This is a genomic window from Streptomyces sp. NPDC001393, assembly GCF_053597455.1.
Genome location: NZ_JBSFIH010000008.1, coordinates 111,734 through 166,287 on the forward strand (window position 1 = coordinate 111,734; position 54,554 = coordinate 166,287).

Sequence of the window (54,554 nt, forward strand, 5' to 3'; positions counted from 1 at the left end):
GTCAGAGACAGAGCAGAACGCTCGCCGCGGAGACACAGGAGAGCAGGCTCGCGGTGCTCGCTCCGTTGTGGGTGTGCTCCTCGGACTCGAGGGTCTGCAGGTCCAGCAGTGCCATGACGGTGTCCTTTCCCTGATTGGGGACGGGGTTGTGTCACGGCTCCGTCGGTGCGGAGCCGCGTGTGTGGGCCGCCGGTGGCGGCGGAAGGAAGGGCAGGTGCGCGGTGCTGGGCTGGTCGCGGGCCGCGGCGAGCGCGAGCAGGCAGCCCGCCGTACCGGTGGCCAGGTCCATCGAGAGCCGCATCATCTGGTGCCCGGGGAAGGCCAGTTGGCCCTGGTAGTCCATCGCGAACCAGCCCAGACCCGCGATCTGCTGCGCCAGCCGGTCACGGCCGGCGCCCGGCGCGTTGCTGCGGGCGAGGTGCAGGATCATTCCGGCGCGGCCCTGGAAGAGGCCGGGCTGGGCGTAGAAGCGGGAGGTGGCGGCGGTGATGATGCCGGCCCGGGCGCGCTCGAACTCCTCGGTGAGGCCTGTGGCGTGCGCCAGGTAGTCGTCCAGCACGAGGCCGATCCCCGCGCTGCCGTCGCCCAGATAGGGCAGCGTCCGCCAGCCCTCGTCCACCTCCAGGCCGCCGCCCGCCTCCTGGGTCACACAGCAGTCCAGGTCGCGGCGGAGCGCCTCGCCCGCCGCGCTGAGGCAACCTTCGTCGCCGGTCTCCTCGTACCGCCTGAGCAGGAACAGCGCGGGCCCGCTCGCGCCGCGCAGCAGCCCGGCGCGTCGGCGCGGGGTGTCCGGGACCGGTTCGGCGAGTCGTCGCAGGAGGATGTCGGCGGCCTCGGCGGCGTGTTGCCGCAAGGCCGGCTCGCCCGTCGTGTCCGCCAGGTGGCCGAGGACGAGGCCGAGCCCGGCGAGTCCACCGTGCAGGTCGGAGGCGAGGCTGCGCCAGTTCTCCCGCAGGATGCCGTCCAGCAGGTCCAACGCCCGCTGCCGGTGCCCAAGTCGGTCGAGGACGAGGGCGACGCCCGCGAGGCCGTCGTACAGGCCGAGCGGGGTGCCGGGCGGCGGCGGAGCGGTGTGGTCCAGCAGCCAGCGTTCGCCCTCGTCGTACTGGCCGGCCCCGGACGCCTGGAGCGCGTACAGCACTCCGGCCGCGCCGTGCGCGAGGCCGAGGCCGCCGCCGTCCGCGAACTGGGCGATGTCGCCGGGGAACAGCCGGTCGTCGCGTTCCGGGCTGGCGGAGGCGAGGATCGCCTTCACCATCGAGTCCCGGCTGTAGGGCCAGTCGCCGGGCACCACCAAAGGGGCGGACCGGGTGCGCCGCCCGCCCGCCGGATCCCGGGTGATCTCCGCGACCGCCTCGTCCAGGAAGGCGCGCGGCACGTCCGGGAACTGCTCGGCGATCACCTGCGCGAGATGCGCGGCCTTGCCGCGGTCCACCACGAACAGCGTGGTCACCGGCAGGAACAGGGCGAGCCGCAGACAGGCCAGCGCATAGCGGTCGACATCGGTGCCACGGCGGTCCGGCGGGGCGAAGAAGCCGGGGTGGGCGACGGTCTGCCGGGCGTTCTCCGCGGCCGGGGCGGCGGCCTCGAAGTCGATGAGGTACACCGACTGTTCGTCCTCGGACACCATGATGTTGAAGACATGCAGGTCGTTGAAGACCAGCCCGCGCGCATGAACCGCCGCCACCGCCCGCTCCACCGCCGCGTTGATCCGCAGCGCCCACGCGGTGTACGCGGCGATCGCGGCCGGGTCGGGGTCGGGCGTGAGCAGCGGATGCCGCTCGGCGAAGAAGGAGTTGAGCGGGCGGCCCGCCAGCTGGTCCATGACCAGGAACCGGTGCTCGCCGAGCGTGAACCAGTCCCGTACCTCGGGTACGACCCCGGTCCCTGCGACCCGTTCCAGCGCCGCCTTCTCCCGCTCCAGCCTGGCCACCGCGTCCGCGCCGTCGGCGGCGAGACCGGCGTGCGGCCGGGCCTCCTTGAGCACCACCCGGCGCCCGTCCCGCGTGTCGGTGCCGGCGTAGACCCCGCCGCCGTTGGAGAAGTGCAGCGCCTTCTCGATGCGGTACGGCAGGTCGCCGACCGTCGTGGTGTTGCGGGCCTGAAGATGCGGCCGCAGGAACTCCGGCAGGCTCACCCACTCGGGCACCTGGAAGGACGGCGCCCGCCGGTCCGGCACCAGCCGGCCGGTGCCGTCGGTCACCGCCGGGACCAGCGAGCCGCGCTCGTCGACGACGTACCGGCGGGCGAAGGCGCCGTAGCGGACGTAGAGCGGACCGTCGTGCCAGCGCAGGTCGGTGAGGATGTACGGCCCCTCGAAACCCTCCAGCAGCGCGCCCAGTTCCCGCAGCGTCCGGTGCAGCTGCTCCTCGTCCGCCGGATAGACGGTGACGAACTTGCCGCTGGTGTCGCGGCCCGCGTACTTGGCGTTGCGCAGATGCAGCAGGTGCGGGCCGGGCACGAACTTGAACGGGATGCGGCGCGGCACGCAGTAGTCCCAGACGAGCTGCGCGATCCGTTCCGCGTTCGCCGCCGTCGCCGAGGAATGGATCTTCCAGCCCTGCGCCGGCGACGGCAGCGGCGCGCCGTCCGCGCCGACCGGGGTCAGCGTCAGCCAGTCGCCGGAGCGTGCCGCGTGCCAGCCCTCCGGGACGGTGCGACGCGCCGTCGCGAACAGCGGCGCCGGCTCACCGCCCGCTCCCGGGAGCCGGTCGGGCGTGTCGTAGAAGTGTCCGTCGGCGAGCGCGTACACCTCGTACCGCTTGTCCATGCGCCTCCCGCCCCTCGTCGTACGGCCGGAGACGACACTCGCAGGAGTCGTGCGGTCGCGGACAGTCACGCCTGTCACGAGATCACCGTGCGGAACTCACGGGTGAAGATGTGTTCGGCGGCTTTCGAGCGAACGGGCCCGCCAGGGCACCGGAGTCTTCACAGGGGCTGCGCGCGAGCCCCACACGCGCTGTAATGGCGAAGTGGTGAGGAGCGAGGGCGCTGCGATCAACAGGACCAGAACGGAGCGTGCCGAAGCCGCCCTGGACACGCTCACCGCGGGTCCCGCCACGCCCGATCGGCTCCGCCGAGTCCTCGAACAGGCGCTGGTGTTCGCCGGGGCCGCCTTCGCCGGGGTCTACACGCCCGGCGGCGACCCGGCGCAGCTGCACCTCGCCGAGTCGGCGGGCCTGCCGCGCACCGAGTACGGGCTCCGCGACGGCTATCCGGCCGCGGGCGGTTCCCCGGTCGCCGAGGCCCACCGCACCGGACACCCGCTCTGGCTCGGCCCCGAGCAGCTCGCCGACTGCCTTGAGGCCCGGCGCACCCCGTCCGCGGACTTCTCCGTGGCCGTCCTGCCGCTCGGCGCGGCGGGCGGCGGCTGTCTGCTGGCCGTCAGTGAGCGCCCCGGCGGCTTCGACGCCGACGACCGCGCCTGCCTGGAGCTGGTCGCCCGTGCCATCGCCGTACCCCACCCGGCCGCGCCCGCCGAGAACGGCGGCGAGCTGCCGCCGGACGCCTTCAGCCTCGCCATGGACAGCGGCCGGATCGAGGTCGGTGACGAGATCCTGCGGCTGTTCGGGCTCGCCCGGGACGCCTTCGACGGCCGCGTCGAGACCCTGCTGGCGCTCACCGTCCCCGAGGACCTGCCCGCGCTGATGTCCGTGGTCGAGGCCGACCACATGTCCATCGGCGACCGCGAGCTGGAGTTCCGTGTCCTGCAGCCCTCCGGCCGCCCGCCCAAGTGGCTGCGGCTGCGCGGCCGGCTGCTGGCCGCGGGCGAGGGCCGCCCCGCCCGGCTCGTCGGCACCGTCGCCGACGCCTCCACCCTGCGCTCCGACGTCACCGACGTGGCCCGGGTGCAGCGCCTGGCCGCCGCCCTCGCCACCGCCACCACCGTCAAGGACGTCGGCAAGGCCGTCGTCGCCGCCCTGCGCGGGCCGCTGCAGGCCGACCGGCTCGCGCTGGCCGAACTGGAGAACGACCGGCTCGTCGTCACCGTCCTCGACCCGCCCGAACCCGAGGCCTGGCCCGAGGTGTGGCGCACCGAATGGCGCACCGAGTGGCCCGACGCGCCGGTGCGCGCGATGCCGACCCTGGCCACCGCGCTGCGCGAGGGCCGCTCCCGGATCTGGCCCGCGGGCAGCCCGCTGGAGCCCGCCCTCGCCGAGGTCGGGCCCGGGGGCCTCGCGGTGCTGCCGCTGCCCGCCGGCGGTCGCATGGCCGGGGCCTGCCTGATCGGCTGGGAACGCCCGCACCACTTCAGCCCCGACGAACGGGCCCTGCTCACCGCCTGCGCGGGCCTCGCCGGCCAGGCCCTGCTGCGCGCCCACGCCTTCGACGCCGAGCACGAACTCGTCGGCATGCTCCAGCGCACCCTGCTGCCGCGCCGGCTGCCCAGGCTGCCCGGCGCGGTCGCCGTCGCCCGGTACCTGCCCACCACCGCCGGACTGGAGGTCGGCGGCGACTGGTACGACGTGATCCCGCTCGCCGACCACCATGTGGCCCTCGTCATCGGTGACGTCCAGGGCCACAACGCGGGCGCCGCGACGCTGATGGGCCAGATGCGCACCGCGCTGCGCGCCTACGCCGCCGAGGGCCACGCCCCGGACGTGGTCGTCGCACACGCCAACCGGCTCCTCCTGGACATGGAGACCGACCTCTTCGCCACCTGCGCCTACGTCGACGTCGACATGGAGGAGGGCACCGCCTGGTGCGTGCGGGCCGGCCATCTCCAGCCCGTGCTGCGCCACCCGGACGGCACCGCCGAGATCCTGCGGGCGGAGGGCGGCCCACCGCTCGGTGTCCTCTCCCAGGCCGAGTTCCCCATGACCCCCCTGCGGCTGCTGCCCGGCACGGTGATCGCACTGACCACCGACGGCCTGGTGGAGTCGCCGGGCGCCGACATCGACGCCGGCATGGACCGGCTCGTCGCCCAGCTGGCCGCCGCCGACCCCGAGCACCTCGGACTGGTCGCCGACGTGCTCCTCACCGGCGCCCACCGCGGCGACGACGTCGCCCTGCTGCTGATGCGCTACGACGGCATGGCCGTACGCCCGCTGCGGGAGAGCTGGACGGTGTGGCGGGTACCGCAGGCGGTCGGGCACGCCCGCCGCTTCACCCGGCGTACGCTGCGCGTCTGGGGCGTCTCGCAGGACACCCTGGACACGGCCCTGCTGGTGGTTTCCGAACTCGTCACCAACGCCCTCGTGCACACCGACGGCCAGGTCCGTCTCGACCTCTCCCTGGTCAACCACCGCCTCCGCCTCGCCGTCGCCGACTCCTCCCCGCGCAGCCCCGTCAAGCCCACCAGCCTCGGCTGGGAGGCCACCGGCGGCCGGGGCATCCTGCTCGTGGAAGCGGTGTCGGCGGCCTGGGGGACGCTCCCGGTCAGCGGCGGCAAACAGGTGTGGGCGGACCTCGTACCCCACCGCTGACCACCACGACCGCCACCTGTGGCGGCTGACCACGGGTGCCGGCGCCGGCCTGGGCGGCTGACCGCCACACGGGTGCGTTTGCGGAGGTTGGCGGGGCCTGGGGAGGCGTATCCGGGCAGGGGTGCCTAGGGTCGATTGGTGTGGTGCACACCTTCGACGAACTCGTGCAGAAGCAGCGCGCGGCCGACGCGGCCCAGGCCACGGTCGAGGAGCTGCGGGACGCCTACGGCCCGCCGGCCGAGCGTCGGATGACCGGCGCCCAGTCGGGCACGTACGAGACCGCGCTGCGTGCCTGGCGGGACCTGGCCCGGGACGTGCAGACCGCGCTGAGCGAGTTCGCGAGGGAGACGGGCCGGCCGCGCCCCGAGGTGGAGGCCGAGGTGGCCCGCGCGGCGGCGGAGCCCGAGGACGCATGAGCCGGACCGGCCGCCGCGCGGAGCGGTTCGTGGACGCCGTGGACGCCCGGCTGCCCGTGTACGAGGGCGGCCCCCTGCTGCGCAAGGCGTTCCCCGACCACTGGTCCTTCCTGCTCGGCGAACTCGCCCTGTACAGCCTGCTGGTGCTGGTCCTGACCGGGGTCTGGCTCACCCTGTTCTTCCAGCCGGAGATGCGCGAGGTCGTCTACACCGGCCCCTATGTGCCGCTGCGGGGAGTGCGGATGTCGGCCGCCTTCGACTCCACCCTGCACATCAGCTTCGATGTGCGCGGCGGACTGCTGATGCGGCAGACCCACCACTGGGCCGCGCTGGTCTTCGTCGCCGCGATCGGCGCGCACCTGCTGCGGATCTTCTTCACCGGCGCCTTCCGCCGGCCGCGCGAGCTGAACTGGACGATCGGCGTGACCCTGTTCGCTCTCTCGCTCGCCGAGGGCTTCGCCGGCTACTCGCTCCCCGACGACCTGCTCTCCGGCACCGGGCTGCGCATCGCGCAGGGCATCATGCTGTCGATCCCGGTCGTCGGCACGTACGTGGCGTTCTTCGCCCTCGGCGGCCAGTACCCGGGCCACGACATCGTCACCCGCCTGTATCCGGTGCACGTCCTGCTGCTCCCGGGCCTCCTCCTCGCCCTGGTCGCCGTGCACCTGATCCTGGTGGTGCAGCTCAAGCACACCCAGTGGCGCGGCCCGGGCCACACCCACCGCAACGCCGTCGGCAAGCCGTTCCTCCCGCAGTTCACCGGCTCCTCCGGCGGCCTGGCCGTCATCGTCGCCGGCGTGCTGGTGCTGCTGGCGGGCGTCGCCCAGGTCAACCCGGTCTGGAACTACGGCCCCTACCGCCCCGACCAGGTCTCCACCGCATCCCAGCCCGACTGGTACGTCGGCTTCCTGGAGGGCGCGCTGCGGCTGGTCCCGCCGTGGGAGACGAACGTCGCGGGACACACCCTGATGTGGAACGTCCTGCTTCCCGCGGTCGTCCTTCCCGGCCTGGTGTTCGCCGTCCTGTACGCCTATCCGTTCGTGGAGCAGCGGCTGACGGGGGAGTGGTGGGCCGAGCGGCACCTGTGCGACCGGCCCCGCGAGCGGCCGGTGCGCACCGGCCTCGGCGTGGCGGGCACGGTGTTCTACGGCGTGCTGCTGCTGGCTGGCGGCAACGACGTCATCGCCCAGACCTTCCACGTCTCCGTCAACGCCATCACCTGGGTGCTGCGCGTCGCCTTCGTCGTGGCCCCGGTCCTCGCCTTCCTGGTCACCCGGTGGCTGTGCCGGGCCCTGACGGCGGCCGAGAACGAGCGGCTGGCCGAGGGCGTGCCCACGGGCGACATCCGGCAGAGCGTCACCGGCGGCTACGAGACCGATCACGAACCCGTCGCAGCGCACCGGCCCGGCGCCCCGCGCAGACCGCTCACCGGTGCGCGTACTGGAACACCATCCCGAACACCCCACGCGCCAGGACGCCCAGGCCGATGAGGAACAGCCACAGGCCGTACACCACGCCGGTCGCCGCCAGCGCGAAACCCAGCGCGGTGACGATCGGGAACAGGCTCTCGTCGGGGAAGAAGGCCACCGGCCCGGCCCCGTCCGCCACTTCCGCCTCGGTGCGGTCCTGCGCCCGCGTGCCCCGGCGCCGGTACTGGATCAGGCAGAAGAACGCGACCAGTCCGGCCATCCCGCACGCCACGACCAGCGCGGTCGTGCCCGTCTCGTCCTGCGACCACATCCCGTACAGCGCCGCGGACCCGCCGAAGAACGCCGCGACCCCGCCGAACAGCATCGCCTCCGCCTTCATCGCGCCAGCTCCTCCCCGGCCGGGCTCTCGATCTCCGGATGGTGCAGGTCGAACGCCGGGGACTCCGAGCGGATGCGGGGCAGCGCGACGAAGTTGTGCCGCGGCGGCGGGCAGGACGTCGCCCACTCCAGGCCGCGTCCCCATCCCCACGGATCGTCCACGGTGACCCGCTCGCCCTTCGTGGCGGTGCGCCACACGTTGTAGAGGAAGGGCAGGGTGGAGACGCCCAGCAGGAAAGCGCCCGCGGACGAGAGGGTGTTGAGCAGCGTGAAGCCGTCCTCGGGCAGGTAGTCCGCGTACCGGCGGGGCATGCCGGACTCGCCCAGCCAGTGCTGCACCAGGAAGGTCAGCTGGAAGGCCGGGAACAGCAGCCAGAAGTGCAGCTTGCCGAGCCGCTCGTCCAGCATCTTGCCGGTGAACTTCGGCCACCAGAAGTAGAAGCCCGCGAACATCGCGAACACCACCGTGCCGAACAGCACATAGTGCAGGTGCGCCACGATGAAGTAGGTGTCGGTGAGATGGAAGTCCAGCGGCGGCGAGGCGATCAGCACCCCGCTCAACCCGCCCAGCAGGAACGACACCAGAAAGCCCATCGACCACAGCATCGGGGTCTCGAACGACACCGAGCCGTGCCACATCGTGCCGATCCACGCGAAGAACTTGATGCCCGTGGGCACCGCGATCAGGAACGACATGATCGAGAAGAACGGCAGCAACACCGCGCCGGTGGCGAACATGTGATGCGCCCACACCACCGCCGACAGCATGGTGATCGCGATCGTGGCCCCGATCATCGGCAGATAGCCGAACAGCGGCTTGCGGGAGAAGACCGGGATGATCTCCGAGACGATCCCGAAGAACGGCAGCGCCACGATGTAGACCTCCGGATGCCCGAAGAACCAGAACAGGTGCTGCCACAGCAGGGCGCCGCCGTTCGCCGCGTCGAAGACGTGCGCCCCGAACTTGCGGCCGGCCTCCAGTGCCAGCAGTGCCGCGGTGAGCACCGGGAACGCGGGGAGGATCAGGATCGAGGTGAACAGCACGTTCCAGGTGAAGATGGGCATCCGGAACATCGTCAGGCCCGGGGCGCGCAGGCACAGGATCGTGGCGATGAAGTTCACCGCGGTCAGCGTCGTAGACACACCCGCGACCACCAGCCCCATCGCCCACAGGTCGCCGCCCGCGCCGGGGGAGAAGTAGGCGCTGTTCAGCGGCGCGTAGGCGAACCAGCCGAACGCCGCCGCCCCGCCGGGCACCAGAAAGCCGGAGACCACCATCAGGCCGCCGAACAGGAACATCCAGTACGACAGCGCGTTCAGCCGCGGGAAGGCCAGGTCCGGCGCGCCGATCTGCAGCGGCATCACGGCGTTGGCGAACCCGGCGAACATCGGGGTCGCGAACAGCAGCATCATGATCGTGCCGTGGATCGTGAAGAACTGGTTGTAGCCGTGCTGGCTCAGGAACTGCAGACCCGGCCGGGCCAGTTCCGCGCGCATCCCGAGGGCGAGCAGTCCGGCGAACAGGAAGAAACAGAACGCCGTGACCATGTAGAGCCGTCCGATCACCTTGTGGTCGGCGGTGGAGGCCCAGCGCAGCAGGGCCCGGCCGGGACGCGGGGCGGGCGCCGTGTAGCGCGCGACGACCTCGCGAGTGTCCGACATTTCCGGTAGTTCCGTCATCGCGGTCGACGCTACTCCCCGTGACCGGCGGCCTCCCGCGCGCCACGCCCTCCCGGCCGGGGTCGTATCCGCCGCTCGGCCGGGTACCCGGCGGCCATGAACTCCGCCCTGCACACAGCCGCCACGAGCACCCAGGTGTTCGGGTACGTCCTCATGCTGCTCGCCGGGGTCGCCTGCGTCGCCGGGCTGCTCTGGGCCTTCCGGCTCGGTTTCCAGGTGCGCGGGCGCGAACCGGCCCCGCCGCGCCCCGACGAGCAGCCCCGGATGCCCGCATCCGGCCCGGTCCGCGAGACCTTGGAGATGCGCGAACCGGACGAGGTGCCCCGGGCCGCGGACGACAGCGAGCGACTCACCCCCTACCAGGTCGGCGCCGTCCGCTCCCGGCGTGCGGGCGACCAGCGTCGCCCGCGCTGGTCGCCCGGCTCCAGCGGATCCTTCGGCGGCGGAGGCGGCGGCCGGACCTGATCGGCCGCCGCGTTTGCGGGCCCCGCGGCACGGGGACCCGGTGGGGCACACATCGCGCACGGACCGGGCGGGACCCGCGGACCGGCCCCGCCCGGCGCACGACGCAGAAGGAAGATGGACGACGTGACCGCGCCCGCGCATCCCAGTGACAAACCCGACCTGCCCTACGCCGAGACCGGCTGGGCGAAGGCCCGCCGACGCCGGGACCGCGGAGTGCGCACATGTCTGCCCGCCGTCGCGGACCGCGGCCACGCGCAGCGGCAGGGCGCCGTCGCCGAGGACCACATCGTGCGGGGCGAGGACTGAGGTCCGTTCGCTGGTCGAGGAGTTCCGCGCCAACCGGCCCGACGCCCCTCGCGGCCCGCGACCGGGGTATGTAGCGCACGCGCGGCCGGGAGCCGCTGCGCCGCGCGCCGGCCCCGTACGCGGTCGGCCGCCGACGTCGCCCGTGTGCCGTCAGCGGCTGACTCCGGCCGTACGCCTCAGCCGCCGAACTCCCCGGAGCGCAGCCGCTGGTAGTGGGCGCAGCAGTCCGCGTACGTGGGCAGCAGCCCGGACCGCTTCGCCTCGGCCAGCGACGGCGCCACGGCGTCCTTCGGCGACAGCACCGGCTCGATACCCTGCGGCCAGGCGATGTCCAGCGCCGGGTCGAGCGGGTGCAGCCCGTGCTCGCGCCCCGGCGCGTACCCGGCCGAGCACAGGTACACCACCGTGGCGTCGTCGGTGAGCGCCATGAAGGCGTGCCCGAGGCCCTCGGCGAGGAACACCGCACGCCGGGTGTCCTCGTCCAGCCGTACGGCCTCCCACTGCGCGAAGGTGGGGGAGCCGACGCGGATGTCCACGACCACGTCGAGGACGGCGCCGCGCACACAGGTGACGTACTTGGCCTGGCCGGGCGGCACGTCGGCGAAGTGGACGCCGCGCAGCACGCCCCGCCGGGACGCCGAGCAGTTGGCCTGGGCGAGGTCCAGGTCGTAGCCGGTGGCCTCGCGGAACTCCGCGCCCCGATACCACTCGTGGAAGCTGCCCCGGTCGTCCGGGAACACCCGGGGCTCCAGCACCCAGGCGTCACCTATCCCCAGTTGCCGCACGCCGTCACGCCTTCCGTGTCGTGGTGGTCGTCCCCGTTCCCCGTACGCCGCCGAGCAGGTGCCGTGCCTCGCGCAGCAGCCGGCGCAGCATACCGGGTGGCGCGGGGCGGACCACCTCGGAGGCGCCCCCCTGTGCGGCCCCCGCAGCAACAGGGGCCGCTTCAGGGTCGGTTCGCCGGTCGGGCGCAGCTCGGTGCGCCACAGGGCGCTGCGCAGCTCGCGCAGCGGCAGTCGACCGCTGCCGTGGCGCGCAGCAGCAGCCGGATGCCGCCGTCCTCGGCCGGAACCCGTGCATGCGGGGCACTCCGCGCCGCCGCGAGGGGCCGGGCCGGGCGGTCAGGCGTGGGTCTTGGCGAGGAGCTCCAGGATCTCGGCGGTCGTGCCGCTCTCGCCGAGCCGCGGGAAGATCCGCTCGACACTGTTGGCGTGCGCCTCGGGGACGGCGTCGGCCATCGCGTCGGTGGCGAGGGTGACGTGGTAGCCGTGGGCGTAGGCGTCGCGGGCGGTGGACTCCACGCCGATGCTGGTGGCGATGCCGGTCAGCACGATCTGGGTGATGCCCCGGCGGCGCAGCTGGACGTCCAGGTCGGTGCCGTGGAAGGCGCTCCAGTTGTGCTTGGTGACGCGGATGTCGCCCGGGTGGCCGGTCAGCTCCTCGACGAGGACGTCCCAGCCCTCGGGGAGGGCGAGACCGCGCGCCTGCTGCTCGGTGCGGCCGGGGACGGCGTCGCCCCAGTCGGGCGCGAAGGAGACGCGGACGAGGACGACGGGCAGGTTCCGGGAGCGGAAGGCGTCCGCCAGTTCGGCAGTGCGGGAGACGACGTCCGCGGCCGCGTGCGGCTGGACGGGCATGCCCACGATCCCGTTCTGCAGGTCGATCGCGACGAGGGCGGTACGGGGGTCGAGCGTGGTGAGCGACATGAGTCGGTCAGGCCTTTCCGGTGGTTCGGCGGGTGGTGGGGGTGGTGAGCCGGCCGAGCGAGCGGTCCGGCAGGGGGTGTCGCCGGGCAGTGGCGCGGAGCCGGCGAGCAGGAACGGGGCCGGACCGTGCAGCCCGGCCGCGGAGGCGATCCGCTCCGGATCGGCCTGCCGGCACAGGGTGTTCTGCGTGTTCTGCGTGGCCGGGCCGATGGAGCCCGGCGGGACGCCGAGCAACGCGCGGGTCCGGCCGGACCCGTGGGCCCGTTCGACCGCGGCGGGCAACGGGCGCGCGTCATGCGCCGGGGACGGGGCCGGAAGGCCGCCGCCGTCGGCGGCCACCACGGGGTGCGGGCGTCGCCGCATCGGGTTCGCGGTCGCATCGCCGGGTCCCGGACAGGGGCAGCCGCAGGGCCCCGGGTACGCCGCCGAGCTCCCCAAGCCCCGCAGGACACGTGCCGCGACCAGCGCGCCCAGCGAGGGCGTGAGCCCGCCGCGCAGACCGGCGACGCCGACCAGGGCCGTACCGGCGAGGCAGAACCCGCGCGGACCGTACGTGTCCACCAGGCGGCCGATGACGGGCTGCCCGACGGCCGAATCCCGCGGGGGTGGGACGGGTGGCCTCCTCGGTGCGTCCGGTGCGTCCGGTGCGTCCGGTGAGTCCCGGTGTCACGGCTGCGACAGCCGTTCCATCAGCTCCAGCGCCTGCAGGACCGTCTGCCGTTCCTCCTCCGAGTAGCGGTCCTGGAAGGCGCGGGCCAGCCACTCCTCGCGGACCTGGCGGTTGCCCTCGATCCGGGCCCGCCCGGCGTCGGTCAGGGTGACCAGCTGGCGGCGGCCGTCGTCGGGATCGGGGGCGCGCCGGATCAGACCGTGCTGGTCCAGTGCGGCGAGTGTGGTCGCCATCGACTGCGGGCGTACGCCCTCGGCGGCGGCGAGTGCGCTGGCCGTGGCGGCGCCGTGCTTGCCGACCAGGGTGAGCGCCGACTCCTGGGAGGGGCTGAGATCGGTGTCCTGCGCGACCTCGCGGATACGGCGCCGCAGCCGGCTGAACACCACGCGTAGATCGCGTGCGGCGCGTGCGGCGGAGTCGGAGATGTCAGCCATGCCGCCCACCCTAGGACCGGCAGCCGAAACTGTCCAGTCTGGGCTGTTCAGTTTTGCCTGAATGAATGCCGAGTACTCGCCCGTCCCCGGACAGCGCGGTACGTCGGTGATCGTCCGCGAACTCCTCGAACTCCTCGCCGGCGCCGTCACCGGCCTGCCGGCCCTCGACGTGCCGCGCGCGAACGAACGCATGTGCCGGGCCGTGCGCAACGCCGGACTGCCCGGCGTGGCCGCCCGGGCGACCGCCGCCGTCGACATCGCCCTGTGGGACCTCAAGGCCCGCCTGCTCGGCCTGCCCCTCGTCGCCCTGCTCGGCGCCGCCCGCGACGACGTGCCCGTGTACGGCAGCGGCGGCTTCACCACCTACGACGCCGAGCGCCAGCACCGCCAACTGCGCGGCTGGGCCGAGGGCGAGGGCATTCCCCGTGTCAAGATCAAGATCGGCGAGTCGTGGGGCGGTCAGGAGCGCCGCGACCTGCAACGGGTCGACCGGGCGCGGGCGAGCGTCGGCGACGCGGTCGAGCTGTACGTCGACGCCAACGGGGGCTACACCGGCGGGCAGGCCGCGCGCGTCGGCGACGCGCGCGCGGACCGGGGCGTCACCTGGTTCGAGGAACCGGTCTCCTCGGACCACCTGACGCTGCTCGCGAACCTCCGCGGCCGCCTCCCGATGGACGTCACCGCCGGCGAGTGCGACTACACCCTGCCCTACTTCGAGCACATGCCGGCCGCCGGGGCGGTCGACTGCCTCCAGGCCGATGTCACCCGGTGCTGCGGCATCACCGTCTGGCTGCGCGTCGCCGCGCTCGCCCACGCGCGGGGGATCGACATCTCCGGCCACTGCGCCGCGCACGCCCACGCGCACGCCGCCGCGGCCGTACCCAATCTGCGCCACCTCGAGTGGTTCCACGACCACGTCCGCATCGAGCGGCTCCTCTTCGACGGCGTCCTCGACCCCGGCGGCGGCAGCGTCAGGCCGGGCGCCGACGGGGCACCCGGGCTGGGGCTGAGCCTCGCGGCGGAACGGGCCGATCCGTACCGGGTGCAGTGAAGTCACCGCGCGGGAAAAGGAGTTGATCATGCCATCGACCGTCGTCATCACCGGTGCCAGCGCCGGGATCGGGCGCGCCACCGCCCGTCTGTACGGCCGGCGCGGCGCGAACGTCGTCCTGGTCGCACGCGGCGAGGGCGGCCTCCGGGCGGCGGCGGACGAGGTCGCGGCCCTCGGCGGACAGCCCCTCGTGCAGACCGCCGACATGGCGGACCAGGCCCGGGTCGAGGCCGTCGCCGAGGCCGCGGAGAAGGAGTTCGGCCCGGTCGACGTATGGATCAACTGCGCCTTCGCGACCGTGTGCGCACCGTTCGAGGAGATCACCCCCGAGGAGTACCGGCGGATCACCGACGTCACCTACCTCGGCTTCGTCAACGGCACCCGCTCGGCCCTCAGGCGCATGCTCCCGCGCGACCGGGGCACGATCGTGCAGGTCGGCTCGGCGCTCGGGGAGCGGTCGATACCGCTGCAGTACGCGTACTGCGGCGCCAAGCACGCCGCCAACGGCTTCACCTCCGCCTTGCGCACGGAGCTGCTGCACCGCGGCAGCGGCGTCCACATCACCGTGGTCCAGATGCCCGCGGTCAACACCCCCCAGTTCGAATGGGTCCGCTCCCGGCTGTCCCGGCACCCCATGCCGGTGCCGCCGATCTACCAGCCGGAGGTCGCCGCCCGGGCCGTGCTGCACGCGGCCGACCACCCGCGCCGCAAGCAGTACTACGTCAGCGCCGGCGCCGTGGCCACGATCTGGGCCAACCGGCTCGCCCCGGCCCTGCTCGACCGCTATCTCGCCCGCACCGGCTTCGACTCCCAGCAGACCGACCGTCTCCCGCCCGCCGGACTGGACAACCTCTTCGCGCCCGTGGACCAGGACCCCGCCGTGGACCAGGGCGCCCACGGCAGCTTCGACGACAGCGCCCACCCGCGCTCCTGGCAGCAGACCCTGGCCCGGCACCCCGCCGCCACCGCCCTCGGCACCGGGGCCGCCGTGCATGGCGCGGTCGGCGGCATCCGCCGGCTGACCTCCGGGACCGCATAGGCTCAAGGCCGTGCGCCTCCTGCTCATGTCCGACACCCATCTGCCCCAGCGCGCCAAACGGCTCCCCGAGCCGCTGCTCGCCGAACTCCCGCGCGCGGATGTCGTGTTCCACGCCGGGGACTGGGTCGACACCGCCACCCTGGACCTGCTGGAGAGCCGCAGCCGCCGGCTCGTCGGGGTCTACGGCAACAACGACGGCCCGGACCTTCGGGCCCGGCTCCCCGAGGTGGCGTACGCCGAACTGGACGGCCTGCGCTTCGGCGTCGTCCACGAGACCGGCCCCGCGCAGGGGCGCGAGGCCCGCTGCGCCGCCCGCTTCCCCGACCTCGACGTCCTGGTCTTCGGCCACAGCCACATCCCCTGGGACACCACCGCGCCGACCGGCCTGCGCCTGCTCAACCCCGGCTCACCGACCGACCGCCGCCGCCAGCCCCACTGCACGTACATGACCGCCGTCCTCGCCGACGGTGCGCTCACCGACGTGACCCTGCACCGGCTGCCGCAGCGGTAGCGTCCTGTGCCAGGATGCCGAGATGATCTCTGACACAGGCATACCGGGTGACGTCGTTCCGGCAGGCCGCATGGCCGGAAGCGAGCAACCCGTGCTCGCTCTGCCCGGCGGACTCGAGCTACGGCCCTGGCACCCCGACGACGCCGGCACGCTGCTGGCCGCCGGCCAGGATCCCGCGATCCGCAAGTGGAACCGGTTCACCGTCGGCAGCCGTGAGGAGGCGCTCGCCAGGATCGAGCGCATGCACGCACGCTGGCAAGCCGAGATCGCCGCGATATGGGCCATCGCCAGGCCCGGTGGCCCGGCCGTCGGACTCTGCGGGTGGGGCGACTTCGACCTGCACGGCGGCAGCGCCGAGATCCTCTACTGGCTCCTGCCCGAGGCGCGTGGCGGCGGCATCGCCGTCGAGGCCACCCGCAGGCTCACCCAGTGGGCCTTCGACGACCTGGGCCTGCACCGCCTGCGCCTGTGCCACTCGATCGCCAACCCGGCGTCCTGCCGGGTCGCCGAGAAGGCCGGATACACCTACGAGGGCACCCAGCGCAGCGCCCTCCTGCACAGCGACGGCTGGCACGACCAGCACCTGCACGCGCGCGTGGCGGGCGACGCGGAGTAGGTGCCGGCCGGGAGTACCCAGGGGGTTGCCGTCACCGGCGTCGACGGGTGCGGCACTTGCGTCGCCCTCGCAGCAGCCGTGCCGCCGTGTACGCGAGTGCGGCCAGCGCCGCCGCGACGAGGGCCGCCCGCTTGGCCAACGGCGCCCCGACCGTGCGCAGGAGGTCGAGCGGTTGGGGCTCCTCCTCTTCGTCCTCGGTGGCGGGCTCGGGACTCGTGGTCAGCTGGGTCGCCAGGCAGGACGCGAACTGGCCCACCAGGCGGTCGCCGACCTCGGCAAGCACGCCCCGCCCGAACTGCGCGGGGCGGCCGGTCACCGTGAGGTCGGTGTGGACGGACACCGCGGTGCCGCCGTCGCGGTCGGCCAGGGTGGCGGTGACCGTCGCCCTGGCCGTGCCCTGTCCCCGGGTCTCCCGGCCGTTCGCGGCGAGCACCATCCGGTGTGCCGCCTCGTCCTGTTCCTCGAAGACCGCCGTGCCCCGGTAGGCCACGGTGACGGGGCCGACCCTGACCTTCACCGAGCCGGTCACGGTCCTGCCGTCGTAGTCCTCCACCACCGCGCCCGGCAGACAGGGCGCGACCCGCTCGATGTCGAGCAGTGCGTGCCAGGCGCCGTCGACCGGGACGGGGACGGTGAACTCGTGGTGCAGTTCCATGACGGGCTCCTTCCGGAAATCCTCAGGCGGCGGGCGGGTGGATGGCCCCGGCGGTGGTGGTCAGGGGCGCGCCGCTGCCGCCCCAGCGCAGCGCGACGATCTCGGCGGCGACGGACACGGCGACCTCCTCGGGCGTACGGGCCCCGAGATCGAGCCCGAGAGGCGAGCGCAGCCTGGACAGTTCGGCCTGCGTCACACCGGCCTCCTCCAGGCGTGCGAGCCGCTCCTCGTGGGTCTTCCGGCTGCCCATCGCGCCGATGTAGGCGGCCGGGCGGCGCAGCGCCTCTTGCAGCAGGGGCACGTCGAACTTCGGGTCATGGGTGAGGACGCAGATCACGGTGCGGTCGTCGGTGTCCGCGCCGGCCAGATAGCGGTGCGGCCAGTCGACCACGACCTCGACGGCCGCCGGGAACCGTTTGGGCGTGGCGAAGACCGGGCGGGCGTCGCACACGGTGACCCGGTAGCCGAGGAAGTCGCCGATGCGGGCCACGGCGGCCGCGTAGTCGATCGCGCCGAAGACCAGCATGCGCGGCGGCGGTGCGAACGACTGCAGGAACACGGTGACGGCGTCCTCGCGGCGCTCGCCGTGCGGTCCGTAGTGACGCAACACCGAGGCGCCGAGCGCGAGTTCGCCGCGCGCGTCGGCGGTGACGGCGACGTCGAGGCCGTCCGTGCCGAGCGTGCCCGCCGCCCGGTCCGGCCAGACCACGAGCGTGGCGCCGCGCGGCGCCGGTCCGTCCACCACCGTGGACACGGTGACCGGCTCGCCCCCGGCGACCGACGCCGCGACCGCGCCGAACGCGGGGTCCGACCCGGGCGTCACCGGCCGGACCAGAAGGGTGATCTCGCCGCCGCAGGTCAGCCCGACCGCGAACGCGTCCTCGTCGCTGTAGCCGAAGGTGGCCAGGCGCGCCTCGCCGCTCGCCACCACCTCCTGGGCGAGCTCGAACACCGCGCCCTCCACACAGCCGCCGGACACGCTTCCCACGACCTCGTCGTCCGGGCCCACCGCCATCGCGGCACCGGGGCCGCGCGGCGCGCTGCGGCTGACCGCGACGACCGTGGCCAGCCCGAACGGGATCCCGGCCGCGTGCCACCGCGCCAGCGCCGGCAGGATCTCACGCACCATCCGCTCCTCTCACCGGGGCCGCGGCGCTGTCGGTGCCGCGTACCACCGCCGCCAGCCGCTCCAGCGCCGCCAGGCTGTGCCCCGCGACGAAGGCGTCCACACTGGGCAGCGCCGCCGCCATTCCGGCCGCCAGCGGCGCGTAACCCGGCCGGGCCTTGCGGGGGTTCGCCCACACCAGCTGGTGGGCCAGGGCGTGCAGCCGGCGCATCTGCTGACCCAGCAGCTCCGGATCGCCGCGCTCCCAGCCGTCCGAGAGCAGGACGACGATCGCGCCGCGTGCCATCCCGCGCTGCCCCCAGCGGTTCAGGAACTCGCGCAGCAGCTCGCCGAGCCGGGTGCCGCCGCGCCAGTCGGGCACCGCCGCCGCCACGGCCGCCATTGCCAGGTCGGGGTCCCGGTGCGAGAGTTCCCGGGTCACGCGGGTCAGCCGGGTGCCGATGGTGAACACCTCCGTGCGGCCCGCGCGCACCGCCGCGTGCGCGAACCGCAGCAGTGCGTCGGCGTACGGCGCCATCGAGCCGCTCACGTCGACGAGCAGCACCACGCGACGCGGCCGCGCCACGCGGGCGTGCCGCCGCAGCCGGGCCGGTTCCCCGCCCCGCCGCAGCAACTCCCGTACGGTGCGCCGCGGATCGACCTCGCCGCGCCGGGCGGGCCTGCGCCGCGCCGAGCGCCGTGTCTGCCCCTCGAGGGCGAACGCGGCGAGCAGCCGGCGCACCTGGTCCCGTTCGGCGGGGTCCAGCGCGGCGAAGTCACGGTGCCGCAGCACCTCGGCCGAACTGGCGAGCGCGGCGACGGGCGGTCCCGGCGGTTCGCCCTCACCCGGCGTACGGGGTCCCGTGGGCGCCTCCCGGGCGACGAGCCGCAGCCGGGGCGAGGGAGCGGCACGCACCGGCCGACGGGGCTGCTCGCCGGCGGGGCCGAAGTACGCGGCGAACACCCGCTCGTAGCGCTCCAGATCGTCGTGCCCGCCGCACAGCGTCGCCCGCCCCGCCCAGTACACGTCCGCGCGCACCTGAGGCCGCAGTACGGCCACGGCCCGCAGGAAGGCGTGCAGCCGCTCGGTGCTCGCGTCGACGCCGGCCGCCCGCAACGCCCGCACGAATCCGACCAGCACGGCATCCGCGCCGAGGTGTTCGCCGGACCCGTCCTGCCCTGCCGTCCCCGCAGCCGGCATGCGGCCCGTTCCGTTCCCGGTCCTGTCCACCGCTGTCACCCGCCCCGGGACGCGAGGAGCGCCGTGAGGTCGAGCCCTCGCGCCCGGTCCGTGTCCTCGCGGTACTTCAGTACCGAGCCCAGCGTCGCCAGCGCCAGCTCCGCGTCCACCTCGCTCGCCCCCAGCGCGTCCAGGGCCTCGGCCCAGTCCAGGGTCTCGGCCACTCCGGGCGGTTTGCGCAGGTCCGCGCCCCGCAGCGCCTGCACCAGCGCCGTGACCTGCTCGGCGAGCCGCGCCGACACCTGGGGCAACCGGCGCCGCACGATGGCCAGTTCAATGGCGAAGGACGGATGGTCGAACCAGTGGTAGAGGCACCGCCGCTTCAGCGCGTCATGCACCTCCCGGGTCCGGTTCGAGGTCAGGACGACGACCGGCGGATCCTCGGCGCGCAGCGTGCCCAGCTCCGGGATGGTCACCGAGTACTCGGACAGCAGCTCCAGCAGGAACGCCTCGAACTCGTCGTCGGCCCGGTCGATCTCGTCGACCAGCAGCACCGCAGGCTGGGTCTGGAGGGCCTGCAGCAGTGGCCGGGCGACGAGGAAGCGGCGGTCGTACAGCTCGCTCTCCAGGCGGTCCGCGTCCGTGACCCCGGCCGCCTCGGCGGCCCGCAGGTGCAGCAGCTGGCGCGGGAAGTCCCAGTCGTACAGGGCCTGCGCGGCGTCGATGCCCTCGTGGCACTGCAGCCGGATCAGCGGCGCGCCGAGCGCCTCGGCGAGGGCGGCGGCGAGCGCGGTCTTGCCCACGCCCGCGTCGCCCTCGCAGAACAGCGGCCGGTGCAGCCTCAGGGCCAGGAAGCAGGTGACGGCCAGCCCTTCGTCGACGAGGTACCCCGTCTCCTCGAGGCGGGCCCGCACCTGCTCCGGGTCGTCCATCGTGGTGATCGGTGCTCACCCCATTCCGGTGGCGGTCAGCACCGCCCGCCTGGTCAGCACCCGCGCGAGGTGCTGCCGGTACTCGGGCGAGGCGGAGAGATCCTGCGTCGGCCGGGTCCCTTCCGCCGCCGTTTCGGCGGCCCGGGCCACGGCCTGCGGGCCGTCGGCACCCGCCAGCTCCCGCTCGGCCGCGGTCGCCCGGAGCGGGGTCGCGCCCATGTTGGTCAGCCCGACGCGCGCCTCGGCGATCCGCCCGCCGGCGCGCCGTACCAGCGCGGCGACGCCGACGACGGCCCAGGACTGGGCGACCGGGTGGAACTTCTCGTAGTGGAAGTCCCAGCCGTCCGTCTTCGGGATCCGCACCTGAAGCAGCAGTTCGTCGGCGGCGAGCGCCGACTGCAGGTAGTCCACGAAGAACTCGCGCGCGGCGATGGTGCGACGCCCCGCGGGTCCGGCCACGACCAGTTCGGCGTCCAGGGCCAGCGCCACGGCGGGCAGGTCCCCGGCGGGGTCGGCGTGGGCGAGCGAGCCGCCGAGGGTGCCCCGGTGCCGGACGGCGGGGTCGGCCACGGTGGCCGTCGCCTGCGTGAGCAGCCCGGCGTGCCGGCGCACGAGCGGGTCGTGCACCACCTCGTGGTGCGTGGTCATCGCGCCGACGACCAGCGTGTCGCCGTCCTCGCGGACCCCGCGCAGCCCGGGGATCCGGCCGACGTCCACGAGCAGCTCCGGGAAGGCCAGCCGCAGCCGTAGCAGCGGCAGCAGGCTCTGCCCGCCGGCCAGTACCTTCGCCTCCTCGCCCGCGCCGGCGAGCGCGCGTACCGCCTCCTCGACGCTGTCCGGACGGGTGTACTCGAACGCGGGGGGAATCATGCCGAACCCTCCTCACCCGGCCGGCCGTACCGACCCGGCTCGCCCGACCGTGCCTCCTGGATCGCCTGCCACACCCGGTGCGGTGAACACGGCATCCGTACGTCCCGTACCCCGAGCGGCCTGAGCGCGTCCACGACGGCGTTGACCACGGCGGGTGTCGACGCGATCGTCCCCGCCTCGCCCACGCCCTTCACCCCGAGGGCGTTCGAGGCCGCCGGTGTCTCCGTCCGGTCGGTGACGAAGTGCGGCAGGTCGGCCGCCGACGGCACGAGGTAGTCGGCCAGGGTGCCGGACAGCAGGTTGCCGTCGTCGTCGTACACGGCCTCCTCGTAGAGTGCCTGCGCGATGCCCTGCGCGAGTCCGCCGTGCACCTGGCCCTCGACGATCATCGGGTTGACGACCCGGCCGACGTCGTCGACGCACACGTACGACCTGATGCGCGTCCTCCCGGTCTCGGTGTCCACCTCGACGGCGCACAGGTGGGTGCCGTGCGGGTAGGAGAAGTTCTCCGGGTCCACGACGTGCTCGGCGTTGATGCTGGGCTCGATGCCGTCGGGCAGGTCGTGGTTGGTGAACGTCTCGAAGGCGATCTCCTGGATGGTCCTGCGGGCCTCCGGCGAGCCCTTCACAAAGAACACGCCGTCGCTGAACTCCAGGTCCTGCTCGCTCGCCTCCAGCAGATGCGCGGCGACCTTCCGGGCCTTGGCCACGACCGACTGCGCGGCCCGGTGCACGGCCTCGCCGCCGACGGCCAGCGACCGGGAGCCGTAGGTGTCCATACCCTGCGGGGCCGCCCTGGTGTCGCCGTGCACCACCTCGACGTCCTCGAAGGGCACGCCGAGCACGTCCGCCGCGATCTGGCTCCAGCAGGTCTCGTGGCCCTGACCGTGCGGGCTGGTGCCGGTGACCACCTCGACCTTGCCGGTGGGCAGCATCCGGATGCTCGCCGCCTCCCAGCCACCGGCGCCGTACCTGAGGTCGCGCAGCACACGGCTCGGCGCGAGCCCGCACATCTCGGTGTACGTCGACACGCCGATGCCGAGCCGTACCGGGTCGCCGCGCTCGGTGCGCTTTCGCTGCTCGGCGCGCAGCTCGTCGTACCCGAACAGCGCGAGCGCCTTCTCGGTGGCCGCCTCGTAGTTGCCGCTGTCGTACGTCAGCCCGGCGATCGTGGTGTACGGGAACTCCTCGTGCCGGATCCAGTTCCGGCGCCGCAACTCCACGGGATCCAGGCCGAGTTCGGCCGCCAGATCGTCCATGATCCGCTCGATGGCGAAGGTCGCCTCCGGGCGTCCGGCGCCGCGGTAGGCGTCGGTGGGGGTACGGGTGGTGAAGACGCCGGTGCAGGTGAACGCGTAGGCGTCCATCTTGTAGATCCCCGGGTACATGAAGGCGCCCAGGATCGGGATGCCCGGGGTGACGAGCATCAGGTAGGCGCCCATGTCGGCGAGCAGGCCGACCTTGAGGCCGAGCAGCCTGCCCTCGCGGGTGGCGGCGATCTCGACGTCCTGGATCATGCCGCGGCCGTGGTGGGTGGCGAGCGCCCCCTCCGAACGGGACTCGGTCCACTTCACCGGGCGGCCGAGCTTCCGGGCGATCGCGAGCGCGACGGCCTCCTCGCCGTACACCTGGAGCTTGGAGCCGAAGCCTCCGCCCACATCCGGGGCGATCACGCGGAGCTTGTGCTCGGGGATCCCGGTGACCGTTGCGAGCATGATGCGCAGGATGTGCGGGATCTGGGTGGCCGAGTGGACGGTGTACTCGCCCGAGGCGGCGATCGGGGTGACGACGACCGCGCGCGGCTCCATCGCGTTGGGGATGAGCCGCTGCTGGTGGTAGCGGCGCCTGAGCGTGACGTCGGCGCGGTCCCGCACCGCCTCGAAGCTCTCGCCGGCGGCGAGCGGCCAGGTGTAGCAGCGGTTGGTGCCCTTGCTGGCGTGGACCAGCGGGGCGTCCTCCGCCAGCGCGGCCTCCAGGTCGAGGACCGGGGGCAGCGGGTCGTAGTCGACCTCGATCGCCTCCAGGGCGTCGGCGGCCGTGTACCGGTCGCGGGCCACCACGACCGCCACCGGGTCACCCGCGTGGCGGACCTCGTCGACGGCGACCGGTGGATGGTCGGGCAGCACGATGTCCTCGGTCACCGGCCAGCCGCAGGGCAGCGACCCCAGCCCCGCGGCGAGGTCGGCGCCGCTGAACGCCGCGACGACACCGGGGCGTTCGAGGGCGGGGGAGACGTCGACGCGGGTGACGCGGGCGTGGGCCATCGGGCTGCGCAGGATGGCCAGGTGCAGCAGTCCGGCCACCTGGATGTTGTCGGTCCAGTTGGTCTGGCCGGTGATCAGCCGGGCGTCCTCCTTGCGCAGCCGGCGGCGCCCGACCTCGTGCTCGACGGCCTGGTCGGTCATGCCGTGACCTCCTCGGCGACCTCGGCAGCCGGTTGCCCGGACGCGGCGAGCACCGCGCGGACGATGTTCTGGTAACCGGTGCAGCGGCAGAGGTTGCCCTCGAGGCCCTGCCGGATCTCGTCCGGGCCGGGGTGCGGGTTCTCGCGCAGGAGATCGCGGGCGGCCATGATCATGCCGGGGGTGCAGTAGCCGCACTGGAGACCGTGCTGTTCGTGGAAGGCTCGCTGCAGCGCCGTCCACTCGCCGTCCTCGGCGAGCCCCTGGATCGTGGTCACCGCACAGCCGTCCGCCTGCACGGCGAGCACCGAGCAGCTCTTCACGGTCAGGCCGTCCAGGTCCACCGTGCAGGCGCCGCAGTGGGAGGTGTCGCAGCCGATCGGGGTGCCGGTGAGGCCGAGGCGGTCGCGCAGGTAGTGGGCCAGGAGGAGACGGGGTTCCACCTCGTCGTCGTACGTCGTGCCGTCCACGTTCACCGAGATGCGGGTCATGTGCCCTCCAGACCGTGTGGAGAGGGGGTTTTCAGCCACCTGGCGTGATGTACGTCACCCTACGGCCACGGTCTGGTCGCGGCGAGTGCGGGGACGGGCATTTGTTGAGCGTTAATCCATTGCCGCCGGGGAGCCGGGGTCGGCTGCCCTGTGCGGTGACCGCTGTCGCACAGAGGGAATCAGCGATGCGCGCTGCGTGCATGCGTCGGCTGTGGATCCCCACGCTGATCTTCATGAACAAGATCGACCGGCGGGGCGCGGGTGCTGCCCCGGATCTTCTCCGGCACTTTGTGCGTCCGTGACCGGGTCCCGTTCGGGGGCGAGGGCTGCTCAACGTGACGCGCCGGGTGGGAATTGAGGCAGTGAGCTGACTGTTGGTCAACTTACTGGAGAGTCAGGAGGTATTGACGCCGTCCGGAGCGCATCGGACTGTGGTGGACATGCCGAATATCCGGGTGCGTCTGCTGGTTGTTCTGGTCGTCCTCAGTGGATTCCTGACGGTGACGGGCCTCCCGCCGGCCACCGCCGCCACCGCCACCGCCATCGCCTCCGTCCCGGCCGACTCGCTCTGGTTCGACAGCGCCCCGCTCACCGTGCAGCGCGGCCGCTTCACCGACGGCCAGGGGCGCGAGATCGTCCTGCGCGGCTACAACGTCTCCGGCGAGACCAAGCTCGAGGAGAACGGCGGCCTGCCCTTCGCCTCGGTGGCCGACGCCGAGAAGTCCGCGACCGCGCTGCGCGCCCTCGGCGGCGCGAACACCGTCCGCTTCCTGCTCTCCTGGGCGCACGCCGAACCGGTGCGCGGCCAGGTGGACACCGGCTACCTGGCCGCCGTCACCGCGCAGATGCGCGCCTTCCTGGACGCGGGCATCCGCGTCTTCCCCGACTTCCACCAGGACCTGTACTCCCGCCACCTGTTCAACAGCGGCAGCTGGTACACGGGCGACGGCGCTCCCCAGTGGGCCGTGGACGCCGGAAGTTACCCCGCCGAGTCCTGCGGCATCTGCCTCTTCTGGGGCCAGAACATCACCCAGAACGCCGCCGTACAGAAGGCGCAGTACGACTTCTGGCACAACTCCTACGGCCTCCAGGACGCCTTCCTTGCCACCGCGCAGACGACCATGACATACCTCCGACAGCACCTCACCGGCCCCGAGTTCGCGGACATCACCGGCCTCGACCCGTACAACGAGCCCTACGCGGGCACCTACGACTCCGGGCAGACCTCCCGCACCTGGGAGAAGGACCTGCTGTGGCCGTTCTATGTGAGGTTGCGCGCCCGCATGGACGCGGCCGGCTGGCAGGACAAGCCGGCCTTCGTGGAACCCAACCTCTTCTGGAACGCCAACATCTCCACCCAGAAGCAGGAGGGTGGCCTGCTCGACGCGGGCACACTGGGCCCGCGATACGTCTTCAACACCCACTTCTACGACCAGAAGGCAATCTCCGGCGTCCTCATGTGGGGCAAGGCGGCCGACGGCCAGTACGCCTCCGACTTCGCCGCCGTACGCGACCGCGCCGCGGACGCCGGCACCGCGACCGTGGTCAGCGAGTTCGGCCATCCGCTGTCCGGCACGGTCTCCGACAAGGCGCCGACCGTCCTGAAGGCCATGTACCAGGGCCTCGACTCCCGCCTGCCGGGGTCGAGCTGGTGGGCGAACCCGGCCGCCTCCGGGCCGGTGCTCTCCGGCACCCAGTGGCAGTGGGACCTCTACAACGGCAGGCACCACGAGCTGATGAACGGCAACCCCGGCAAGGTGCTCACCTCCGGCGACGCCTGGAACGACGAGGACCTCTCCGCCGTACGCCTGGACGACTCCGGGAACGTCACCCTGCGCCAGGACGCCCGCCTGCTGGACCGGCTCTACCCGAGCGCCACGGCCGGTACGGCCCTCGCCTTCACCTACGAGGACCGCTCCCGCGACGGCTCCACCACCCTCACCTGGAACCCGGTGCCGTTCTCGCTGCCGAACGTGGCCAAGCTGGTCGGCTCCGGCCAGTACGGGCTGCTGGTGTGGCGCTCCGGCGACGGCAGCGCACCCACCGAACTGCATCTGCCGGCATCCTTCCCCACCGCGACCACCACCGTCGTCTCCGACCTGGGCACGGTCTGCGCCCCGCCCGCCTACACCGGCGCGGCCACCCCGGTCGCCGTGGCCCCCGAACCGGGCGGCACCGGAAGCCGCCGGCTGCTGCTCACCGACACGGACTCCGGTGTCCTGCACTATGCGCTGGTGACCAACGGGTCCACCGCGCCCTCGGCGGACCTGCTGACCGCGGCGAAGTCCGAGCTGGCCGCGTGGGCGGCGGCGCATTTCTGACACCGCAGGGACGAAGCCGTACGGCCCCCGGGAGGAGTGGGGTCACCCCGGAGGCCGTACGGCGCTCAACTCCCCGACGAGCCGGTCCAGTCGGCCGCGACGTGCCCCAGCCGGACGCGCTGCGGATGGTCGCCGACCGGCACGGACAGCACCTTCTGGCCGGTCGCGAAGTCGATGGCCGTGACCTGGTCGGCGCCGGCCTCGGAGATGACGCAGTCCTTGCCGTCGCCGCTCACGGTGGCCCAGTAGGGCGTGGACGCGGTGATCAGCGGGCCGACGTCGAAGGAGGCCCGGTCGACCACGGTGGCGTAGTTGTCCATGGTCCCGGCGACGCACAGCTTGGTGCCCTCGGGGTTCATCGAGATGCCGTGGTGGCGCGAGTCCAGCAGCCAGGTGGTGCGGTCCGGGTTGGTCGCCGGATTCTCCGGCAGCGTCTTCACCCGGGTGATCCTGTCGGCGGCGACGTCGTACTCCAGGAAGCCGTTGAAGAACGACACCTGGAAGTACAGCTTGGACCAGTCGGGCGTGAAGGCGGCGGGCCGGACCGCGTCGGAGAAGTCCTTCAGCCCGATCGCGTCCAGCCGCTGCCGCATGTCGATGGTCCTGACCTGCTTGAACGTGCTCGCGTCGACGATCGTGATGTGCCGGTCGCCCTTGGTCCAGTCCCAGCCCGGGTCGTCGAGGGACGTGGTCACCTCGCCGATGGACATGTTCCAGATGTACTTTCCGCCGCCTGTGAAGAAGTTCTCGTGCGGCTTGTCACCGGTGTCGAACTCGCCCAGCTCCTTGCCGGTGTCGATGTCCAGCACCTGCACCTTGTTCGCGGTGGACGCCGAGACCGCGACGCGGGTGCCGTCCGGTGAGACCGCCATGTGGTCGGCGCGGTAACCGGCCACCGGGAAACGCCAGTTGACCTTGTCGGTGGCCAGGTCGATGGAGACGACGTCGGCGAAGCTGGGCCGGGAGACGACCACGGACTTCCCGTCGGGCGTGGAGTACATGTCGTCGACGTACTGGTCGTGTCCCTGGCCGACCTGGTTGCGGATGGACGTGTAGTAGATCCACTTGACCGGGTCGGCGTTGATCTCGGCCAGCCGTTCCGCCTTGTCGGGGACGACGTCGATCCGGCCGATCCTCGCGAAGTCACCGGAGGACTCGATGACATCGGCGGTGCCGTCCCAGTTGTTGCCGACGAACAGCACCTCGCGCAGACCGGCGGAGGTGCCGGTCGCGGCGGAGGCGGTGGTCGCCGGGCCGGCCGCCGTCAGGGCGAGGGCGGCGGCCACGGAGCACAGGTGCCTGGTTCTGGAGGCAGGCATGACTGCTCTCCTTCCTCGGGGAGAGTGTGCGGGGAATCTGAACACGGGTGCATTCACAGTGAACTTACTGAAAAGTAAGGAACGGACGGCCTTCGCGACAAGATGTGTGCACGACAAGATTGGGTGACCGGCCGGCCGACGGAGGGGGACAGGTGACGGGCAGGCTCAAGGCGCCGACGCGCCGCTACGGCGGCAGATCCGCCGAGGAACGGCAGGCCGAGCGGCGCCGGCGCTTCCTGGACGCGGCCCTGGAACTGTTCGGCGGCGCACCCGGTTACCGGGGCACGACGGTCGCCGCGCTGAGCCAGGCCGCCGGCCTGTCGACCCGGCAGTTCTACGAGGAGTTCCGCACCCTGGAGGACGTCCTCGCCGCGCTGCACCTCCAGGTCAACGGCTGGGCCGAAGAGGCGGTGCTGGACGCCCTCGCCGCGGCGGACGGGCTGCCGCTGGCCGAGCGGGCCGGAGTGCTCTTCCGTGCCTACGCCCGCGACGTCACCTCCGACCCGCGCCGCATGCGCATCACCTTCGTGGAGATCGTCGGCGTCAGCCCCCGCCTGGAGGAGCAGCGACTGGCCCGCCGGGCCCGCTGGGTCGACCTCATCCGCGCCGAGGCCGACGCCGCCGTGGCCCGCGGCGAGGCGGCGCCGCGCGACTACCGACTGGCGGCCGCCGCGTTCATCGGCAGCGTCAACGGCCTGCTGCACGACTGGAGCGCGGGCTGGGTCGCCGCGAGCCTGGACGAGGTCGTCGACGAACTGGTCCGCCAACTGCTCGGCATCCTGCGCCCGGCCGACTGGCACCCCGCGAGCGGGTGACCGCGGTCCGCCGGACCGGCTCCGAAGGTGCGGTCCCCGTGGCGGGGCGAGGGCGTCGTGGGTGGTCGTGGCGGGTGCCGGGGGCTCGACGCGCGCGATCGGCCCGGAGCTGGTGTGCTGGACGGGGGGCCGTCGTACCCGTTCACGGAGAAGCGCATGAGTACGTACCGAGTCGCGCAGGTGACCGCCCCGAACGGCAGGTTCGAGCTGGTCGAACGAGAAGTGCCGCAGCCCGGGCCCGGCCAGGTGCGGATCGCCGTGGAGGCGTGCGGGATCTGCCACAGCGACGCCCTCTTCGTGAGCGGCGCACTACCGGGCGTGACCTTCCCCGAGGTCCCCGGGCACGAGATCGCCGGGCACATCGAGGAGCTCGGCCAGGGCGTGCTGGAACGGGGTTTCAAGGTCGGTGACCGGGTGGCGGTCGGCTGGTTCGGCGGCAGCTGCGGGCACTGCAAGCCGTGCCGGCAGGGCGACTTCATCGTGTGTCCGAACCTGAAGGTCCCGGGGTGGGCCTACGACGGCGGCTTCGGCGAGAAGGTGGTCGCGCCCGCCGACGCCCTCGCCCGGATTCCGGAGGGCCTGTCGGCGGTCGACGCGGGACCCATGGCCTGCGCGGGCGTGACCACGTTCAACGGGCTGCGGCGCAGCTCGGCCCGGCCGGGAGACCTGGTCGCCGTGCTCGGCCTCGGCGGTCTGGGGCACCTCGGGGTGCAGTACGCCGTCGCCATGGGCTTCGAGACCGTGGGGATCGCGCGGGGCGCCGAGAAGGCCGACTTCGCCAAACGGCTGGGCGCCCACCACTACATCGACAGCACCGCCGCCACCCCCGTCGCCGAGGCGCTGCAGTCCCTCGGCGGTGCCAGGGCCGTCCTGGCCACCGCCGGGAACTCCGACGCCATCACGGCCACCGTGGACGGGCTGGCGCACCGCGGTGAGCTGGTGGTCATCGGCGCCGACAACGCACCGATGGGCATCAATCCCGCCCAGCTGCTCATGGCCGCCCGCGTCGTCCGCGGCCACCCGTCCGGCACCGCGCAGGACGTCGAGGACACCATGGAGTTCAGCGCCCTGCACGGCATCCGCCCGATGACCGAGACCGTGTCCCTTCAGGACGCGGACGCGGCGTACCAGAAGATGCTCTCCGGCGGCGCCCGCTTCCGGATGGTGATCAGCAACGGCTGATTCCGGACCCCCGGGTGACTGCGGCCCGGCCCGTCAGCGGCCGAGCCGGTCCAGCGCCGCGAGTACCGGGGCGGCGCCGTCCTCGTCGCGGATGCGGTCGCCCAGGCGGCGCGCCCGGTCCCGGTACTGCGGCTCGCGGGTGACCCGCACCAGGGCCGAGGCCAGCGCCTGCACGGTGAGGCGGCGCAGCGGTACGACGTCCGGGGCGACCCCCAGTGCGACCAGCCGGCCGGACCAGAAACCCGCGTCGAACTGGACCGGGACCGGCACGGCCGGCGCTCCGGCCCGCAGCCCCGCCGCCGTCGTCCCCGCGCCCGCGTGGTGGACCACCGCGGCCATCCGCGGGAAGAGCAGCGCGTGCGGCACCTCGTCGATGGTCAGCATGTCGTCGCCGGCGGCCGCGAGCCCGCCCCAGCCGCGCTGGATCACCCCGCGCAGGCCGGCCCGCCGCAGCGCCGCCACCACCTGGGCGCTGAGCCGGGCCGGGTCCGGCACGGTGGCGCTCCCCAGTCCGACGAAGACCGGCGCCGGGCCGGTATCGAGGAACTCCCGCATTCTGTCGGGGAGTTGTGCCTCCGTGTCGTACGGCCACCAGTAGCCGCTCACCGTGAGGCCGGTTCGCCAGTCCCGGGGCCTGGGCACCACCAGGGGGCTGAAGCCGTGGTACACCGGCCAGTGCTGCCGCTCGCGGGCCCGCCGCGCCGTGCCCGTGCGCATCGGGGGCAGTCCGAGCCGGGCGCGCACCCCGGGGACGGTGGCCGCGAAGACGTGCTCCACGGCGAGGCTCACGCCGTGTCCGCAGAGCCGGTTGGCCGCAGCGCCCCAGTGGCCGCCGCCGAGCACGGGAGGCGCGAACTCCCCGGTGGCGGCGAGGGGTTGCAGATAGACGCCCATGCTCGGGATCCGCAGTCCCTCGGCGATCGCGTGCCCGAGCGGAGCCAGCGAGGCGGACAGCAGCAGGACCTCGGCGTCCCGGGCCGCCGTGAGCAGATCCTCGGTCATCCGCCCGACCAGCCGCCGCGCCAGGTCCACCACCCGCAGCAGCTTCCCGGCGCCGCTGACACTGCGGTGCAGGCCCCGGCCGCGCGGGGACTCCAGCTCCGCCCGGGGATCGACCGGCAACGCGTGGAACCGCACGCCGGAGCCCGCCACCAGGGGTTCGAAGCGGGCATGGGTGACCAGGGTGACCTCGTGTCCGGCCCCGGCGAGCCGGTGCCCCAGTCCGGTGTAGGGGGCCACATCGCCCCGGGATCCCGCCGTCATGATCGCAACGCGCACGCCGCCCAGTATGGCCCGGTACGCGCCTCCTGTGGGCTCAACGGACCGGTTACGGCTCAGGGTTGACGCCTGTAGCAGCCGTTGACTTCACCCTCGGCCGGCTCTAGCGTCGGCCCGCGACTTGTTCGGTTCACCGGTCCACGTACGAAATATCGACCGACGTGGAGTCCGTTCCGCACGCGGAGGCGCCGATGTACCCCCCACCTCGTCCGATCGCCACAGCCCTCGTACGCCGGTGCCGCGCCGCCGCCGTACGCGCGCTCGTCCTGGCCCTCACCGCGACCGCCGCCCTGCTCTTCGTCCAGCCGGGTACGGCCCAGGCGGCGACGGCCCGTCAGATCCCGGTGCCCACCGCCCCGATGGGCTGGGCCTCCTGGAACAGCTTCGCCGCGAAGATCGATTACAACGTCATCAAGCAGCAGACCGACGCGTTCGTCGCGGCCGGACTCCCAGGCGCCGGATACCAGTACGTCAACATCGACGAAGGCTGGTGGCAGGGCACCCGCGACAGCGCCGGCAACATCACGGTCGACACCGGTGAATGGCCCGGCGGGATGAGCGCCATCGCCGACTACATCCACAGCAAGGGCCTCAAAGCCGGCATCTACACCGACGCCGGCAGGAACGGCTGCGGCTACTACTACCCGACCGGCCGCCCGGCCGCCCCGAACACCGGCAGCGAGGGCCACTACGACCAGGACATGCTCCAGTTCTCCCGGTGGGGCTTCGACTTCGTCAAGGTCGACTGGTGCGGCGGCGACGCCGAGGGTCTGGACGCGGCGACGACGTACAAGGCGATCAGCTCCGCCGTCGCCAAGGCCTCAGCCACCACCGGCCGCCCGCTCACCCTCTCCGTGTGCAACTGGGGCAGGCAGAACCCCTGGAACTGGGCGCCGGGCCTCGCCCCCATGTGGCGTACCAGCACGGACATCGTCTACTACGGCAACGCGCCGTCGCAGACGAACATGCTGTCCAACTTCGACCAGGCCCTGCACCCCGCCTCACAGCACACCGGCTACTACAACGACCCCGACATGCTGATGGTCGGCATGCCCGGCCTCACCGCCGCGCAGAACCGCACCCACGTGGCCCTGTGGGCGATCTCCGGCGCCCCCCTGCTGGCCGGCAACGACCTCACCACCATGTCCGGCGAGACGGCGGCGATCCTGAAGAACCCCGAGGTCGTCGCCGTGGACCAGGACCCGCGCGGACTGCAGGGCGTCAAGGTCGCCGAGGACACCACCGGCCTCCAGGTCTACGGCAAGGTCCTGTCCGGCACCGGCAACAGGGCCGTGGTCCTCCTCAACCGCACCTCCGCCGCGCAGAACATCACCGTCCGCTGGTCCGACCTCGGCCTCACCGGGGCCACGGCCACCGTGCGGGACGCGTGGGCGCGGACGAACGTCGGCTCCTACGCCACGAGTTACACCACCGCCGTTCCCGCGGGCGGCTCGGTGCTGCTCAAGGTGAGCGGCACCGAGGCGGCGAGCAGCGGCTACAGCGCCGCGTCCACCGGCACGTACACGGGCGTGAGCGCGGTGAGCACCGGCCTGGGCGTGGTCGACATCGCCTACACCAACACGGCCGCCACGCCCGTCACCGCGACCCTCCAGGTGGGCGGCCAGACCCCGACGACGGTCTCCTTCCCGCCCACCGGCTCAGCCCAGGGCACGGTCTCGGTCCAGGCACACCTCACCAAGGGATCGGCCAACTCCCTCACCTTCACCGGCGGTCCGGCCCTGGGCGGCATCACCGTCCACCCGATACCCGGCACCGACGGCACCCTGCTCGGCGGCGCCCAGTCCGGCCGGTGCGCCGACGTCTACGACAACACCCTCACCAACGGCACCCAGGCCGAGCTGTGGGACTGCAACGGCGGCGCCAACCAGGCCTGGACGTACACCTCCCGCAAGGAACTCGTCGTCTACGGCGACAAGTGCCTGGACGCCTACAACCTCGGCACCACCGACGGAACCAAGGTCGTGATCTGGGACTGCAACGGTCAGGACAACCAGAAGTGGACGGTGAACGCCGACGGCACCCTCACCAACGTCCACGCGGGACTGTGCCTGGACGCGTACCACGCCGGCACCGGCAACGGCACGTCGCTGGTGCTGTGGACCTGCAACGGCGGCGCCAACCAGAAGTGGTCCCGGACCTGACCCGAGGCGGCTCTGCGCGCCGGACAGGTGACCCTACGCGCCGAGCTGCCGGGCGGCGGCCTCGACGGTCTGCTCCAGCAGTGTGGCGATCGTCATGGGACCGACACCGCCCGGCACCGGCGTGATCAGTGAGGCCCGCTCCACGGCGGAGTCGAAGTCGACGTCACCGATGTTCCCCGGGTTGTAGCCGGCGTCGATGACGACGGCACCGGGCTTGATGTCCTGCCCGCGGATCAGCCGCGGCCGGCCCACGGCGGCGACCACCACGTCCGCCTCGCGGACCGCCGCCGACAGGTCCGCCGTCCGCGAGTGGCAGTACGTCACGGTCGCGTCCCGGGCCAGCAGCAGCATGCCCACCGGCTTGCCGAGAATCGCGCTGCGGCCCACGACCACGGCCCGCTTGCCCGCCGGGTCGACGCCGTACTCGTCCCGCAGCCGCAGGATGCCGCCGGGCGTGCAGGACACGAAACCCGGCAGGCCGAAGCTCATCGTGGCGAACGAGGCGAAGGTGACACCGTCGACGTCCTTCTCCGGCGCGATCGCCTCGAACGCCGCGCGCTCGTCGATGTGGTCGCCGACCGGGTGCTGGAGCAGGATGCCGTGGACCGCCGGATCGGCCGACAACTCCCGTAGCATGCCCACCAGTTCCTCGGTGGTCGTGGCGGCGGGCAGGGCCACGTGCCGGGAGGTGATGCCGGCCCGGCGGCAGCGGTTCTGCTTCATGCGGACGTAGGTCACGGACGCCGGGTCCTCGCCCACCAGCACGGTCGCCAGACATGGCTCGGTGCCGGTCCGCCCGGTGAGGTCGGCGGCCCTCTGCGCGGTGTCCTCGACGACACGGCGGGCGAGGGCGGTGCCGTCCATGAGACGGGCCTGGTTCATACTGCACTCTCCTGAGCTCGATCGACTCTCTCGCCCAGGCGCGCGGCATCCACCACGGACCTCCCCCACGCTCGGCTTCGCTCGCGCGGGGGGACCCCCACCCGGTGGTACCCCACGTCAGCGCGAGTCACGGCCCGGGGTACAGCCTAACCGAGCACCCGTACGGCTCCCGGCCCCCGGCCTGTCGGGACCGGTGCGGTGGGTCCCGGCGCGGTGGGCTTCGGCGCCGTCAGGCCGGAGCGCCCGGGGCGGACGCCGTCCCGGCGGCGGCCGTCGGGCCGGCAGCGGACTGGTCACCCGTGCCCACGAGACCGTCGACCGCCGGCGCGTGCGGGTTCGGCTCACCGAGGCCGGCCATGCCGCGTTCGAGGCACACGCGGCCGCGGAGGACGCGGACGAAGGCGCGCTGCTCTCAGCGCTGACCGAAACAGAGCGGCGCACACCGGCGGACCTGCTGCGCAAGCTGGTCCTGGCCGTCGAGGGCGAGCCCGGGGCGTCCGGCCCAGGCTCGCCCTCGCCGAGAAGGTCCAGGTCAGCCGGGAGGTGACCCGGACCCTCGCCCACCTGCCGGCGCCCGCCATACCGGGGTGCGCCTACTCGTCCCAGGCCTGGATGATCAGCTGGTCGGCTATCTTGCCGTCGCGCAACGTGACCATCGACTCGGCGAGGACGCGGGTGCCGTCCCCGTACTGGCAGGACTCACTGAACGCGGCGTGATCGCCCTGCACGACGCACCGGTCCAGCTTGTGTGTCATGTCGCGGCTGTAGACGTCGTCCAACAGCTCGGCGATCTGACCCCGCCCGCGCAGGACGGTGGGATGGCTGGGCTGGTTGTTGCGGTCGACGATACGGATCTCCGCGTCGTCGGCGTAGAGCGACAGAAGGGTGTTCCCCGTGTTCCCTTCTATGCCCCGGCGCAGTGTCTCGACGTCGAAGGCGGAACCTGTCCCGGTGCCCATGGGTGACCTCCTTCGGGCGCCCGCGACCCGGCGGGGCGCGGACCGCACGGACGCCCACCCTTCGAGACTCCTCCGGCCCGGCGGCCACGGCAAGCGCAGACGGCGGCCGCCGCCTCAGGGGTGCGCCTGCGACGGGCCCGCGGCCGGCCCCGACCGCAGCACCGCCCAGTCGCGGGACAGCGCGAAGGCCGACGCCGCGCCGCCCGGGAGGCAGTCCGGGAGACACTCAGGGAGCAGGCGGGTGAGCCGGTCGCCCGGGCCCAGCTCCAGCCAGGTGCGCACTCCGTCGCGGTGCAGCAGGCCCACCGCCTCCGCGAACCGCAGCGGTGCGCGCCGCACCCAGAACTCCGGCTCGGCGGTCTCCGCGCCCACCGGACGGGCGGTGATGTCGGAAACCAGGGGAAGGCGCGGCGCGCACGGGTGGAGCGTGGCGAGGGTGCGGCCATAGGCGTCGAGGACGTCGTCCAGGCGTGGGGAGCGTGCGGAGTGCGGCTCCGGGCGCGGCGGGCCGCCCAGGAGCCGGGCCAGGGTGCCGACCGCGTGGCAGGCGTCCGCCAGCGAGAAGACGCCCGCGGCGTACGCGGCCGCCATCCGCCCGGCCGCCTGCCCGAACACCACGTCCGGCAGGACGCCCCAACTGCGCAGCAACCGGTACTGGGCCACCTGCAGCGCGAAGACCGCGGGCCCGGCGAACGACTCCCGCTCCAGCAGCGCGGCCGTACGGGTGCCGTCGTCGGCGAACAGCACGGATTTCAGGGGAAGTTCGAGATAGGGATCGAGGCGCCCGCAGAGGTCGTCCAGCGCGTCGGCGAACACCGGGAAGGCATCCCGCAGTTCCCGCCCCGTTCCGGGCCGCGGCGCTGTGGCGGCAGAGAAAAGGAATGCGATCCGTCCTTTGCGGGCTTCGATGGGCATGCCCCCATTGAGGCACGCCCGGACCGATGCACACACCAGGCGAACTCATGCACCCTGCAAAAAGATTGTCATCATGGAATGTCGTTATTCGGTCAAATTCTCACCGGGGAGCGGATCATTTCTTATGAATGGGCGCCGCGGTTCTCATGGGGCGCGCCCGGCGCGGCCCATTTCGCCCGGCGGCCGGAAAGATCCACGCTCACCGCCGTGGTCCGCGCCGCTACCGATCGGTCGCGCGTAGGGTCGGCGGCGAAGGCATTCGAGGAAGGGGCCAGACCATGGCGCAGCAAGTGCGCGGCGTGATCGCACCGGGGAAGGACGAGCCCGTACGGGTCGAGACGATCGTGGTGCCGGACCCGGGGCCTGGCGAAGCCGTGGTGCGCGTCCAGGCCTGCGGGGTCTGCCACACCGATCTGCACTACAAGCAGGGCGGCATCTCGGACGACTTCCCCTTCCTCCTCGGTCATGAGGCCGCCGGTGTCGTGGAGTCGGTCGGCGACGGCGTGAGCGATGTGGCGCCCGGCGACTTCGTCGTCCTCAACTGGCGCGCCGTGTGCGGAAACTGCCGGGCCTGTCTGCGCGGCCGACCCTGGTACTGCTTCGACACGCACAACGCGAAGCAGAAGATGACCCTCGCGGCCACCGGCCAGGAACTGTCCCCGGCCCTCGGTATCGGCGCCTTCGCCGAGAAGACACTCGTCGCCGCCGGCCAGTGCACCAAGGTCGACCCAGCCGTCTCCCCGGCGGTCGCCGGCCTGCTGGGCTGCGGCGTCATGGCCGGTATCGGCGCCGCCATCAACACGGGCGGTGTCGGGCGGGGCGACTCCGTCGCCGTCATCGGGTGCGGCGGGGTCGGCGACGCGGCCATCGCCGGGGCGAACCTCGCCGGCGCGGCGAAGATCATCGCCGTGGACATCGACGGCCGCAAGCTCGACAAGGCCCGCACCCTGGGCGCCACCCACACCGTCAACTCCCAGGAGACCGACCCGGTCGCGGCGATCCGCGAGCTGACCGGCGGCTTCGGCGCCGACGTCGTCATCGAGGCCGTCGGCCGCCCGGAGACCTACCAGCAGGCCTTCTACGCCCGCGACCTCGCCGGCACCGTCGTCCTCGTCGGCGTCCCCACCCCCGAGATGAAGCTCGAACTGCCCCTGCTGGACGTCTTCGGCCGCGGCGGCGCCCTGAAGTCGAGCTGGTACGGCGACTGCCTGCCCTCCCGCGACTTCCCGATGCTCATCGACCTGCACCTGCAAGGGCGGCTGCCGCTCGACGCGTTCGTCACCGAGACCATCCAACTGGACGAGGTGGAGAAGGCGTTCGAGCGGATGCACCACGGCGACGTGCTGCGGTCCGTGGTGGTGTTCTGATGACCGTACGCATCGAACGCCTCGTCACCTCCGGGAAGTTCACCCTCGACGGCGGCACCTGGGACGTCGAGAACAACGTGTGGATCGTCGGCGACGAGCGCGAGGTGATCGTCATCGACGCCGCCCACGACGCCGAGGCCATCGCCCGTGCCGTGGACGACCGGCGCCTGATCGCCATCGTGTGCACCCATGCCCACAACGACCACGTCAACGCCGCCCCGGCACTCGCCGACCTCACCGGCGCCACCATCTGGCTGCACCCCGACGACCTGCCGCTGTGGAGGACGACCCACCCGCACCGCGACCCCGACCGGCACCTCCTGGACGGCCAGGTCATCGAGGCGGCCGGCGCCGACCTGACCGTGCTCCACACCCCGGGCCACGCCCCCGGCGCCGTCTGCCTCCACGACCCCGCCCTCGGCGTCGTCTTCACCGGCGACACCCTGTTCCAGGGCGGTCCGGGCGCCACCGGACGCTCCTACTCCCACTTCCCGACGATCATCGACTCCATCCGCGACAAGCTCCTCACCCTCCCGCCGGAGACCAAGGTCCTCACGGGCCACGGCGACGCCACCACCATCGGCGCCGAGGCACCGCACCTGGACGAGTGGATCAAGCGCGGACACTGAGACCGCGCCGGCAATACCGACAGAAGGTGTCCGGCTTTCCCGTGACAGTGGACGGCGACAGCAGTCTCAGCACACGGGAGGCCGGACATGTCAGGACCGCTCAAGGACAGGGTGGCGCTGGTCGCGGGGGCGACCCGGGGCGCCGGACGCGGTGTCGCCGTGGAACTCGGCGCGGCCGGCGCCACCGTCTACGTCACCGGCCGCAGCACACGCGAGCGCCGCTCGGAGTACGACCGCCCCGAGACGATCGAGGACACCGCCGACCTCGTCACCGCCGCCGGCGGACACGGCATCGCCGTCGCCGCCGACCACCTGGACGCCTCCGCCGTACGCGCGCTGGTGGAGCGCGTCGACGCCGAACAGGGCCGCCTCGACCTCCTCGTCAACGACATCTGGGGCGGCGAGAAACTCTTCGAGTGGGACACACCGGTCTGGGAGCACGACCTGGACAACGGGCTCAGGCTCCTCCGACTCGGCGTCGAGACACACACGATCACCAACCACTTCGCGCTGCCGCTGCTGCTGCGCCGTCCCGGTGGCCTGGTCGTGGAGATGACCGACGGCACCGCCGACTACAACCGCGTCACCTACCGCGTGAACCTCTTCTACGACCTCGCCAAGGCCTCCGTACTGCGCATGGCCTTCGCCCTCGGCCACGAGTTGGGCCCGCGCGGCGCCACCGCCGTCGCCCTGACCCCGGGCTGGCTGCGCTCGGAGCTGATGCTCGACCTGTACGGCGTCCGCGAGGACAACTGGCGCGACGCCCTCGCCCGCGAACCGCACTTCGTCATCTCCGAGACCCCGCGCTATGTCGGCCGCGCCGTCGCCGCCCTGGCCGCCGACCCCGACGTGGCCCGGTTCAACGGGCAGTCGCTCTCCAGCGGGGCACTCGCCGGCGTGTACGGCTTCACCGACCTCGACGGCAGCCGGCCCGACGGCTGGCGGTATCTGGTCGAGGTCCAGGACGCGGGCAAGCCCGCCGACGTCACCGGATACCGGTGACCGCGCGCCCGCGGGGCCGTACGGTCACCGCATGACCGATCACACCCGCTTCGCAGGACACGGAATTCTCGTCACCGGCGCGGCCCGCGGCATCGGCGCCGCCGTCGCACGACGGCTCGCCGAGGAGGGCGGGCAGGTCCTGGTCACCGACCGGGACCTGCCCGAGGCCGAGCGGACCGCCGCCGCCCTGCGCCAACAGGGCCTTGCCGCCGAGACGTTGGCCTGCGACACCGCCGACGGCACCGCGGTGGAGGCGGCCGTCGGCCACGCCGTCGCCGCGTTCGGCTCGCTCGACGTGCTGGTCAACTGCGCCGCCCACTGCACCCCCGACGCCCCGCTCTTCGAGGAAGAACCCGACGACGCCTGGGCCCTGGACCTCGACATCACCCTCACCGGCACCTACCGCTGTTGCCGCGCCGCCCTGCCCCACCTCGCCGCCTCCGGACGCGGCGCGATCGTCGGCATCGGCTCCGTCAACGGCCTGCAGGACTTCGGCAACCACGCCTACAGCGCGGCCAAGGCCGGGCTCGGTTCGCTCACCCGCACCCTCGCCGGGCACGCGGCGGCCCGGGGCGTGCGGGTGAACCTCGTGGTGCCCGGCACGGTCCGCACCTCGGCGTGGGAGGGGCGCGAGGACGAACTCGACGCGATCCGGCGGCTCTACCCGCTCGGCCGGGTCGGCGAGCCCGAGGACATCGCCGCCGCGGTCGCCTTCCTCGCCTCCCGCGACGCCGCCTGGATCACGGGCACCGCCCTGGTCGTCGACGGCGGGCTCACCGCGGTGAACACCGGCTTCCACACGGCCGTACGTCAGCCCTGACGCTGAGTTCCGGACGCCGCCGCCAGCACCTGAAGCACCCGCTCGGTGTCGGCCTCGGTGGTGCGCCAGTTGCTGAACGCGGCCCGCAGTCCGGGCACCCCGTCGTACACGGTCGGCGTCAGATACGCCTCCCCGGACGCGGCGACCGACCGGGCCAGCGCATCGACCCGCTCCTGGGTGGCGTCCCCGGCGAGAGTGAAGCAGACGACGTTCAGCCGGACCGGCGCCAGCAGGCGAAGGCCCGGCAGCGCGTCGATGCCCGCGCCGAGCCGGTGCGCCAGGGCCACGTTCCGTTCGACGATCTCCCGGTGTCCGGCACGCCCGTAGGCCACCAGCGAGAACCACGCGGGCAGGGCGCGCAGCCGCCGGGAGTTCTCCGGGGTCAGATGGAGGAAGTCGGGCTCGCCGGCCGGCAGGCCCAGATAGGGGGAGGCGTTGTGGAACACCCGCACCTGAAGGTCACGCCGCCGGGTGAACTGCACGGCCGCGTCATAGGGGACGTTGAGCCACTTGTGCAGGTCCACACAGACCGAGTCGGCCGCGTCCAGACCGTCGACCAGGGCGGCGTACTCGGGGGAGAGCGCCGCGAAACCGCCGAAGGCGGCATCGACGTGCAGCCAGAAGTCGTAGCGCTCCTTCAGCGCGGCGATCGCCCGCAGATCGTCGAAGTCGACGGTGTTCACGGTGCCCGCGTTCGCCACGACGATCACCGGCCGGCCGCCGAGCCCTGCGAGGGCCGACTCCAGCGCGGCCACGTCCACCGCCTCCCGGTTGCCGGGCAGCAGGGGCACCCGTCGCAGCCGGTCCCGGCCGATGCCCAGCACCGACATCGCCTTCGGCACGCTGGAGTGCGGGCTGCCGGACAGCACGTCGACCGGGCCGAGCGCCGCCGCGCCCTCCCGGGAGACGTCCACACCGAGCCGCTCCCCGAGCCACTCCCGGCCGATGGCCAGACCGACCGTGTTGGAGGCCGTCGCCCCCGTCACGAACGCGCCGCTGTGCGCCTCGCCCAGCCCGAACAGCTCGCGCAGCCAGGCCACCGTCTCCCGTTCCAGCTCCTGCGCCCACGAACCGCCCGCTCCGGACAGGTTCTGGTCGAACGCAGACGTCAGCCAGTCACCGGCGACGGACGCGGGAGTCGCACCGCCGGTGACGAAGCCCAGATAGCGGGGACCGGCGGAGCCGGAGAAGCCGGGCGCCCACCGTTCGGCGAACTGCGCGAGAGCGGCGTCTCCGCCCGCGCCGTCCTCCGGCAGCGGAGTACGCGCGGGGGCTTTTCCAGGAGCGGCAACCAGGCGCTCGGTGACCCCCACCGCTTCACGGGCGGCGAAGTCACGGGCGGACTGGAGCAGTTCGGGGAGCCGGGAGAGGTCGTCGGCGAGGGTGGGGTGCATGTGCCGCAGCGTAGACAGGTGGGGGACCCGTGGGCCCGGTCCAATTCGGGGAAAGTGGACTGGCAATCCCCTGAGGGCGCGAGGCCCTGTCGATGTGCGGCTCCGCCGCGCGGGCCCGAGCAACCCGCCACCACGCACCTGCACCCGGCAACGGCCGGCTGCCGGGCGGCGCTCACCCAACCATTGCCCTGCGCAACCGCTCCAGAAGCTCCCGCGCCGCCGGCAGCATCGCCCCCTCCGCCCGCCACGCCAGCGCCACCCGGCCACGTGCCCGTGGGTCCTGCAACGGGAGCACGGCGAGACCGGGCCGGGGGCCGGGACCAGGCAGGACGGCAACCCCAAGTCCCCGGGCCGCCAGCCGGCACACCGCATCCGGTGTCGCCGCCTCGAACGCGATGTGCGGCCGGAAACCCGCCTCGGCGCACAGCCGTTCCACCACACCCCGCATCCCGGTGCCGCGCGGCAGCCCGATCAGCCGGTGCCCGCGCAGAGCCGCCGGCGGAACCGCATCGCAGCCGTCGTACCCGGCGAGCAGGGGGTGTCCGGGGACGGCCGCCACGACCAGCGGCTCGTCGATCACCACGTGGTGGGCGATGCCCGGCTCCGGAGCCTCCTGGGCGACACCGACCACCGCGAGGTCCAGCTCGCCCCGGCGCAGCGCGGCCAGCATCCGGTCCGAGGTGTCCTCGGTGAGCGTGACCGCCACCTGGGGGTGCGCGTCATGGAAGTCCGCCAGCTGTCCGGCCAGGTCGAAGGGGTGCGCGAGGGTGCCGGGCACCAGGCCGACGGCGACCCGGCCGCGCAGCAGCCCGGTGTACTCCTCCACCGTCTGCCGCACCCCGTCGACGGCCGCGAGCGCGGCCCGCGCATACGGCAGTACGGCCTTTCCCACCTCCGTCGGCCGTACCGAGCGGCCCGAGCGGTCCAGCAGCGGCTGCCCCAACTCCCGCTCCAGCTGCCGCACCTGCGCGCTCAGCCCGGGCTGGGCCAGATGCAGGCGTTCGGCGGCCCGGGTGAATCCGGCCTCCTCCACCACCGTCACGAAGTACCGCAGCTGCCTCAACTCCATAACGGATCATGCTAGATGCGAGACGGATCAGGTCTTGGACTTCCGGCGACCGCGTCCACACCCTGGATGCATGGGGAAAGCAGCACACACCGCAGCAGACAGGGCCGCCACGGCTGCCGCCATCGCCGCCGAACGTCGAGAACTGGCCGATCTTTTCGAGGCGTTGACGCCCGAGCAGTGGAACGCGCCCAGCCTGTGCGCGGGGTGGCGGGTGCGGGAGGTCGTGGCTCACATGTCGATGGGGTTCCGCCACCCGACCACCCGGGTGCTGATGGAGCTGGCCAAGGCGCGCGGCAGCCTGCACCGCATGACCGACCGGCTCGCCCGCCGCGACGCGGCCGCCCACCCGGACGCCGTGCTCGCCGGGTTCCTGCGCACCCACGCCCATCACCCCTGGACGCCCCCGATCGGAGGTCTCGCCGCGGCCCTCGGTCACGACGTCGTGCACGGCCTGGACGTCACCGTGCCCCTCGGACTGGACCGCGAGGTGCCCGAGGACCGGCTGCGGATCCTGCTGGACGCCGTCGACCCGCGCGCCTTCCGCGTCTTCGGCACCGACCTGAGCGGCGTACGGCTGTGCGCGGACGACCTCGACTGGTCCTTCGGCTCCGGTGCGCCCCTGTACGGCCGTGGCCAGGACCTCCTGCTGGTCGCGTACGGCCGCAGGCTCCCCGCCGGCCTGCTGCGCGGGGCGGAAGTTCACCGTTTCGTCACAGCCTGACCGGAACCACAACCCCCACGCGCCCGCACGGGTCTAGCAGGCCGACATCGTGGGAATCGCGCAGGGAGGCACCCGGGGCAGGCCCTGGGCGACAAGGGGAGACGGAGATGCACATGGGGGACATTCGCAGACGAGGCCTCGTCGCGCTCGGCGTCACGGGACTGGTGGCGCCGCTGACGCTCGCCCTCACGGCCGCACCGGCCCAGGCCGCCGGCTGCACCACGCAGACGGGGCCGTACCAGAAGCAGGTGGAGAAGTTCCTCGGCCGGCCGGTCGACGGCAGGCAGTCCGCCGCCGACTGTCAGGCCATCCAGGCCTTCCAGAACAGGCACGGCATCACGCCCGCCATCGGCTACGCCGGATCCGTCACCTGGGGCGTGATGGACCTGATGAACAAGCAGAAGGCCGTCGGGAACAACCCGGACAAGGACGGTGCGTGCCCGGTGAACAAGGGCCGGATCGCCTGCGTGAACCTCACGCTCCAGCTGAGCTGGATCCAGGACGGCAGGAAGCTCGTCTACGGACCGGTGCCCGTCCGCACCGGCCGCAAGGGCTATGTCACCCGCACCGGCCTGAAGAAGATCTACTGGCGGGACCTCCACCACGTCTCCACCGTCTACAACGTGCCGATGCCCTACAGCCAGTTCTTCGACGGCGGCCAGGCCTTCCACTCCGTCAACCTGAGCATGTGGAACCCGCCGGGCTCGCACGGCTGCGTCAACATGACGACCAAGGACGCCAAGGCGTACTGGTCGCTGCTGAAGACGGGCGACGACGTCTTCGTCTACGGCCGCAAGCCGGGCACCTGAGCAGCACCTGAGACAGCAACTCGGCAGCACCCGAGCGGTCCTGAGCCGTCGCCGCCCGGAGCCTCACCCCTGCGGCGCGTCCCCGAAGTCGGGGATCGCCAGCCGTACGCCGCCCTGCCGCGCGGACTCGTGCGCGATGATGCCCGGCAGGGTGTAGCGGGCGGCCACCCATGCGTTCACCGACGGCAGCGAACGGGTGTTGACCGCGGTGACGAAGTCGTCCACGAGGAAGTGGTGGCTGCCCTCGTGGCCGTTGTGCAGCCGGTCGAACTCCCGCGGCAGCCGGGACCGGTCGTGCACCGGCGCCGAACCGGAGGTGAAGGCGGCCCGCAGCTCCGGCGCGATGTGCGCCAGGGACGGATCGTCGGGGGCCAGGGTCGGCTTGGGCTCCAGCAGCTCGCTGATGTCCTTCACCCCGTTCTTGTCCTGCCACAGCGCCACCGTCGCCAGCTGCTCCATGCTGGCCTCCGTACCGAAGAACCGGAACCGGGACTCGCGGAGGTGCGAGGGATAGCCGACCCTCCGGAACTCGTTCGTACGGAACGATCCGCCGCCCGCCACCTCGAACAGCGCGGTCGCGTTGGACACATCGTTGTCGAACTGGCTGACCGAACGATCGAAAACGCCATCCCCGCGATCGTCCCGCACCCCGATCGCCGACACGCTCACCGCGTGGGTCCGCCAGGCCCCCAGCACCCCGCCCACCGAGTGCGTCGGGTACAGCAGCGGTGGATAGCTGGCGGTCGCCTTCCAGTTCTCGCCGCCGCTGTACTGGTACGCCTCGTAGAAGCCGAGGTCCATGTCGTGGACGTAGTCGCCCTCGGCGTAGAACAGCCGGCCGAAGGCGCCCTCGGCGACCTGGTTGCGGGCGTGCACGGTCGCCGGGTTGTACTGGCTGGTCTCACCCATCATGTACGTCAGCCCGGTCGCCCGCACCGCGTCGATGATCGCCGATATCTCCTCCGCGGTGATCGCCATGGGGACGGCGGAGTAGACGTGCTTGCCCGCGCCGAGACCCCGCAGGACCAGCGGGCCGTGCGTCCAGCGCTGGGTGAAGATAGCGACCGCGTCGACCGCCCGCGCCTCCAGCATGGCCTCGTACGACGGGAAGGTGCCGGCGAGACCCTGCGCGGCGACGAGCCGCTCGGCCCGCTCGGGCAGCAGGTCGGTGACATAGACGTCACGGACGCCGGGGTGGGCCTGGAACAGCGTGGCGAACTGACCGGAGAACTGTCCGGCGCCGACGATACCGAGAGAGAAAGTCATGCCGATTACTTTTGACGCGGAAGAATCAGATCGTCAAGAGGGCGGCGATGTTCGTGCTACGCGCTGCAGGTCCGCTAGGGTGAGGCTGATTACTTCTGAGGTGGAATAAAAGGAGGGTCTGGAGTCCATGGCCAACTGGCTGCCGCTGAGCTCCGCGGAGCGTTCCGTGGCGATCGAGGTGCTCGTGCACGGGCCCCTGTCCCGCACCGAGCTGGCCCGGCGCCTCGGGCTCTCCCAGGGCAGCCTCACCCGGCTGACGAAGCCGCTCCTGGAGTCCGGGCTGCTGGCCGAGGCCCCCGAGGTGGCCGGCCAGGCCCCGGCGCGGCAGGGCCGTCCGTCGCAGCCGCTGGACGTCGTGGCCGACGCCCGCTCCTTCCTCGGCTTCAAGATCACCGGAGACATGGTCTACGGCGTCGTCACCACACTGCGCAGCGAGGTGACCGGAAGGCTCGACCGGCCGCTGACCACGCACGACCCGGACGCCGTCGCCGCGCTGCTCGCGGAGATGGCGGCCGCGCTGACCGAGGGGCGCCCCGCCCCCGCGGGCATCGGCGTCGGGGTGGGCGGGCTGGTGCGCGAGCGCGCGGTGGTCGCCGAGTCGCCGTTCCTCGGCTGGCGGGACGCGCCGCTCGCCGCACTGGTCCGGGAGCGCACCGGGCTCCCGGTCGTCGTGGAGAACGACGTGGCCGCCCTGGTCGAGGCCGAGACCTGGTTCGGCGCGGGCCGCGGACTCGACCGCTTCGCCGTCCTGACCATCGGCGCCGGTATCGGCTACGGGCTGGTGCTCGGCGGCCGGCGGGTGCCGTTCGCGGAGGAGGGACGCGGCTTCGGCCGCCACTGGATCATCGACCCGAACGGCCCGCTCACGCCGAACGGCACCCGCGGCAGCGCCGTGTCGCTGCTCACCATCTCCAGCATCGAGTACCAGATCCGCGCCGCCACCGGCCGTGACACCACCTACGAGGAGATCCTCGCCGATGCCGCCACGGGGGAGCCCATGGCCTCCCGGGTGATCGATGAGGCCGCCCGGGCCCTCGGTACCCTCGTCGCGCAGATCGCCAACTTCGCGATGCCGCAGAAGATCCTGCTCGCCGGAGAGGGGGTCGGCCTGATGGATGTGGCCGGGAACACGGTCCGCGAGACGATCGGCGCCCACCGGCATCCGCTCGCCGACCCGGTCGGCCTGGAGACGAAGGTCTCCGACTTCCACGACTGGGCCCGGGGTGCCGCGGTGCTGGCGATCCAGGTGCTGGTACTGGGTGAGGGCCAGGTGTGAACTCCCGCCTCACGCTTGACAGATCGACGTGATGAGCACCACGTCCGTAATGTCCGTATGGGGTGGGCTTACTCACAGCGCCTTCACCTCGATCGGCATATGCTTCACAGCATGTCCACCACTGTTGAAGCCGCCCCCGAGCGCTCGGCCGCGGAGGTCAACGAGGAGATCAGGGCCTTGTGGCGCCGGTCGGGCGGGACACTGACCACCGAGCAGCGCGCGGAGTACCAGCGCCTCGTGATGGAGTGGGCCGCAGCGACCCCGCGGTCGCAGCAGGCCGCCTGACCGGCCTCGCGCGGACCGCGCCGTACCCCCCAGGGCACCCGTGAGCGCACGGGTGCCCTTCGCATGCCGCCTGCGTCGGCTCGTCGCCCGGGTCTCAGCCCCAGGTCCGCCCGGGTTTCAGCCCCAGGTCGCCGAGTAGTACCGCTGATAGGCCTTGCGGTCCTGTTCGGCCCGTATGTAGCGGGTCGCGACCAGCGCGATCAGACTGCCCGCGATGACCAGCAGTCCGGGACCGACGTTGCGGGTGTCCGTCAGCCGAGCCAGCAGCGTCTCGCCCTGCGCGCCCGTCACCGGCGCCGCGGAACCGGGCGCGGCCGCGCTCGGCGCCACCGCGCCCTGCGCGGCCGGGGCGGACGGCGCGGGGGAAGGGGCCGCGCTACGGGCGGCACCACCGGCGTTCTGCGCCGACACGATCAGCTTGACGTTCAGCGCCGCAAGCGCCCGCGTCACCGGCTGGAAGAACGTCGTCCCGCCCGCCGTGCAGTCACCGCTGCCGCCCGAGGTCACACCGAGCGCGATCCCGTCGGAGAACAGCGGCCCGCCGCTGTCGCCGGGTTCGGCACACACGGTGGTCTGAATCAGCCCGGTGACCGTCCCCTCCGGGTAGTTGACGGTCGCGTTGAGCGCGGTGACCGTCCCGTCGTGCAGGCCACTGGTACTGCCGCTGCGGAACACCCGCTGCCCCACCGCCGCATCGGCGACCCCGGTGATCCGCACCCCGTTGCCGCCGCCGATCGCGACGACGTCGGCGCCGGCACCGGCCTTGCCGGAGGCGTACTGCACGAGTGAGAAGTCATTGCCGGGAAAGGTGCTGCTCACCGTCCGGCCGAGCTGCTGGTTCCCCTGGTTGTCGGCGAACCAGGTCGATCCCGCGGGACCGCAGTGACCGGCGGTGAGAATGAAGTCGCTCTGTCCGTTGGTCACGTTGAACCCCGCCGAGCAGCGGCCACCGGTCGACAGGATCGGCTGGGCGCCGTTCAGTCGCGTGGTGAACGTGCCCTTCGTGCGCTCCATCCGCACGAAGTTCCCTATCTTCGCGGCCACTTGGCTCATCCTGGACCAGTCGCCCGCGGACACCGTGCTGTCCGCGCTGACCAGGACCCGGTTGGTCCGGTAGTCCACCGCCCACGCGGTGCCCGCCACGCGCGGCGCCGAACGCAGCGTGGCCGTCGCCGACTTGAGCTCGTCCATGCTGTGCGGCACGATCTTCGCCTCGGCGCCCGCGCGCCGCACGTCCCGCGCCGCCGCCTCGTCGGTCACCGCCACGACCGGCCGCCCGTCGGCGCCGATCCAGTTTCCCGCCGTCCGCGCCGTGCCGAGCCGCGCCACCAGCGCGGCCCCGGTGTCTCCGGCGCCGGACACGCCGGATGCGGCGGCGAACGGTCTGCCGGCGGCCGTGGGTGTCTCGCTCGCCATGGCCGCCTGGGCGACCATCGCACCGCCCAGGAGGAGTCCGCCGACCGCCGCCAGTCGTGTCACCCGCCTGACGATCCGTCGTCGTGCGTGCCGCATGCAGGGCTCCCGAAGCCGAACCGAACCCGCGCCGCCCCGTGCGGCGGCGCGGAGCCCTCGGATCGTCGAGGGCCCGCACCTCCATACGCGGCCCACGGCCCGGGCGTTCAGCGACACCGGCGATCCCTGTTCGGTCGCGCTCGTCCGTTGCGGCTTCCTGCCGGGCGGTGGTCGGCTCCTACGGGATTCTGTCGGCCTGTGCCCGGCGCTTGCGGGGTCTCTTCTGCGGCGCTCGGCCGTCGCGGGATCCCACCGGCCCGTGGTCGGCCCCTGCGGGACCCTGGCGGACTATGGTCGGCCTCTGCGAGACCCTGCCAGCCCCTGCGGGCTCATGCTTGGCCCTTGCGGGGTCCTTCCAGGATGCGGGCACGCAGCGACACGGCCACGTCGTCGGTGGCTGCCGGGTTGTCGGTCACGTGGGTCAGCTCCTGGGTACGGATGAGTTGCCGGACGAGGAATACACCGTTCAAGACGCAATCTAGACGCCCGAGTTGATCTCTGCTCGCCTCCCGGGTGTTCGGTCGTTCCCCCGCCCCGTACGGGCTCCTATCGTGAGCCCCATGACCCGCATCCCGCACACCACTCCCGGCGACCCCGATCCGCTGCACGCCCTCGGCCTGGAGCAGCTGCGCCGACGTACGAGCATGAAGTGGCGCACCTACCCCGAGGACGTGCTGCCGTTGTGGGTGGCGGAGATGGACGTACCCCTCGCCGGACCCGTCGTCCGCGCCGTGACCGACGCGCTGGCCCTCGGCGACACGGGATACCCGTCCGGCACCGCCTACGCCGAGGCGCTGGCCGCGTTCGCCGCCGAACGCTGGGACTGGGACGGCATCGCCGTCGAGCGCACCGCGATCGTTCCGGACGTGATGCTCGGTGTGGTCGAGATGATCAAACTGGTCACCGGGCCCGGCGATCCGGTGATCGTCAACCCGCCGGTCTATCCGCCGTTCTTCCAGTTCATCACCCACATGGACCGCCGGGTGGTCGAGGCCCCGCTCGGCGCCGACCTGCGCATCGACCCGGCCGGCCTGGAGGAGGTGTTCCGGGCGGCGACCGCCGGGACCGGCCGCGCCGCCTTCCTGCTGTGCAGCCCGCACAACCCCACCGGCACCGTGCACACGGCGGACGAACTGGCCGTCGTCGCGGCCCTCGCCGAGCGGTACGGGGTCCGGGTCGTCGCGGACGAGATCCACGCCCCGCTCGTCGCTCCCGGCGTCACCTTCGTGCCCTACCTGAGCGTGCCCGGCGCCGAACGCGGCCTGTCCCTGATGTCGGCCTCCAAGGGCTGGAACCTGGCCGGCCTCAAAGCCGCCCTCGCCGTCGCCGGACCCAAGGCCGCCACCGACCTCGACCGGCTGCCCGAGGAGGTGAGTCACGGCCCCAGCCACGTCGGCGTCATCGCCCACACCGCCGCGCTGCGCGAGGCCACCGGCTGGCTGGACGCCCTGCTGGCGGGGCTGGAGGCCAACCGGAGCGTGCTCGCCGGTCTGCTCGCCGAGTACCTGCCCGCGATCCGCCTGCACCCCGCCGAGGCCACCTATTTGGCCTGGCTCGACTGCCACGCCCTCGGCCTCGGCGACGACCCCGCGCAGGTCTTCCTCGACCGCGGCCGGGTCGCCGTCAGCCCGGGCCCGTCCTTCGGCACCGGCGGCGCGGGGCACGTACGGCTGAACCTGGCGACCTCCCCCGAGATCCTCACCGAGGGAGTGCGGCGCATGGCCGCCGCCCTGGACTGACCGAGCGGGTCTCCCGAGCATGTGACCGAGCCGGTCCGCCGGTCGGGGCGGCCTCCTAGACTGCCGTGCATGGACGACTCGCGGCTGGACCGGCTCGGCTCCGGCAAGTACCTGCTCGTGACCAGCCACCGCAGGAACGGCACCACGGTCGCCACCCCGGTCTGGGTGGTCCGGGACGGTGACACGCTCGGTGTCTGGACGGCCGCCGACAGCTTCAAGGTCAAACGGATCCGCCGCCGCCCGGACGTCCTCGTCGGCCCGTGCGACCTGCGCGGCAACCCCACCGGCGACCAGGTGCCGGCCACCGCGGAGATCACCGACGCCGCCACCACCGCCCGCTACCGGGACCTCATCGCCCGCAAGTACGGCATCGTCGGCCGCCTCACCCTGCTCGGCAGCCGGCTGCGGCGCGGCCTGGACGGAACGGTCGGGATCCGGGTGACCCTCACGGAGTGAGGACCGTGACAGCCCCGGGCCGAACAGCCGCTCACCGCAAGGGAGTTGGTCCTGGGGCTGTGGCCCCCGTGGGGGCCGGTGTGGACGGCGCCGTCAGGTCCAGGCGCCCCGGTACGGCTCGTCCAGCAGCTGGAAGACAGGCTCGCCCCGCACCGGATCCTGGGCGGTGGACAGCCGGACCCGGTCGCCGCTGTGGATGCCGACCGGCGGGCCCATGACCCGCCCCCGTACGACGAACCCCTCGGCCATCTCGATCAGCGAGACATTGCGCGCCGCGGGCGTGTTGCGGTGCACCACGGTGGAGTGCCGGACCGTCCCGACACCCTCGCTGCGCTCCGTGCGCAGCTCGCTGCCCTGGCACACCGGACACAGCAGCCGGTGGTACATCGCGGTGCCGCACCAGGTGCAGCGCTGGAAGACGATGGCGTCCCTGGAGTCCGCGGAGACGGGATCGAGGAGACCCGCCGCGGAGCCGGCCGCCGGATACGAGACGTTTGCTGAGTAGTGGTACACGCTGGTCAACTCCCTGCGCTCGGCCGGAATCCCGCGTGTCCGGCGCGCACCGGGCACACGCGTGCGCGGCGGCTGCGCCACCTTGCACGCCCGACAGAGTATGGCACTCAGTGTCACTCGTAAAGGCACTGCGTACCCCTATTTCGCGGAAGCGGGGTGCGTCAGGCGCGGCCGAGCGCCGTCTCCAACTCCTGCACCACCCGCCACAGCGGGGCGTCCCGGCGGGAGACCAGCACCACCACGTCGTCCGGACGGCCCGCCTGCTCGCCCGCCGGCAGCGGACCGGTCCGGGCGGGTGCCGCAGCGGGCTCGGCGGTGTTCCCGAACGCCCGCTGCACATACCCCAGCGCGTGGTCCACGGCCGCGCCCGCGTCGCCCAGACCGTCCGAACGCAGCCAGGAGCGCAGGGCGTTGTTGTGCGCGGCGACCACCGCGGCCGCGACGACATCCGCCCGCAGCGTCCCGTCCGGCCGGCCCGCGAACCGCCCGCGCAGGTACTCGGCGAGCGCACGCTCGTAGCGCCACACCACCGACAGCTCGTAGGCCCGCAGGCCCGGCACCTGCTTGGTGAGCCGGTAGCGCTGCACGGAGAACGTCGGGTTCTCCGCGTACATCCCCAGCACCAGCCGGGCCGCGTCGCACACCCTCCGCACCGGTTCGTGCTCCTCGTCGCTCGCGGCGAGGAAGGCGGTCATGTCGGCCAGGCAGCGCTCGTGGTCGGGGAAGACCACGTCCTCCTTGGAAGGGAAGTAGCGGAAGAACGAACGCCGGCCGACCCCGGCCAGGGCCACGATGTCGTCCACGGTGGTCTGCTCGTACCCGCGTTCCAGGAAGAGCTGGAAGGCCGCCGCAACGAGGGTGTCGCGCATCGGCGGCTTCACGGCCGGCGCCGCGCTGCTGGAGCTCATGAAGGGGAACGTAGCACCCGGACGAGTATGGTGACACTCAGTGCAGTCCGAGTGGGCGTGCCGGGGAACTGAGTGCTGTGAGAGCAGTCGCAGCGGGTGCGGAGGTCCGGGCCGGGGACTGGAGCGTGCAGGCTCCGACGTAACCTTTCTGCACCGCATGCCGCGCCCCCGCCGTCCCAAGGGGCCGCACCCGCCCGAGGAGACCCCGTATGCCCGCCGCCCGCCCCCGCCTGCTCTACGTCACCGACCTGGCGTACGAGGCCCGCGGACGTCGCTACTGCGACGAGGACATCCTCCTCACCTCCCGGCTGCGCGACCGGTTCGACCTCGCCCTGTGCCATCCGCTGGACGCCGCCGCGCTGATGGACGGATTCGACGCCGTGGTCGTCCGCAACAGCGGGCCCGTCCTCGGCTACCAGCGCGCGTACGACGCCTTCCGCGCCCGAGGACTCGCCACCGGCGCCCGCGTCTACAACCCGCTCACCGGCAAGGCGGACATGGCCGGCAAGCAGTACCTGCTCGACCTGAGCGCCGCGGGCTTCCCCGTCATACCGACGGTCGGCCGCGCCGAGGAACTGCACCTGCTGCCGGCCGCCGAGCGGTACGTCGTCAAGCCCATGCTCGGCGCCGACTCCCTCGGCCTGAGGATCGTGCCCGCCGGCCAGGTCGCCGCGCTCGCCACCGGCCAGGTCCTGATCCAGCCCTGCGTCGACTTCGTCCACGAGGTGTCCTTCTATTTCGTCGACGACGACTTCCAGTACGCCCTCCACGCCCCCGACCCGGAGCGCCGCTGGGAGCTGAAGCCCTATGCGGCCACCGCCGCCGACCTGGAGTTCGCCCGGCGTTTCATCGACTGGAACGACCTCGGCCACGGCATCCAGCGCGTCGACGCCTGCCGCACCCGCGACGGCGGCCTCCTGCTGGTCGAACTCGAGGACCTGAACCCCTATCTGTCCCTGGAGGCCCTGCCGGAGGAGGCCAGGGACGCCTTCGTCGCCGCGTTCACGGCGTCCCTGGGCCGGTTCGTGCAGCGGGAGGCGCTCAGCCCAGCCTGACGGTGACCCGCTGGGTGACCCCGGCCGTCTGTGTGAGGTCGCCGAAGACGAGCGTCAGGATGGCGCCGGTGGTCGCCGAGACGAGCGTGCCCGGTGCGGACGTCACCGCGCAGGCGGCCCGCCGCCAGGTCAGGGTGAGGCTCGTGCGCATGCGCATCGGATCGCTCACCGCGATCACGGCGGTGCCGTCCTCGTTCTCGCTGATCATCACGGAGCACGGATCGCTCGCGGTGAGCGTTCCGACCGTTCCGCCCAGCCAGAAGTTCACCCCCGTGAACCCGAGCGAGGCGACGGCCACCCCCTGCCCGCTGTTGGTGTTGGCGAGCACGGTCAGCCAGTGCGGGTCCGCGGCCCGCGCCCGCGTACGGGCCGCGGTGGCGCCCGGCAGCAGGAGATAGGCGTACGACGCGTTCACCGGATCGGTGCCGTGGTCGACGTACATCGTCAGGTACTTGCGGTTCAGGACGGTGGCCGAGCCGCCCTTGTTGATGGTGCTCCAGCTGCCGTCCCGGGCGTCGCGCAGGGCCCGCACGGTCGCCCCGCCGGGGAAGACATAACCGCCGTGCCCGCCGATGTGCGCCCACTTCGCCCCGGTGAGCGTCGCCGACCAGGGGTAGGAGGCGGGCCGGACCGTGCCGTCGACGGTGAAGGGGGCACCGCCGGTGGGGCCGAGGTTGCGGTTCTCGACCGTCGTCTCCACGGCCGTGCCGTCGGCGCAGCTGATGCCCGCGCCGAGACAGACGACCGTGTCGTCCAAGAAGAACCACGACTTGTTCGCCACAAGCGTCGACTGCAGGCCCCTGAGGTACTGCCCGACGGCCGCTCGCCGTCCGTCCGTCGCGCCGCCCACCCAGCTCACGTCCGGCTTCGGGGCGCCCCAGTCCCCGCCGGCCTCGTCCGCCAGCGCCTTGCGCGAGACGGTCGTGCCGGGCAGCCGGTAGGGGTCGACGGTGGGCCAGAAGGCGTCGCTGTACTGGCCGCCCGCGAAGGTGTCGCCCCACCAGTAGAGCATCCCGGAACCGGTGTGCCAGCCGCGCAGATTCTCGCCGTTGCCGGTCTCGTAGTACGTGATCCGTTTGTCGGCCATGCTCAGCGCGGCCGCCCAGCCCGGTCCGCGGTGCGTGGCCCGTGCCATGGACGGGAACAGCCGGTGCCCGGAAGGCTCGGCCGCCGCCGTCACCGACCCGTCGTCCTGCACGCCCTTGAGCCGGGCCAGATGCGGCAGGCTCAGCACCGGGTCGGCGAGCGGCGGGCTGTAGTGGTCGCGCTGCATCCAGCCCTTCACCAGAGCACGCCAGCGGGCGTTCTCGGCCGCGCTCGCCCCCTGCCCGAGCAGCACGATCGAGCCCAGGATCGGATGGCCGCGCAGATGGTCGTCCTGCTGGATCTGCTGGGGGTCCGCGGCCGAGAGCCCGCGGCTGATCGCCCGGCCCGCCACGGCGTCCATCACCAGGCCGTTGTGGAGGAACGGCGCCCAGGCGTGCTCCACCGCGTCGAACACGATCTGCCGGTTCGGATCCGTCACCTCCCAGCTCGAACCCGCCAGCAGCGCGAACAGCAGCCCGAGACCGCCGAGCAGGACCGAGCCGTAGGAGCCGGTGTACGGCACGGTGGTGTGCTGGATGAACGAACCGTCGGCGTACAGGCCGTCGCCGGAGGTGACGTACGGGAACACGGGGGAGAGGGCGTCGCGGGCCAGGGCGACCTTGGCCGCGCTCGCCCCGACGACGCCGCGCAGCACCAGCACCCGGCACAGGTCGACCCGGTTGGCGCCCGTACTCGTCCCGCTGTAGCTCGCCACCGCCGAGTCGGGCACGAAGTGGTCGACGGCGGCGAGGTACCCGGCGAGCCGGTCGGGCGGCAGGGCGTCGTACATCAGCACGCACACGTCCAGCAGCGCCTGCGGGGCGCCGATCTGCCAGCTGTACCAGTTTCCGTACCGGGTCCGGTCCGCGTTGTAGACGTCGTCGTGGAGGTGGTCCAGGCCGGTGAGGACCGCGTCCCGCAGATCCGCGTCGCCGGTCAGGCCGGTGCCGGGCTGGCAGTACGCCTGCGCGAGCGTGCTCAGCCGGGTGTAACTGGTGTTCATGTTGCCCGAGTAGCCGTACGACTCCTGGTCGGTGTCCGGGTCCGGGTC

At 72.8% G+C, this 54,554-nt stretch carries 52 protein-coding genes (1 of these 52 cut by a window edge); 25 read left to right on the top strand and 27 right to left on the bottom strand.

The annotated features are described in order from the left end of the window. Position 1 precedes the first annotated feature (1 nt). Both ACWC2T_RS12410 and lanKC read right to left on the bottom strand, forming a co-directional pair. Complete coding sequence (locus ACWC2T_RS12410) at positions 2–115, bottom strand: SapB/AmfS family lanthipeptide (RefSeq protein WP_228623786.1); 114 nt, start codon at positions 113–115, stop codon at positions 2–4. Positions 116–151: 36 nt separating this feature from the next. After that, positions 152–2,770 (bottom strand): class III lanthionine synthetase LanKC, encoded by a 2,619-nt coding sequence (gene lanKC, locus ACWC2T_RS12415; RefSeq protein WP_450670404.1) that lies wholly within the window; start codon positions 2,768–2,770, stop codon positions 152–154. A gap of 205 nt (positions 2,771–2,975) precedes the next feature. Between lanKC and ACWC2T_RS12420 the strand changes: the two genes are divergently transcribed. From ACWC2T_RS12420 to qcrB, 3 genes are all read left to right on the top strand, one after another. Next, on the top strand, positions 2,976–5,426 hold the full coding sequence (locus ACWC2T_RS12420; protein WP_450670405.1) for a SpoIIE family protein phosphatase: 2,451 nt from the start codon (positions 2,976–2,978) through the stop codon (positions 5,424–5,426). A gap of 140 nt (positions 5,427–5,566) precedes the next feature. Further along, the gene (locus ACWC2T_RS12425) at positions 5,567–5,842 is read left to right on the top strand and encodes a hypothetical protein (protein WP_450670303.1); all 276 of its coding nucleotides are present in this window, start codon (positions 5,567–5,569) and stop codon (positions 5,840–5,842) included. Then, on the top strand, positions 5,839–7,332 hold the full coding sequence (qcrB, locus tag ACWC2T_RS12430; protein ID WP_450670304.1) for a cytochrome bc1 complex cytochrome b subunit: 1,494 nt from the start codon (positions 5,839–5,841) through the stop codon (positions 7,330–7,332). Before ACWC2T_RS12425 ends, qcrB begins: the two co-directional genes overlap by 4 nt. On the opposite strand, the gene ctaF is transcribed toward qcrB, so the two are convergent. Continuing rightward, complete coding sequence (gene ctaF / locus ACWC2T_RS12435) at positions 7,268–7,651, bottom strand: aa3-type cytochrome oxidase subunit IV (protein ID WP_450670305.1); 384 nt, start codon at positions 7,649–7,651, stop codon at positions 7,268–7,270. The genes qcrB and ctaF overlap by 65 nt on opposite strands. Beyond that, positions 7,648–9,312: an aa3-type cytochrome oxidase subunit I gene (gene ctaD / locus ACWC2T_RS12440; protein ID WP_450670306.1), complete on the bottom strand. Its 1,665-nt coding sequence runs from the start codon at positions 9,310–9,312 to the stop codon at positions 7,648–7,650. The genes ctaF and ctaD overlap by 4 nt, the downstream gene beginning before the upstream one ends. A 114-nt stretch (positions 9,313–9,426) precedes the next feature. Here ctaD and ACWC2T_RS12445 point away from each other — a divergent pair, with 114 nt between their 5' ends. Then, positions 9,427–9,795, top strand: coding sequence for a DUF6479 family protein (locus ACWC2T_RS12445; RefSeq protein WP_450670307.1), 369 nt, complete (start codon positions 9,427–9,429; stop codon positions 9,793–9,795). A 114-nt stretch (positions 9,796–9,909) separates the two neighbouring features. After that, positions 9,910–10,101 carry a hypothetical protein gene (locus tag ACWC2T_RS12450; RefSeq protein ID WP_450670308.1) on the top strand — a complete coding sequence of 64 codons (192 nt, stop codon included), beginning with the start codon at positions 9,910–9,912 and terminating at the stop codon, positions 10,099–10,101. 176 nt (positions 10,102–10,277) lie between these two features. On the opposite strand, the gene rfbC is transcribed toward ACWC2T_RS12450, so the two are convergent. The 3 genes from rfbC to ACWC2T_RS12465 all read right to left on the bottom strand — a co-directional run bounded on the left by rfbC (position 10,278) and on the right by ACWC2T_RS12465 (position 12,911). Continuing rightward, a complete protein-coding gene (gene rfbC, locus ACWC2T_RS12455) occupies positions 10,278–10,886 on the bottom strand; it encodes a dTDP-4-dehydrorhamnose 3,5-epimerase (protein WP_450670309.1) in 609 nt (202 codons plus the stop codon). Positions 10,887–11,222: 336 nt separating this feature from the next. Next, the gene (locus tag ACWC2T_RS12460) at positions 11,223–11,807 is read right to left on the bottom strand and encodes a hydrolase (protein WP_450670406.1); all 585 of its coding nucleotides are present in this window, start codon (positions 11,805–11,807) and stop codon (positions 11,223–11,225) included. A gap of 666 nt (positions 11,808–12,473) precedes the next feature. Beyond that, positions 12,474–12,911, bottom strand: a complete 438-nt coding sequence (locus ACWC2T_RS12465; RefSeq protein ID WP_450670310.1) for a MarR family winged helix-turn-helix transcriptional regulator — start codon at positions 12,909–12,911, stop codon at positions 12,474–12,476. A gap of 61 nt (positions 12,912–12,972) precedes the next feature. Between ACWC2T_RS12465 and ACWC2T_RS12470 the strand changes: the two genes are divergently transcribed. From ACWC2T_RS12470 to ACWC2T_RS12485, 4 genes are read left to right on the top strand one after another with little or no spacing between them, the layout of a single operon-like run. Next, on the top strand, positions 12,973–13,962 hold the full coding sequence (locus ACWC2T_RS12470; protein ID WP_450670311.1) for an enolase C-terminal domain-like protein: 990 nt from the start codon (positions 12,973–12,975) through the stop codon (positions 13,960–13,962). 28 nt (positions 13,963–13,990) lie between these two features. Continuing rightward, positions 13,991–15,001 carry an SDR family oxidoreductase gene (locus ACWC2T_RS12475; protein WP_450670312.1) on the top strand — a complete coding sequence of 337 codons (1,011 nt, stop codon included), beginning with the start codon at positions 13,991–13,993 and terminating at the stop codon, positions 14,999–15,001. A gap of 10 nt (positions 15,002–15,011) precedes the next feature. After that, positions 15,012–15,512: a metallophosphoesterase family protein gene (locus tag ACWC2T_RS12480; RefSeq protein WP_450670313.1), complete on the top strand. Its 501-nt coding sequence runs from the start codon at positions 15,012–15,014 to the stop codon at positions 15,510–15,512. Between the two features lie 22 nt (positions 15,513–15,534). Beyond that, on the top strand, positions 15,535–16,128 hold the full coding sequence (locus tag ACWC2T_RS12485; protein ID WP_450670314.1) for a GNAT family N-acetyltransferase: 594 nt from the start codon (positions 15,535–15,537) through the stop codon (positions 16,126–16,128). A gap of 31 nt (positions 16,129–16,159) precedes the next feature. On the opposite strand, the gene ACWC2T_RS12490 is transcribed toward ACWC2T_RS12485, so the two are convergent. The 7 genes from ACWC2T_RS12490 to ACWC2T_RS12520 are packed head-to-tail and all read right to left on the bottom strand — an operon-like array spanning position 16,160 to position 23,763. After that, complete coding sequence (locus tag ACWC2T_RS12490; RefSeq protein WP_450670315.1) at positions 16,160–16,783, bottom strand: SRPBCC family protein; 624 nt, start codon at positions 16,781–16,783, stop codon at positions 16,160–16,162. Between the two features lie 22 nt (positions 16,784–16,805). After that, positions 16,806–17,909 (bottom strand): XdhC family protein, encoded by a 1,104-nt coding sequence (locus ACWC2T_RS12495; RefSeq protein ID WP_450670407.1) that lies wholly within the window; start codon positions 17,907–17,909, stop codon positions 16,806–16,808. Then, positions 17,902–19,089 carry a vWA domain-containing protein gene (locus tag ACWC2T_RS12500; protein WP_450670316.1) on the bottom strand — a complete coding sequence of 396 codons (1,188 nt, stop codon included), beginning with the start codon at positions 19,087–19,089 and terminating at the stop codon, positions 17,902–17,904. The genes ACWC2T_RS12495 and ACWC2T_RS12500 overlap by 8 nt, the downstream gene beginning before the upstream one ends. Positions 19,090–19,124: 35 nt before the next feature. Then, complete coding sequence (locus ACWC2T_RS12505) at positions 19,125–20,000, bottom strand: AAA family ATPase (protein WP_450670317.1); 876 nt, start codon at positions 19,998–20,000, stop codon at positions 19,125–19,127. A gap of 15 nt (positions 20,001–20,015) precedes the next feature. Beyond that, positions 20,016–20,870 carry an FAD binding domain-containing protein gene (locus tag ACWC2T_RS12510; protein WP_450670318.1) on the bottom strand — a complete coding sequence of 285 codons (855 nt, stop codon included), beginning with the start codon at positions 20,868–20,870 and terminating at the stop codon, positions 20,016–20,018. Further along, a complete protein-coding gene (locus ACWC2T_RS12515) occupies positions 20,867–23,275 on the bottom strand; it encodes a xanthine dehydrogenase family protein molybdopterin-binding subunit (protein WP_450670319.1) in 2,409 nt (802 codons plus the stop codon). Before ACWC2T_RS12515 ends, ACWC2T_RS12510 begins: the two co-directional genes overlap by 4 nt. Next, positions 23,272–23,763 (bottom strand): (2Fe-2S)-binding protein, encoded by a 492-nt coding sequence (locus tag ACWC2T_RS12520; RefSeq protein WP_450670320.1) that lies wholly within the window; start codon positions 23,761–23,763, stop codon positions 23,272–23,274. Before ACWC2T_RS12520 ends, ACWC2T_RS12515 begins: the two co-directional genes overlap by 4 nt. A gap of 440 nt (positions 23,764–24,203) precedes the next feature. Between ACWC2T_RS12520 and ACWC2T_RS12525 the strand changes: the two genes are divergently transcribed. Next, a complete protein-coding gene (locus tag ACWC2T_RS12525; protein WP_450670321.1) occupies positions 24,204–26,084 on the top strand; it encodes an endoglycosylceramidase in 1,881 nt (626 codons plus the stop codon). A 65-nt stretch (positions 26,085–26,149) separates the two neighbouring features. Here the strand turns inward: ACWC2T_RS12525 and ACWC2T_RS12530 are convergent, their stop codons facing one another. After that, entirely contained in the window at positions 26,150–27,403 is a 1,254-nt protein-coding gene (locus ACWC2T_RS12530; protein WP_450670322.1) for a YncE family protein, read from the bottom strand. A gap of 152 nt (positions 27,404–27,555) precedes the next feature. Here ACWC2T_RS12530 and ACWC2T_RS12535 point away from each other — a divergent pair, with 152 nt between their 5' ends. Both ACWC2T_RS12535 and ACWC2T_RS12540 read left to right on the top strand, forming a co-directional pair. Beyond that, complete coding sequence (locus ACWC2T_RS12535; RefSeq protein WP_450670323.1) at positions 27,556–28,218, top strand: TetR/AcrR family transcriptional regulator; 663 nt, start codon at positions 27,556–27,558, stop codon at positions 28,216–28,218. A gap of 156 nt (positions 28,219–28,374) precedes the next feature. Next, a complete protein-coding gene (locus ACWC2T_RS12540) occupies positions 28,375–29,400 on the top strand; it encodes an alcohol dehydrogenase catalytic domain-containing protein (protein ID WP_450670324.1) in 1,026 nt (341 codons plus the stop codon). A 33-nt stretch (positions 29,401–29,433) separates the two neighbouring features. Here the strand turns inward: ACWC2T_RS12540 and ACWC2T_RS12545 are convergent, their stop codons facing one another. Further along, positions 29,434–30,663: a glycosyltransferase gene (locus ACWC2T_RS12545; protein WP_450670408.1), complete on the bottom strand. Its 1,230-nt coding sequence runs from the start codon at positions 30,661–30,663 to the stop codon at positions 29,434–29,436. A 206-nt stretch (positions 30,664–30,869) separates the two neighbouring features. Here ACWC2T_RS12545 and ACWC2T_RS12550 point away from each other — a divergent pair, with 206 nt between their 5' ends. After that, the gene (locus ACWC2T_RS12550) at positions 30,870–32,840 is read left to right on the top strand and encodes a ricin-type beta-trefoil lectin domain protein (RefSeq protein ID WP_450670325.1); all 1,971 of its coding nucleotides are present in this window, start codon (positions 30,870–30,872) and stop codon (positions 32,838–32,840) included. A gap of 33 nt (positions 32,841–32,873) precedes the next feature. Here ACWC2T_RS12550 and ACWC2T_RS12555 read toward each other — a convergent pair whose 3' ends face one another. After that, positions 32,874–33,722, bottom strand: a complete 849-nt coding sequence (locus ACWC2T_RS12555; RefSeq protein WP_450670326.1) for a bifunctional 5,10-methylenetetrahydrofolate dehydrogenase/5,10-methenyltetrahydrofolate cyclohydrolase — start codon at positions 33,720–33,722, stop codon at positions 32,874–32,876. 328 nt (positions 33,723–34,050) lie between these two features. On the opposite strand from ACWC2T_RS12555, the gene ACWC2T_RS12560 reads away from it, so the two are divergent. Then, on the top strand, positions 34,051–34,269 hold the full coding sequence (locus tag ACWC2T_RS12560; RefSeq protein ID WP_450670327.1) for a hypothetical protein: 219 nt from the start codon (positions 34,051–34,053) through the stop codon (positions 34,267–34,269). A 46-nt stretch (positions 34,270–34,315) separates the two neighbouring features. Here ACWC2T_RS12560 and ACWC2T_RS12565 read toward each other — a convergent pair whose 3' ends face one another. Continuing rightward, on the bottom strand, positions 34,316–34,681 hold the full coding sequence (locus tag ACWC2T_RS12565; protein ID WP_351211749.1) for a nuclear transport factor 2 family protein: 366 nt from the start codon (positions 34,679–34,681) through the stop codon (positions 34,316–34,318). A gap of 114 nt (positions 34,682–34,795) precedes the next feature. After that, entirely contained in the window at positions 34,796–35,596 is an 801-nt protein-coding gene (locus tag ACWC2T_RS12570; RefSeq protein ID WP_450670328.1) for an acyltransferase domain-containing protein, read from the bottom strand. Between the two features lie 278 nt (positions 35,597–35,874). On the opposite strand from ACWC2T_RS12570, the gene ACWC2T_RS12575 reads away from it, so the two are divergent. From ACWC2T_RS12575 to ACWC2T_RS12590, 4 genes are all read left to right on the top strand, one after another. Further along, positions 35,875–36,963, top strand: a complete 1,089-nt coding sequence (locus ACWC2T_RS12575; RefSeq protein WP_450670329.1) for an S-(hydroxymethyl)mycothiol dehydrogenase — start codon at positions 35,875–35,877, stop codon at positions 36,961–36,963. Next, the gene (locus tag ACWC2T_RS12580; RefSeq protein ID WP_450670330.1) at positions 36,963–37,592 is read left to right on the top strand and encodes an MBL fold metallo-hydrolase; all 630 of its coding nucleotides are present in this window, start codon (positions 36,963–36,965) and stop codon (positions 37,590–37,592) included. Before ACWC2T_RS12575 ends, ACWC2T_RS12580 begins: the two co-directional genes overlap by 1 nt. A gap of 87 nt (positions 37,593–37,679) precedes the next feature. After that, entirely contained in the window at positions 37,680–38,594 is a 915-nt protein-coding gene (locus tag ACWC2T_RS12585; protein WP_450670331.1) for an SDR family oxidoreductase, read from the top strand. A gap of 31 nt (positions 38,595–38,625) precedes the next feature. Beyond that, positions 38,626–39,414, top strand: a complete 789-nt coding sequence (locus ACWC2T_RS12590; RefSeq protein WP_450670332.1) for an SDR family NAD(P)-dependent oxidoreductase — start codon at positions 38,626–38,628, stop codon at positions 39,412–39,414. Here ACWC2T_RS12590 and ACWC2T_RS12595 read toward each other — a convergent pair. Next, positions 39,405–40,808, bottom strand: a complete 1,404-nt coding sequence (locus ACWC2T_RS12595) for a pyridoxal phosphate-dependent decarboxylase family protein (protein ID WP_450670333.1) — start codon at positions 40,806–40,808, stop codon at positions 39,405–39,407. The two genes, ACWC2T_RS12590 and ACWC2T_RS12595, sit on opposite strands and share 10 nt — an antisense overlap. A 172-nt stretch (positions 40,809–40,980) precedes the next feature. Further along, the gene (locus ACWC2T_RS12600; protein ID WP_450670334.1) at positions 40,981–41,877 is read right to left on the bottom strand and encodes a LysR family transcriptional regulator; all 897 of its coding nucleotides are present in this window, start codon (positions 41,875–41,877) and stop codon (positions 40,981–40,983) included. 70 nt (positions 41,878–41,947) lie between these two features. On the opposite strand from ACWC2T_RS12600, the gene ACWC2T_RS12605 reads away from it, so the two are divergent. Both ACWC2T_RS12605 and ACWC2T_RS12610 read left to right on the top strand, forming a co-directional pair. Continuing rightward, a complete protein-coding gene (locus ACWC2T_RS12605) occupies positions 41,948–42,598 on the top strand; it encodes a maleylpyruvate isomerase family mycothiol-dependent enzyme (protein WP_450670335.1) in 651 nt (216 codons plus the stop codon). Between the two features lie 113 nt (positions 42,599–42,711). Continuing rightward, positions 42,712–43,407: a L,D-transpeptidase gene (locus ACWC2T_RS12610; protein ID WP_450670336.1), complete on the top strand. Its 696-nt coding sequence runs from the start codon at positions 42,712–42,714 to the stop codon at positions 43,405–43,407. 63 nt (positions 43,408–43,470) lie between these two features. On the opposite strand, the gene ACWC2T_RS12615 is transcribed toward ACWC2T_RS12610, so the two are convergent. Beyond that, positions 43,471–44,673, bottom strand: a complete 1,203-nt coding sequence (locus tag ACWC2T_RS12615; protein ID WP_450670337.1) for a Gfo/Idh/MocA family protein — start codon at positions 44,671–44,673, stop codon at positions 43,471–43,473. 127 nt (positions 44,674–44,800) lie between these two features. On the opposite strand from ACWC2T_RS12615, the gene ACWC2T_RS12620 reads away from it, so the two are divergent. After that, complete coding sequence (locus ACWC2T_RS12620; RefSeq protein ID WP_450670338.1) at positions 44,801–45,949, top strand: ROK family protein; 1,149 nt, start codon at positions 44,801–44,803, stop codon at positions 45,947–45,949. Positions 45,950–46,048: 99 nt separating this feature from the next. Continuing rightward, positions 46,049–46,234: a hypothetical protein gene (locus tag ACWC2T_RS12625; protein WP_356315144.1), complete on the top strand. Its 186-nt coding sequence runs from the start codon at positions 46,049–46,051 to the stop codon at positions 46,232–46,234. A gap of 117 nt (positions 46,235–46,351) precedes the next feature. Here the strand turns inward: ACWC2T_RS12625 and ACWC2T_RS12630 are convergent, their stop codons facing one another. Both ACWC2T_RS12630 and ACWC2T_RS12635 read right to left on the bottom strand, forming a co-directional pair. Beyond that, positions 46,352–47,746: a S1 family peptidase gene (locus tag ACWC2T_RS12630; RefSeq protein WP_450670339.1), complete on the bottom strand. Its 1,395-nt coding sequence runs from the start codon at positions 47,744–47,746 to the stop codon at positions 46,352–46,354. A gap of 329 nt (positions 47,747–48,075) precedes the next feature. Then, a complete protein-coding gene (locus ACWC2T_RS12635) occupies positions 48,076–48,216 on the bottom strand; it encodes a hypothetical protein (protein WP_450670340.1) in 141 nt (46 codons plus the stop codon). Between the two features lie 90 nt (positions 48,217–48,306). Between ACWC2T_RS12635 and ACWC2T_RS12640 the strand changes: the two genes are divergently transcribed. Further along, positions 48,307–49,485: a MalY/PatB family protein gene (locus ACWC2T_RS12640; protein ID WP_450670341.1), complete on the top strand. Its 1,179-nt coding sequence runs from the start codon at positions 48,307–48,309 to the stop codon at positions 49,483–49,485. Between the two features lie 69 nt (positions 49,486–49,554). Beyond that, positions 49,555–49,941 (top strand): PPOX class F420-dependent oxidoreductase, encoded by a 387-nt coding sequence (locus tag ACWC2T_RS12645; RefSeq protein WP_450670342.1) that lies wholly within the window; start codon positions 49,555–49,557, stop codon positions 49,939–49,941. Positions 49,942–50,034: 93 nt separating this feature from the next. Here ACWC2T_RS12645 and ACWC2T_RS12650 read toward each other — a convergent pair whose 3' ends face one another. Both ACWC2T_RS12650 and ACWC2T_RS12655 read right to left on the bottom strand, forming a co-directional pair. Then, positions 50,035–50,454 carry a Zn-ribbon domain-containing OB-fold protein gene (locus tag ACWC2T_RS12650; protein WP_450670343.1) on the bottom strand — a complete coding sequence of 140 codons (420 nt, stop codon included), beginning with the start codon at positions 50,452–50,454 and terminating at the stop codon, positions 50,035–50,037. A gap of 161 nt (positions 50,455–50,615) precedes the next feature. Beyond that, complete coding sequence (locus ACWC2T_RS12655) at positions 50,616–51,362, bottom strand: TetR family transcriptional regulator (RefSeq protein ID WP_450670344.1); 747 nt, start codon at positions 51,360–51,362, stop codon at positions 50,616–50,618. A 209-nt stretch (positions 51,363–51,571) separates the two neighbouring features. On the opposite strand from ACWC2T_RS12655, the gene ACWC2T_RS12660 reads away from it, so the two are divergent. Then, positions 51,572–52,417, top strand: a complete 846-nt coding sequence (locus ACWC2T_RS12660) for a hypothetical protein (protein ID WP_450670345.1) — start codon at positions 51,572–51,574, stop codon at positions 52,415–52,417. On the opposite strand, the gene ACWC2T_RS12665 is transcribed toward ACWC2T_RS12660, so the two are convergent. After that, positions 52,404–54,554: the 3' portion of a polysaccharide lyase 8 family protein gene (locus ACWC2T_RS12665; RefSeq protein ID WP_450670346.1), read on the bottom strand. It continues 267 nt past the right edge of the window; 2,151 of the gene's 2,418 nt are visible here — the last part of the coding sequence; the start codon falls outside the window, past its right edge — the gene reads right to left on this strand; it ends in the stop codon at positions 52,404–52,406. The two genes, ACWC2T_RS12660 and ACWC2T_RS12665, sit on opposite strands and share 14 nt — an antisense overlap.

What these genes read in the sequence shown, in the direction of transcription:
- ACWC2T_RS12410 (WP_228623786.1), bottom strand. Translation starts at nt 115, where the DNA reads ATGGCACTGCTGGACCTGCAGACCCTCGAGTCCGAGGAGCACACCCAC.
- lanKC (WP_450670404.1), bottom strand. Translation starts at nt 2,770, where the DNA reads ATGGACAAGCGGTACGAGGTGTACGCGCTCGCCGACGGACACTTCTAC.
- qcrB (WP_450670304.1), top strand. Translation starts at nt 5,839, where the DNA reads ATGAGCCGGACCGGCCGCCGCGCGGAGCGGTTCGTGGACGCCGTGGAC.
- ctaF (WP_450670305.1), bottom strand. Translation starts at nt 7,651, where the DNA reads ATGAAGGCGGAGGCGATGCTGTTCGGCGGGGTCGCGGCGTTCTTCGGC.
- ctaD (WP_450670306.1), bottom strand. Translation starts at nt 9,312, where the DNA reads ATGTCGGACACTCGCGAGGTCGTCGCGCGCTACACGGCGCCCGCCCCG.
- ACWC2T_RS12445 (WP_450670307.1), top strand. Translation starts at nt 9,427, where the DNA reads ATGAACTCCGCCCTGCACACAGCCGCCACGAGCACCCAGGTGTTCGGG.
- ACWC2T_RS12450 (WP_450670308.1), top strand. Translation starts at nt 9,910, where the DNA reads ATGGACGACGTGACCGCGCCCGCGCATCCCAGTGACAAACCCGACCTG.
- ACWC2T_RS12460 (WP_450670406.1), bottom strand. Translation starts at nt 11,807, where the DNA reads ATGTCGCTCACCACGCTCGACCCCCGTACCGCCCTCGTCGCGATCGAC.
- ACWC2T_RS12465 (WP_450670310.1), bottom strand. Translation starts at nt 12,911, where the DNA reads ATGGCTGACATCTCCGACTCCGCCGCACGCGCCGCACGCGATCTACGC.
- ACWC2T_RS12470 (WP_450670311.1), top strand. Translation starts at nt 12,973, where the DNA reads ATGAATGCCGAGTACTCGCCCGTCCCCGGACAGCGCGGTACGTCGGTG.
- ACWC2T_RS12475 (WP_450670312.1), top strand. Translation starts at nt 13,991, where the DNA reads ATGCCATCGACCGTCGTCATCACCGGTGCCAGCGCCGGGATCGGGCGC.
- ACWC2T_RS12485 (WP_450670314.1), top strand. Translation starts at nt 15,535, where the DNA reads ATGATCTCTGACACAGGCATACCGGGTGACGTCGTTCCGGCAGGCCGC.
- ACWC2T_RS12490 (WP_450670315.1), bottom strand. Translation starts at nt 16,783, where the DNA reads ATGGAACTGCACCACGAGTTCACCGTCCCCGTCCCGGTCGACGGCGCC.
- ACWC2T_RS12500 (WP_450670316.1), bottom strand. Translation starts at nt 19,089, where the DNA reads ATGCCGGCTGCGGGGACGGCAGGGCAGGACGGGTCCGGCGAACACCTC.
- ACWC2T_RS12505 (WP_450670317.1), bottom strand. Translation starts at nt 20,000, where the DNA reads ATGGACGACCCGGAGCAGGTGCGGGCCCGCCTCGAGGAGACGGGGTAC.
- ACWC2T_RS12510 (WP_450670318.1), bottom strand. Translation starts at nt 20,870, where the DNA reads ATGATTCCCCCCGCGTTCGAGTACACCCGTCCGGACAGCGTCGAGGAG.
- ACWC2T_RS12515 (WP_450670319.1), bottom strand. Translation starts at nt 23,275, where the DNA reads ATGACCGACCAGGCCGTCGAGCACGAGGTCGGGCGCCGCCGGCTGCGC.
- ACWC2T_RS12520 (WP_450670320.1), bottom strand. Translation starts at nt 23,763, where the DNA reads ATGACCCGCATCTCGGTGAACGTGGACGGCACGACGTACGACGACGAG.
- ACWC2T_RS12525 (WP_450670321.1), top strand. Translation starts at nt 24,204, where the DNA reads ATGCCGAATATCCGGGTGCGTCTGCTGGTTGTTCTGGTCGTCCTCAGT.
- ACWC2T_RS12530 (WP_450670322.1), bottom strand. Translation starts at nt 27,403, where the DNA reads ATGCCTGCCTCCAGAACCAGGCACCTGTGCTCCGTGGCCGCCGCCCTC.
- ACWC2T_RS12540 (WP_450670324.1), top strand. Translation starts at nt 28,375, where the DNA reads ATGAGTACGTACCGAGTCGCGCAGGTGACCGCCCCGAACGGCAGGTTC.
- ACWC2T_RS12545 (WP_450670408.1), bottom strand. Translation starts at nt 30,663, where the DNA reads ATGACGGCGGGATCCCGGGGCGATGTGGCCCCCTACACCGGACTGGGG.
- ACWC2T_RS12550 (WP_450670325.1), top strand. Translation starts at nt 30,870, where the DNA reads ATGTACCCCCCACCTCGTCCGATCGCCACAGCCCTCGTACGCCGGTGC.
- ACWC2T_RS12555 (WP_450670326.1), bottom strand. Translation starts at nt 33,722, where the DNA reads ATGAACCAGGCCCGTCTCATGGACGGCACCGCCCTCGCCCGCCGTGTC.
- ACWC2T_RS12565 (WP_351211749.1), bottom strand. Translation starts at nt 34,681, where the DNA reads ATGGGCACCGGGACAGGTTCCGCCTTCGACGTCGAGACACTGCGCCGG.
- ACWC2T_RS12570 (WP_450670328.1), bottom strand. Translation starts at nt 35,596, where the DNA reads ATGCCCATCGAAGCCCGCAAAGGACGGATCGCATTCCTTTTCTCTGCC.
- ACWC2T_RS12575 (WP_450670329.1), top strand. Translation starts at nt 35,875, where the DNA reads ATGGCGCAGCAAGTGCGCGGCGTGATCGCACCGGGGAAGGACGAGCCC.
- ACWC2T_RS12580 (WP_450670330.1), top strand. Translation starts at nt 36,963, where the DNA reads ATGACCGTACGCATCGAACGCCTCGTCACCTCCGGGAAGTTCACCCTC.
- ACWC2T_RS12585 (WP_450670331.1), top strand. Translation starts at nt 37,680, where the DNA reads ATGTCAGGACCGCTCAAGGACAGGGTGGCGCTGGTCGCGGGGGCGACC.
- ACWC2T_RS12590 (WP_450670332.1), top strand. Translation starts at nt 38,626, where the DNA reads ATGACCGATCACACCCGCTTCGCAGGACACGGAATTCTCGTCACCGGC.
- ACWC2T_RS12595 (WP_450670333.1), bottom strand. Translation starts at nt 40,808, where the DNA reads ATGCACCCCACCCTCGCCGACGACCTCTCCCGGCTCCCCGAACTGCTC.
- ACWC2T_RS12600 (WP_450670334.1), bottom strand. Translation starts at nt 41,877, where the DNA reads ATGGAGTTGAGGCAGCTGCGGTACTTCGTGACGGTGGTGGAGGAGGCC.
- ACWC2T_RS12605 (WP_450670335.1), top strand. Translation starts at nt 41,948, where the DNA reads ATGGGGAAAGCAGCACACACCGCAGCAGACAGGGCCGCCACGGCTGCC.
- ACWC2T_RS12610 (WP_450670336.1), top strand. Translation starts at nt 42,712, where the DNA reads ATGGGGGACATTCGCAGACGAGGCCTCGTCGCGCTCGGCGTCACGGGA.
- ACWC2T_RS12615 (WP_450670337.1), bottom strand. Translation starts at nt 44,673, where the DNA reads ATGACTTTCTCTCTCGGTATCGTCGGCGCCGGACAGTTCTCCGGTCAG.
- ACWC2T_RS12620 (WP_450670338.1), top strand. Translation starts at nt 44,801, where the DNA reads ATGGCCAACTGGCTGCCGCTGAGCTCCGCGGAGCGTTCCGTGGCGATC.
- ACWC2T_RS12625 (WP_356315144.1), top strand. Translation starts at nt 46,049, where the DNA reads ATGCTTCACAGCATGTCCACCACTGTTGAAGCCGCCCCCGAGCGCTCG.
- ACWC2T_RS12630 (WP_450670339.1), bottom strand. Translation starts at nt 47,746, where the DNA reads ATGCGGCACGCACGACGACGGATCGTCAGGCGGGTGACACGACTGGCG.
- ACWC2T_RS12640 (WP_450670341.1), top strand. Translation starts at nt 48,307, where the DNA reads ATGACCCGCATCCCGCACACCACTCCCGGCGACCCCGATCCGCTGCAC.
- ACWC2T_RS12645 (WP_450670342.1), top strand. Translation starts at nt 49,555, where the DNA reads ATGGACGACTCGCGGCTGGACCGGCTCGGCTCCGGCAAGTACCTGCTC.
- ACWC2T_RS12655 (WP_450670344.1), bottom strand. Translation starts at nt 51,362, where the DNA reads ATGAGCTCCAGCAGCGCGGCGCCGGCCGTGAAGCCGCCGATGCGCGAC.
- ACWC2T_RS12660 (WP_450670345.1), top strand. Translation starts at nt 51,572, where the DNA reads ATGCCCGCCGCCCGCCCCCGCCTGCTCTACGTCACCGACCTGGCGTAC.